Source organism: Halorubrum sp. Ea1, from assembly GCF_002252965.1.
Taxonomy (GTDB): Archaea; Halobacteriota; Halobacteria; order Halobacteriales; family Haloferacaceae; genus Halorubrum.
Genome location: NZ_NHPG01000010.1, coordinates 1 through 57,671 on the forward strand (window position 1 = coordinate 1; position 57,671 = coordinate 57,671).

The following is a 57,671-nucleotide window of genomic DNA, read 5'->3' on the forward strand; positions in this document are numbered from 1 at the left end:
GCGCGGGGAGGATGTCAATGTGCTTCGTGATCAGTCCTTTCTCTCCCGGTACGCGGCTGCATAGAGCCCAAGCGCGGAGAGAATCGTCACCATCGCTGCGACGAACATCACACCTGAAAACAGCCCTTCGGTCGTTCCTGCAGCAGCAAACATAATTGCAGCACTGCCTGCGACAACACCACCCTGCTGTGTCCTGTTCGAATTCTCTGTCTGGAGGGCCATACTCTCCATTATCTGAGGCTGCATAATAAATTTAGTAACCGTGTTCCACTGCTGGCAAATAGATCCCCGGAAGACGCAAATGAAAGAGAGAGTACAGGCCGGTTTTCAGTTATCCGCACGCTTTACACGGCCGAACTCTTGCTGGTACATATGGAGTTACTTCCACAGATGGTGTTCCGTGAGCCAGATGGACGAAGGAAGGGGCTCATCATGCTGTTCTTATCGTTCATCAGCCTCCTTATTTGGGTATACATTGGTGTCGTGCTCAACGCTTCTGACTTTTTCATCTTTTTTGCTATCGGGCTTGGATTCTCCGGAGTCGCCGAGTCGCTGCCACCGGACCGACGACGTTCAGCAGGAACACTTCGAATGCTAGCCGTCGGTACCTTCGTTGTCTTCCTCGGTGTCCTTGCATCGGTCCCTGGATTACTATTAGCGTAAGGGATGGCACTCGGTACTGATATATCTCTGATATTTCTCGGTGGCAATCCGGAACGGTCGGTCGGTAACTACGCAAGCGTGTTCTATCGGCTGATTCAGGATTCAGATAAAAAAGTAACTTACCCCCGTGCTGACTTGAGCCTCTGTATCGGTCATCCGCCATCTAACGTAATATTGATATATCGATTCAGAGATGCAAGATAGAGAGCGCGAACCGGGCACAAACAGGGGTCAGTTTGTAAAGAAAGAGTGATCGGTCAGTACAGGGTACACATATACCGCGACGAATAAAGATCTATCTTATATCCATTAGAAATCTGGTGAAATATGTGGGTTACAATCAGCACAAATAATTGAACATCGGCAGCGTCCCGATAAGATATCCCAGCCACCGTTTCACTCTCAACCGTGTTCTCGCATGAACCAACACTTATTCAATTTGACGCAGATTGTCTCTGATGATAACTACGCCGCCACAGAGTTCTCTTCACCGCGTACGCTGTTGGCTCACAGCAACAATTTATGAACTTCTCATAGCCGGCACCCGCAAATTAACCTCCGTCCCGTCGGTTGTCGCTACGGACACATCACCGCCGGCTTGCGTGACGATCATTCGAACCATCCACAGACCGAGCCCTCCGCCGTGATTGAGCGGCGTCTCTTCTCCCGTTTCGAGGATATCCGCCTCCATTTCCGGCATGCCGGGGCCGTCATCTCGCACGTGGACCTCAATCCACTCGTTTTCCAACTCGACGAGTTCGATCTCGACTGTAGCGTTATCGTTCAGCTTCACGGCATTTTCTACCAACTCACGGATAGCCTCTCCGAGCGTCGTCTGTAGCTGCACCGACCCATCGCCAGATATCTCAGTCAGGATCGTTGCGTCCTCGTGTTCCTCTCGGATTTCATTAACGACCTCTCCGATCAGTGGGCCAGCCTCTGTCGTGGCTGCCCCACCACCTTCCGGATTGAGGACTTGTTTTATTTGTTTCATTTTCTCTATCATCTCCCCCCACTTGTCAAGAATCGGTTTGACGGTCTCGAACTGTTCCGCCCGTTTTTCTGCGTCCGTCTCTCTGCTCATCAGCTCTGTCCAGCCTCGGACTTTTGTCAAATCGTTCCGCATGTTGTGTCGCATCACGCGCTGCATGACGTTCAAGTGGCGACCATACCGCTGCTGGGCTGTGATATCGCGCCCCTCAGCAACGAGTAGGGTAATCTCGTCGTCTTCATCTGTCACGGGTTTTATCGAGAAGTCGATTGTTGCGAAGCCGTTAGCGCCCCGCACTTCCGTTTCGTAGCGGACGAAATCCCCGCCTGAGGCTCGCTCAATTGCGTCCTGAACCCGATCGTAGACTGTCTCGGAGTGTGTCCACCACTGGGCTTCATAAAAGGGGTTCCCGACGACGTCGCTGCGCTCGAACCCGCCGAACTCGAGGGCGGCGTCGTTGACCTCGATGACCGTCCCGTCGGTGTCCAACAAGCCCGTGAACTGGAACGTCTGGTTGAAAATGCTCTCGAACCGCCGAGCACGGTCTTTGGCTTCGGTCACATCCCTGAGGTAGACGATCACCCCGTCGATGGCGTCGTCGTCAAGCATGTTCCGGTATCGACTTTCGATGTTGAACCACCCGCCATCCGGAGATCTGAGTCGACACTCTGTTGTGACGCTTTCGGTTTCCTCAACCGAACTAAAGAACGCCTCCATCGCGTGCTCGCGTCCATCAGGGTGGAGGTAATCAAAGAGATTCTCACCGACGAGGGCGTCGGGGTCGTAGCCGAACACCCGCGTCACCGACCCGCTGGTGTAGGTGATTGTCCCGTCGGGATCGAGGACTGTAACGACGTCCTCGGACTCTTCGACGAATCGCTCGGTTCGGCGCCGTTGGCGACGGCGTTCGGTCATGTCGCGGACGATCACCGCATACCCGCGAAACACCCCATCGTCGGATTCGAGCGGCGCGTACCGGACGTCGGCGTAGAACTCCGACCCGTCGGCGCGAACTCGCCAGCCCTCGTCGGCGCTCTCGCCGGCGAGACGCGCCTGTTGTATCAACCGCTCTGGGAGGCCGGACTCGCGGTCGGACTCAGGATGGAGTTCAGCCATCGACATTCCGACCGCCGCGTCACCGTCGTACCCAAAGAGGTCCTCGGCACCGGTGTTCCACGTTTGAACGATTCCGTCCTCGTCGACGATGAGAAAGGCGTACTCGTCGACGCTCTCGGTTAGCAGGCGGAACTGTTCGCGTTCCTCATACAACCGCTGTTTGCGGCGCACTTCATCGGTTACGTCTTGCTGGACACCGATGTGGTTGACCAATTCGCCGTCATCGTACACCGGCGTCACCGACAACCGATTCCAGAACTGCTCGCCGTTTTTGCGGTAGTTCCGCAGGTCGACAGTCACCGGTTCCTCGGCGGCAATCGCCTCACGGAGTTCGTCAAGCGCCTCCTGATCTCTATCGTCTTCTTGGAGAAATCGACAGTTCCGTCCGAGTGTTTCCTCTCTGGTGTAGCCGGTCTGTTCGACAAACCCGTCGTTAGCGTATATCAGCGGATTGTCCTCGCGGTCGGGATCGCTGACCGTGATCCCGACGATAGCCTCGTCCATCGCTCGCTCTTTCAGTTCGAGCTCTCTCTTCCGCTCCTCGAGTTCGCGCTTTCGCGCTCGCCGCTCGGTAATGTCCCGAACGGTTGCGACCGTCCCGACAAGTTCAGCTCCGGTAGCCATCCGGTTCGTTATTACCTCGAAGTATCGGGTGGAGCCATCAACTTCCACAGGGACAGGATCCGTATCCTCAAGCTCGGTATTCGGACTGAACGACCGCTCGAACGCCTCAATAGTCGTAAGGTCTTTATCGGTCGCTGAGTGTAACTCCTGTCCCTGCGTGTTCGTTTCGACGAGTTCACCGTCAGTATCGTACACGAACGTCGCGTCGTCGGCTTCCTCGAAGAATCGTGAGCGGGCAGACTGCTCGATCTGTCGGAAGGGTTTCCCAACGAACACTAACACTCCCGCGAGAAACGCGGTCACACCGACCGGTTCGAAGCTCAATCCCAGCATAATAGGCGGTAGTAGCTCGGTCGGTAGCGTGCTGACAGCCAACCGCGGTATGATCGGTGACAGCGCGAGGACTCCGAGCGCCCCGAGACTCCCAGTTGGAAACGCCGATTCACGCAGCGTCGTGAGCAACCAATAGAAACTGAGTGCCACGAGTGCGTACGTGAGCGAGAACGAGACCCAGTAGAACAACTGCGGTTCAACCACGAGGTGTAGATACGGGCTTTGCTGTAGTTCCGTCGAGACGTACAGTCCGTACAGCGGGTTCGTGAGCTTAACGATGAGGAGCCCGAGATAGGTGCCGACAGCGAGTCCACGGTAACGTCGGTCGCGATGGTATGACCGACCGGTGTACGCGGAGATAAAATACATCCATGCACCCACGCCCGTGAGCCCCCAGATGAGTCCCCCAATGTAGAGCGCGTTGCTAAGCGACTCGCTGGTGGTAACCAGCCCAAGCGCTTGGAACCCCAGCCACAATCCGTTGGTAAGGAGGACCGCTCTGAGCCCGAACTGCGTATCTCGTCGCCGTAGCCGTGAGCCGTACGCAGCACCCACGAAGCAACTGACCGCAATCCCGGTGAAAATGAGAAAAAGCCCCCAGCGAACCGTACTTGGGTCCCCTGAGATGGTTAAGGGTGTGTAAAAAGTTAGCATACTATTTAAAATAGATGAGTTGTTTTATCAATTGCGGAATGCGAGACCGTGAGCGCAAGATTCGCAAGCGCATTCTATCAGGTGGTTCAGGATTCAGATGGAGAAATAAGCAGTTCCATTGCTGACTACATCCTCTGTATCGGTCACGCCGACCGTGTCAGTTTCAATATACAACGGTGCTAGTGACCTCTGTGGTGCTTATAACTATCGCGCAAACCGACGGACAGCACAGGGATTAAACGGATTCTTTGAAGCAGCGTAACGGATTCCCGGCGAGTCCACTTCTACCTTATCCGCCATTTTCAGTCGATTCGACCCCTCTACTGTCTTCTGAGTATGTGGTTGCTGAACTCGGCGAGAATTCGTTACGAGTCCTGTCGGAATCCGTCTTGACCTCGTTTGGTGCTCCGGGGCTCGAAGACACGAGAGATAATCGATCGGTCGATGACGCTGTGACGGTGTGTTTGGTTCTTCCCGAAGGCAGTGACATAGTGGTGTGTATGAAATTTCGTAGGTAGAGTAGCGCAAGACTCAGAGCGTGTAGTCAGCACAGCGCCTTCATTTGCTCCAGATACCTCGATCTGAACCAACTGCTCACTGTGGATGCGGACGTATCGATACTCTGTGGGGCACAACAGTTTTATCTATCAGTATAGTAGTGGGTATTAGGTAAAGAAAAATGGGAAAGACGTCGATCGATGGAAACCACGAGGAAGAGCTGACACTCACCGTAGACGATAGGGGTCGAGTCACTCTCCCGAAAGAAGTCAGAGATCGGTTGGGAATCGAATCGAACGACGAGCTCCCGGCGACACTCGTCGGCTCCGTGCTTGAACTCAACCCGAAGCCGAGTTCGAAGCTTGAGCTAGCAACAGCCGGGCGGGATGACTGGGATGAGACGACACCAACCGATGCGGGAGACGCACTCTTTGGGCCGATGGATCAGTGATCGGAGAACCGATGACTGATTCACTCCCGACCGAGGTAACCGTCCTCACTGATGTGAATATTCTTGCCATCGGTCTGACTGACGATCATCCGGCGCATGACGATGTGTATCCGTGGATCCAGAACGCTCTTGATGGGCCAAATGTCTTGCTCGTCTTCGACTACTATCCGCTCCGGACACAGTATCTCATGACGAATAATTTCGGAGTTGACGAAGTTGCTGCTCGAAACGCAATCCAATCGCTCGTTCGGAGTCCGGCACGAATCGTTGGTGCGACCGCGACCACGCTTCTGGAGGCATACGAGATCAGCGCCGAGAAAAATCACGATGTCTACGATTCGTTCATCCTGGCGCTCGCACGGGCATATGATGCTGACTACCTGATTACGACTGACGATGATTTCGAGGAACTGTGCGATGGTGAGGACGTTACATACACCAATCCCATTCCGCCCGACAAGCGCAGCAAATTAACATTCATCTAGGGTTAGCGGTCCGTGGACGCTCTTTCCTGACGATTCTGCTGATTTGCCCTGATCACAGGGCATGCGAGATATGCGCTGTATGTCTTATACGGTAACCAGTGAAAATATCATTACATCGATAGCTATTCCACAAAGAGGCTTTTGAGAATCGTTCACACGCGGTGGTGAAACGCACGAATACACCAGAATCGCCGATCCGACCATTCGACGGACAGCGCCGGGACTAAACGGATTCTTTGAAGCAGTGCAACGAAACCCCCGCGAGTCTACTTCTATCTCAACTGCCGTTTTTAGACGTTTCAGTGGCTCTATTGTCCGCTAACAGAAGCAATACTGGATTCGGGCAGAATTCGTTACGAGTCGTGCAGACATCCACACGGCGACGATACAACTTAGTATATACGGACGCAAAGCATCTGTATATGTCTGATGCGGATACCGCAAATGGTGACGATGGGCCCGAGATGGTCCAGATCAATCTCCGACTCAGCAAAGCGTTCCTCGAAGACATCGATACGACGTGGCAGGAACAGGGGTTCAACTCCCGGAGCGAGTTCCTCCGTTACGCTGCCCGAGACGCGGTGAAACATCCAGAATTTTCCCGCGAGGGGTGGAAACAGATCGCGGCGAGCGAGCACGATCTCCGTTCGGGCGACGCCGAGCTGGTCTCTCGTGAGGAAGTCGTCGAGATGATGGATCGAGACGAAAATGACGAGTGAGGACGACTGGACCTGGAAATTCACGCCGCGAGCTGCGGATCAGTTCGACTCACTCGACCCACACGTGCAGGACCGCATCGTCTCGAAACTCGACGAGGTGGTCGAGTCGGAGTGGCGCGACCCCGACGAGTACCTCGAACCGCTGACCGGCGGTCCGTTCGCGAAACTCCGCGTCGGTCAGTATCGGCTCGCCTGCATTCTCGACCGGGGTGAGTCGGTGCTGGAGGTCCATCGGATCGAACACCGAAGCGGTGCCTACACCGCTGACGACGACTGACGGAATCCGATCTGCAACCGAACGACAGCATGGGGATTAAACGGATTCTTTGAAGCAGTGTAACGAAACCCCCGCGAGTCCACTTCTGCTTCATCTGGCATTTTCGGATGTTTCAGACCCTCTGCCGTCCACTGAGTATGATATTGTTGAATTCGGGTAGAATTCGTTACGAGTCGTAACGGTGGTCATGGCTGGTTTGGATTCGCGTTCCCTAACTCGGAGACGGGCGAGATAATCGATCAGTCATTGCTCCCGATTGCACTCGTCTTGTGACGCCGCCTATACCAGAAGTAATGTAGCCCCGGTGAAATGAGTAGGACTGATAGATTTTCCAGATGCTGTTGCATACAGGCGCGAGTCTTGCAAGAAGTTTTCGACAAATCGGATCGGTCGTTACAGACAAATGATATACCGGTGCGGCTTTCTATCTCTGTGAATTATTATTAGAACCACATACAAGACGTAGAGGCGGTCTATTTATCAGAATCGCATTCTAGTACAGAATTTGGTCCGAACCAGTCTGTTCAAGATGGCCAGAAAACGCTCTCCCATAATTTTGGCACAGTGGGTGTTATTGCCTTCTGTGTTAAACATTCACACGCAAGTGAGCGCCGATGACATCGAATCCCCACGGGTCCGAGACCGACGACGAAGACCACTTTGAGGTGTGTCCGATGACACAAGCATTCGAGGAGATTGGATCGAAATGGCGACTCGTCGTCTTGCACTACCTCGTGATGAACGGTGAACAGCGGTTCAACAACATAAAAGAAGAGACACCTGCCGATTCCTCAACTCTCTCACGAGTTCTCAAGGAACTAGAGGAGCGAAACCTCATTCGCCGACGCTTAGAAGATCGCCCGATTGCCACTTATTACGATCTGACCGAGAAGGGCGAATCGCTCGCCATCATGTTCGATGATATCGAAGAGTGGGCTGATGATTGGACCGCAGCGGACAGCGAAAGCGAGTCATTACCCCAACCGGAATAGTTGACGGTTCGGACTTACTTCTAGTTACTAAGCAATACTGCTATCACTAACTTCTATTAGTATCACAAAAGTTATAATTTCGTCCGGTGCGAATTCCACTTCGTGGTCAGGCTGACCACGGAGGCGAATACACATGCCAAAAGACGGGCCAACGCCCGGTCACCTCATGGAACTCGGGTTCGGTTTCCAAGCATCGAAGACACTCCTGGCGGCGGTCGAACTCGGGGTGTTCGACGCGCTGGCTGCTGGTCCCAAGACGCGTGCAGACATTGAAGAGGAACTCGGCCTCCACCCACGGGGAGCGGAGGATTTCCTTGATGCACTCGTCGCATTAGATGTCCTCGACCGTGAGAATGGCCAGTACCGGAACACGCCCGCGACCGATGCTTTCCTCGTCTCGGGAAAGCCATCGTACATCGGCGGGTTGCTGGAGATGGCCAACGACCGCCTCTACGGCTTTTGGGGTGACCTCGAAGAGGCGCTCCGGACAGGACGACCCACCAACGAACTTGAAGATGATCAGACCCACCCCTTCGAGGAAGCCATCTACCAGAACGATGAGAATCTCGAACAGTTCGTCGGCGCGATGACGGGACTGAGTATGGGCGTCGCGAACACTCTCGCACACGAGTTCCCGTGGCAGGAATACGATACGATGGTCGATTTAGGCACCAGTGAGGGAGTAGTTCCAAAGCGGGTCGCCGAAGAAAACGACCACATCACTGCCATCGGCTTGGACCTGCCACGGGTCGAACCCCACTTCCGTGAATTCACGAGTGACAGCCCCGCAACCGACCGTATCGAGTTCCGGACGGGCGATTTCTTTGGGACCGACCCGCTCCCGGCAGCAGATGTCTACATCCTCGGGCACATCCTGCACGACTGGAGTCTCGATCGGAAACAGGAGGTTCTCAGGAAAGTGTCCGAAGCAGTGAACCCCGGCGGTACTGTCATCATATACGGGACAATGATCGACGAGGAGCGTCGTGAGGCCGAAATGCCACTGCTGATGAACTTGAACATGTTGGTCGAAACGCCGAACGGATTCGACTACACACCGAGTCAGTGTATCCAGTGGCTGCACGAAAGCGGGTTCGAAGGCGGGGAAGCCAGGGAGTTACCAGGTCCCGAAACGATGGTTCTGGCGCGGAAATAAATCTGTCGTGTGGTACATATTCACCCTTTCTCTTGCACGGGAAGTGCAGGTCCACGTATCGGTTGTAATAAAGTACGGTTTTGAGACGGCCGAATTAGATTGCCTCTTGTCCGGAGAAATGATTGTTTAACAGTCGAACCGGAGAATTCAATGCTTGTGCGCGATGCCCATGCTCGCTGGCCCGTTCAAATGTTGAATCTGGACGTCCTCGAAGCCCGCCTCCTCCGCCCATGTCATGAACTGCTCGCCAGTATAGTCGAAGGCATCACCGTAATATACGAGCATGTTCAGCGACATCATCAGACCCATGGTATTCGCCTGGCGGTCGTCGTCGATGATATGGTCGATAGCGACGAAGGTTCCGCCCGGGTTGACGGCATCGTAGAACTTCTGCATGAGCGTCTTCTTCGTCTCCAGATTTTCCTGATGGAGGACCAGACTCGCTGTCACGAGGTCCGCGTCGGGAATGGGTTCCTCGTTGTAATCGCTACTGACGGCGTCGATCCGATCCTCAAGGCCGTCTGCCTGGATACGCTCACGGGCCAGTTCAGTCACCTCCGGCAGGTCCGTTGTCGTGATCGAAAGGTGGGGTTCGCGTCGGGCCACGATCCGAGACAGATCGCCGAGGGCACCCCCAACGTCCGTCATCGAGTCGTAGTCCGAGAAATCGAACTGCTCAGCGAACGCGACGAAGTTCCCCTTCGACAGCCCGGCCATCCCCTCGACGAACGCCTCTAGTTCCATGGGGTCATCGTACATCTCCTCCCAAAACGGCTCGCCCGTCTCGTCGATGACCCCCTGTGGCTCGCCTGTCTGCAGACTCTCTTCGAGCCCTCCCCACACGTCGTATACCTGCTGGTTGAAGATGTCGATCGCGCCACCGATGTACCGTGGATCGTTCTTGTTCAAGAATGCCGCAGTCTCCGGCGTGTTCCGATACCGGGGATCGTTCCCATCGTCGTCACGTTCAAGGAATCCGAGCGACGCGAGCGTGTCGAGGAAATCTCTGGTCGCCCGGGGGTGCAAACCGAGCTCCCGTTCGATCTCGGAGGCTCGAAGCCCTCCGTCTGAGAGGACGGTGAACAGTTCGAGATCGACGGCTGCACCCAACACTTTGGTCCCCCAAAACCCCGTCGCCACCTGCATGATGTGTTCCGGGTCCGGTTCGCTTTCTTCGGGCGTGTGTTCTCTTTCGTCTGATGTTGTTTCTGCCATGTGTACTCACCGTGTAATCGGTTGTTGTCGGTTCTGCTTCACATCCTACGTAATCCTCTGTGCCAGTGGTCGTCCACGGGGTCGTTTAGCGGGCATTGGCGGCCGACATCGTTCCCTCACGACTCACCTACTGATACTGTTGGGCGGGCTAAAAGTGTAATCTGTATTGGATTTCAGTTAGCACACTGTCTGTCTGATTCACTCTGTACCCCGTGTCTTGGCGACACAGGCGCGTTGCTGGTCACGGCGCGATTCTGATGACACAGGGAATGGAGTTCGAAGACTCTACGAAGTCATATGTAGAAACCAGGACTCAGACGAGATCAGAATAAGGCATCGTATCATACTTCTGTCTCGTCGGGTGAACTCGGCTTGCCGTCCGAGAGAACTGACCGCGGATCTGGCTTCGTCTGTGACCGAGTGATAGAACAGGTATAGGGTGATTTCAGTGCCCCGGAGCACTTGCGGGCATCCGGTCACGTCCGTTGTTTATCGAAGGCTGATCGTCAGGCCAAGTTCGACCGCTTTACGGCTGCCAGGACAGTCGATTCGGAACTCGCTGTACTGCTGTCCCGGACCTCGTGAGCGAATTCCAGGACGGCTTTGTAGGAACGATCGAGCTGTTGCGAAATTTCTGTCATCTCTGCTGTGTCCATCTCTCGGGCGATATGGATCATTTCTGGAATGGAAAGCTGATGGTCGGCGAAGAGCGTCCCCGTAAGGTCGTTGAATTTGCGATCGCAGGCGTGGCACTTGTACCGTTGTGCGCCCTTGCTCGTCGTTCCTTTCTTGATCGTATCCATACTGTCGCAGTTCGGGCAATGAGGTCCATCCGGCCACCGAGAGCGTCGGAGTGCCTGTAGGCAGTCATCGGTGTCTGGAAGACTGACCGGATCGTCGCTCTCCTGTCTTCCCGAGGGTGGGATGTCAGGAGAAGAATCACTCGTCCCCCGTTTACTTGCATCCATCGCCGAGTCTCGATCAGTCCCGAGGTCGTCGAGGCCGACATCTACAACAGTGAGACTCCCATCGAGGGTCAGGTAGAGCTCCGCTCCATCACATGTGGCGGTCACGCGAATCCGAACGGGATCTCTGGACACGACCGTCTGGTCTTTTTTGAGGCGTTCGAACAACCGGCCACAGACCTCGGGGTCGTCCAGATCGTAGGTCATGTCGAATCCGTGTTCGTGGTAAAACGTGACAACGGCGGGGTGATCGAAGACAGCCACCCACGCCGGATAGGACGCGCTGTGCTTGCAGACCGAGCACACGTACCTGACCCGAGCTTCGTTCCAGCCGCCACGCACCGACGTGCCACAGTTGGGGCAGAGTTCCCCCGCCGGAGCGTCGTGAGAGTCACAGATGTGGAGTGATTCCTCGATCGGCCCTGAACACTCCGGACACACACCCCTGATGAGCAACTTGACGCCCTGCAGGTACTCGATCGTTCCCGCCACGAAGACCTCCTCAGGCGTCCGGTGAGCCAAGCCGGCGGGATTGAAATCGTCGTACACAATGAGCGTCCCCTCTGGCGTCCGTTCGGCTGACTCGGGGCCGATGTTCCCCTCGCACTCCGAACAGATCTGGTAGAGTCGCTCGTCTTCGTAACTGAGTTCCACTGGAGCACCACAGTGGTAGCAGGATCGAGGGATCTCGGTTGGTGGGAGACGGCGCGTTTCCAGACCCGAGCCCGCGATAACTGCCCGGACGATTTTGAGTCCGGAGTTCCGAAGTCGGTAGCCGTCGTCCGTTTTTTCGACGTAGTGACCGACCAGCTTGTCGAGATGGTAGCTGAAATTCCCGCTGTCGTGAATGCCGATGCGGTCGAACAACTGCGAAAACGAGACAGCGTTGTTCTCGGCCTGAGGATCGTACACCTCCCACAGCGACAGCAGGATCGCAAGCCGGATCTCATCGCTCAACAGTTTGAACGCCTCAGTTACATGGGGTTCAGCGGCCCCGGCCGCTGACTCAAGCGGCGACTCGGATACGGTCGAATCGGTCATGTGGGTAGTTACCACGTAGCGAGTCAAAAGAGATGGGGCGAGTGTAGGAGCTCGCCTTGTGTACAGGACGTATCCGATAGTGTATCCTGATTTCAGAAGATCGTCTGGTATTCAAACGGTGGTCGAACCGGAGCCTACAGTGTACAAATTTAGGATCGCATGATCGACCGACAGCACCGGGATTAAACGGATTCTTTGAAACAGCGTACCGGAATCCCGGTGAGTCCACTTCCAGCTTATCCATCATTTTCGAGTGTTCCAGACCCTCTAACGCCTGCCGAGTATGCGATTACTGAAACCGGGGAGAATTTGTTACGAGTCGTGTTGGGATCCATTGTTGGTTTGGATTCGCGTTCCACGACTCGGTGGCGGATGAGATAATCAATCGGTCATTGATATCAATACGAACCCTCTCACGGCATCCTACACATTACCAGTACACTGTTCATCCATACGGACTGGACAGTTATCGAGATTCTAATAAATGCATACGGATATCTTGTAATTGGTTCAGCCTGCGGAACCCTCCTGGAGGTACGTTTATTCGTTCTGCCACGCGATTAGTTACCATGGATCAAACTCGGTTCACTCCGGATCTGGACTTGGATGGACTCTCGCCAAATGAGGCCTTTGCCATTCTAGGAAATGAAATCCGGTTAGAGATTATCCGGGTCCTCTGGCGTGCAGACGCTGCTCACGAATACGATGACGGCTCTGATACTGCTACTACGATGTCGTATTCAGGGTTGCAAGATGAGGTCGATATTGATGATAATGGGAAGTTCAACTATCATCTCTCACAACTCGCGCCTCATTTCATCCGTCGTACTGACGATGGATACCGCCTGAGCGGTGCGGGCAAACAAATTGCCAGAACGGTAATAGCTGTTTCCGGAACGGACCGACTCGACTTCTCTACGGAGATCGAAGACGATTGTCCGTTATGTGGAGCAGACTTAGAGGCCACTTATGAGGACCAGTGGCTTCGGATCAGGTGTACTGAGTGCGACGGACTGTTCGGGGACCAGGCACCGACGGGGACCCTCTTCCTCACGAGTTATCCGGCCGCTGGAATGATGACCCGCAACCCTGACCAAGCACTCGCAACCGGCCTCTACCGGTGTGCGCTGGATATCACCTATCTGATGTACGGTATCTGTCGGGAGTGTGCGGGCCACATCTCCTCGTCCGTGACGGTCTGTGATGCTCACGAAAGTCAGGGGGGCCAGCCCTGCGTCACCTGTGGGACGCCGTTCCCGGTGTGGGCAGACATGCGGTGTGATACCTGCGGGTTCGCCAAGCGGTTGCCGGTCGAAATGTTTGCCACCGGTCTGGCCATGGCAACCGGGTTGATAGACAGTCAAGAACTGGATATCCACTCCCCCTCCTTCGAGGAGGCCGTCAGCTTGCTTCAAAGCAGCGTCGAGACCGCTGTTTCGAAGGGTCCGCTTCGTGTCTCGATCACCATCGAGGGCGTGACGAGTACGTTCACTATCACGCTGGACGACGACATGAACGTCCTCGATCTCGACCGAAGGCCTCGATCTGAAACCGCTACCTCGTAACCCGGATTTGCCTCGGTTCGATAAGAGAAATATTATTCTCCTAACATATAAGTCCACTCTCGCATCTAGTATCGTCTGCCAGTAGCAGACCAAGACCCGAGCGACTTGGCGTCCGTCCCGTGGAAGGACCGAAAAGAAATATCGAGACCTCGGCTGGATGCCACAGGAGGCAGCCAATGACACCACCAAACAACACGAACCCACACATCGACCGTCTCTGGTTGGGGGCGACAGCATGACGGCCACAGAGCAAAGCAGGCAGAATCGTATTCTCGATTGGGGAGATTTCCCTGGACGGTGGGAAATCACGAGATCGACTGAGGAGACGGACGGCGAACTGTTGGAAATGCGATTTGAGATCGAATCCGTCCCCGAGGACGGCCCGTTTGTCCACACTCACCCAAACGCCGAGGAGAGCTACGAAGTGCTCTCGGGTGTTCTGGAAGTGTACGAGGACGGAGAGTGGATGGACGTGCCCGCAGGCGAGAAACACACCGTCCCTCCAGGGAACCCGCATACGTTCAGGAACAAGACGCCCGTCGAGCTCATCAATATCCATGAGCCTGCGCTACAGCACGAGGAGTTCTTTCGGAGGTTTCATCAGCTCGTAGCGGAGCGAGGAGTGTCATTACCGCCAGGGGGTTTCAGTGATATCGTGTTGATAGCGATGCTGACGACAGAACATGAAGAGGATGTCCGCGCAGTAAACCCACCGCAATGGGTTTTTAGAATCTTGGCTGGCATCGGCCGCGTGCTAAGATACGACATACCAGACTAATCGGCGACGTTGAGTTACGGGAAGCGAATCTCTTCGCAACTCCGAATATCACCTGTGCTCTCCGTCTAACATGCAAACAGTGTCAGTCTTTGAGAGTTCAAAAGTGCCAGCGGCGTCTGTGACATCATTCTGACCGACTACTCACGAACCCCCGGACGAGGCGGGAATTAAACGATTTCTTTGAAGCGGTGTAATGGATTCCCCGCGAGTCCACTTCCACCCCACCCGCTATTATCGAGTGTTTCATGGCCTCTACCGCCCGCTGAGAACAGCATTGCTGAATTCGCGTAGAATCCGTTACGGGTCGTGTCGGGGTTCGTCTTTGGCCCGGATTCGCGTTATACGACTCGGGGATGGATGAGATAGTAAATCGATTGTCGTCCCCGATTGGAAGTGTTGTGTGACTTCGCCCCGCGTATCTCAGGCCTCGGGCAATACCTCTGGATCGAGTGGCTCAGCCTCGGCCCGATATTCCTCGTAGAGCGACTCGGCCCACTCACGGACGACCGGGTTTTCGGTTTCTAGCAGCCCCGGACCTATCCATTGATTATCCTCAATGTAGCCCAACCACAACACCACTGTTTCATCTATGATGTGCATGCTGAACGTGATGGGACCATCGTACAGCCACACCTGATCGGCGATCGAATGCCACGGAGTCGCCCGTTCCGGGTCGTCAGTGAGATACTCAATAAATTCGGCTTCGATAATTGCCTCAAACTCCAGTCGCCCTTGGTCAACCAAGTCAGCGAGCGTCCGGACGAATATATCCGGAGCGTTCTGTGTAAGTCCTTGATATGTGTCGCCGGTCCGGTACAGCTCCAGTGCCCGATTGAGGTGAGCCTCCGGCCAGTCTTCTGTTGGAACCGTGATATTGGCATCGCGGAAATGGCGGATATCGAGTTCTTGAGCCGGTTCCGGGAGGTAATTGACCGCTTCCCCGAGTTGCTGGACCCCCTGAACCGTCTGCCGATAAGCGCGAAACTTTTCGGTCATAATTTCTCCCATGTACGTGAGTTCATACTGACTTCCCTCGGATTCGACCCACCCCCGCGATTCCCCCTTATCAAGGATCCGGGCAACCGTTGACCGCGATGCACACGTGCGCTCGGCGAGGGCACTGCTCGTCGTCACCCCGTCGGCGAGTGCCTCGAACACCCGGACGCTGTTGGCCGAATTCGCAAAGAACTGGATGGCCTCCAGCGCAGAATCCATGTCATACGTTGCCATATACAGAGCATACGGTCACGTTCTATCTAATAGTTGGTCTGGGAGAAGCGCGGGACAGTATAGAGAGGGGGGTGTCCGACAGCCTTTGCACAGGGCGCAAACGTTCGCAGGGGTTGGGAACGCATTCATCGGGTAATAATATCCGCTCGTGTCACCGACTCTGAATCGGGTGGATCAACCCATGTCGGAAGCCAGCACCACCGAGCACGAACAGACCCTGAATACCTATCAGGACTACGAGGACCTGTGGAACGGGGACCTCTCGAAGCTAGATGTGGTTGCCGAGTCGATCGCGCTCTCCGATCCGGCTCTCCCCGAAGGTGAGCTCCATGGACGCGAGGCATTCGAAGCGTACCTCCGAGAGGTTCGGTCGGCGTTTCCCGACTGGCACGTCGTCGCCGAGGACTTGCTCGTGGATGACGGGATCGTTATGAAAGAATGGACAATAACGGGAACACACAAAGGGGAGTATAAGAGTGTGCCACCGACCGGGCGTGAGATCGAGATCAACGGCATGGCGAAGGATATAATCGCGGACGGCAGGGTGCAGGAAGCTCGGCTCTACTACGACCCGCAGGAGGTACCTGAGCAACTCGGCCTCACGGAAGACTGAGGACGAACGTTCGGTCACTGTGACTTCCGTGTTCAGCACGCTGATTGTGCCATATTTTGACAAACTAACAATTTCAGTGTGTCTATGACATCATCGTCCTGTTCTCTCACACAAACCGCTAGACAGCACGATGATTAAACGGATTCTTTGAAATAGCTTGCTGGAATCCCCGCGTTTTCATTTCGGTGGAAAAATCGACTCGCGTCACAGCTTCGATCTCCGCCAGGTCGGGCTTTAGATACGGCTGACCGACCGACGAAAGGACCAGTTCGTCTGCAATAAGCGCGTACTCATCGAGGCTATGTGGACTCAAACAACCACTGTTGAGGTCGGAACTGCGGAAGCGCCGGGCAGTTAGAGGGCGCGGCGGCGGGCACAATACATGTCCGGGCAAAAATACAATCCTCTAAACAGATTCTTTGTGGTTGATGTCTACACCCCATCGACGGGCGGACATGGGAACTTCCTCGAGACGTTTGTCTCTGTCCACTGTGGGCATCTTATCGAAACGAGTTGGCATATATTTATCATATTTGAATACAGAGCCCCGGAAATCAGCAGGACGGCCCTGATCAGTACGGATTTCATTACCCACAGTGGAACAGCTTTCGAGTTCTGAACCTCCAGTGCGTACAAATTAGTGAGAGATTTAATATATCTCTCAGCTGGCGGTCATGTTGCGAAATGAGAGTGAACTGTTATTTTCGTGAAAGTCCTCGTTTGACTGCTGAGCGAATTATCCGGTATCACGTGAAGATACTGTGGTGACCGTACCCGCACAGGGATATATTGCGTACCGAGGGTTTCAGCAGGGGTGAGCGAACCGACTAGAGTTCAGGTACCTGTGACGCGTCGATGGGCTCTGTTGTCGACCGGTTGGAAACGTCTCGGTCGTCACGCAGTTGGAGGTACGCCGACGCGATGATCGCATAGTACGGCAGGAAAAATACTGTCGTGAGAACGACCGTTACGACATCAGCGGCGACCGGCACACCAGCGAGATCCAACAGCGGTGCGACACCACCGATAACCCCGCCGAACAGGGCGGACACAACGACAAGGACGCCGAGTTTAAGCCGGGAACCGCGAGCCAGCCCCCAACTCCGTTTGAGACTACTGATGATGCCGCGATCTTCGACGGCAACGGCGAAGATGAAAAACAGGAACGAGGCCGCAAAGAACAGCCCCGGGATGAACAGGAGGAAGAAGCCAATCATCACCGTGATGCTCACGATCAGTCCACCGACCAGCGCGATTGCCGTGGCTCGCCCGAGTCGCTGCGTCGCCGGCGCGGGAAACGTCGACATCTCGCTCAGTGGTTGAGCAAACGTTCGAGAGAGAATCACAAAGTACACCGAGCTCAGAATGATGAGCACACCAAACAAGGCAAGTCCGACATTTCCAGACATCGGAAGCGCGAGCCCAGCGTTGCGGCTAAACTGCGCCGCGGCTTGGGGCGGGAGATACCCGAGAACAGTACTGTTGACAGCTGTTTGAATCCCGAACTGAATCACGAGGAACCCAACGAAGAGGATTCCACCAGTTCGGGTGAGTGTACGCCGAATACCGTCGCTAACCGCATGGCTGAGTTGGAGGGCCATTCGAGTAGTATCTCTTAGTCCCCTCCAATAAAATGCCCGAAATAAGAGCGATATTCTCACTCTGAGGGGGTATCGGTACGGAATCGTCCCTGTTTCGCTGTCTCAAGAGCGCAGTGTACACACTCTCTTCTCTAATTCGGTGCTGTCGCGTCAGAAACTTTGCCATCGGTGATGTACGAACCATCTTATATATTCAAGAGTCGACTCAATCGGTCAATACCCGTACCGAAGTATGCACGCATCGCCCTCCACCTCGCCACTCCGCTCGCTCGAAAGCCTCGTCCTCATCGGTGCAAATCTCGTGCCGCTTATCGGGGTTATTGTTTTGGGATGAAACCCCTGGGCACTCCTCGTTATATATTGGATTGAAGCGTTCAGCACGGTACTGTTGGGAGTCAGAAAAATACTCTTTGATGAGCGTGACTCCCCCGACGTTGTCGGTCAGATCGAACCGTTACACGAACTCCGCGAGAAACGAGGCGGGTGGTGTCCTCGACCCGGATGGCCGCCGATCTATCCGCGAAACGTCCCGTTTGGACTCTCAATGCTTGGCACATGGGCGCTCTCAGTCGTCCCACCAAGCGCGTTGTACTGGCTGTCAGTTGATCGCTCAATAGTGCTGTCTATCAACCTTCTACTCGGAATTGGCGCGTTGGTGTTCGCACACGGTGCCGAGTTCATGATCGGGTATCTCGGACGGCGAGAGTACACCAACGTCTCTGCGCGAGAACTACTCCGAACGCCCGCTCAGTTGACGCTCATTGTCATTATCGGTCTCTGAAATCTACCGTGTAGCCGTTGTTGCGGAGTGCTTCAACAAGCTCGCCTCTAGGCACAATTTTGAATTCGTGGAACGAGTTGATGTGGCATTCTGCCGAATACAGCTCTGAGTCGATATTGTCTGGTATCTCGTTCTGATGGGTACCTCCTGAACAACAACCGGTTGACTGGCAACGTGGTTGGAACTGCTATCTCCTGTCATTCGAACATCTCTCATTACAACTATTCAGCTCTGGTGAGCTATTATCCTCCAGATACAATGCTGCATAAAAATGCTATTCGTTGAACTATCTGTACTGAGCGATCAGTCTCACACGCAAATAGCGAAGCTGGCGGTCAGCGATGGCATAACGGGAGCAGCCGATGCTTGAAGACTACAATAACGATTTGTATTATCGGCCGTTTTTATGTGCGGTGTCGGTATCTCTGCGTATGGTACGACCCTCCCGTCGGGGCTTCCTCGGAGGAAGCGCCCTGACGCTCGCAGCGCTGACAGGTGTTCTCACCTCTGAAACCGACGTGAACGTTTCTGGCCGACCGGCCGGGACACCGACCGCCCTTGACATCGATATTTCGGCACCATTCGCCGACGCCTTCCTCCCTGTTCCGGCGGGCGACGCGCTGTCGACGACGTACGCGATAGTCATTGCGGAGCGCATCGACGCCGACGCGGCAGAGGAACTGAGCCACCGCGCCCGTTCCGCGACTGAGCGGCTCGACATTGACGCCGACGAGTTGTCTGCGACGGTCGCGGTCACTTCGGCCGAACGTGGGTTCCAGCTGGTGACGGCAGCTGGCGGCTTCGACCGACTCGACCGCGGTGAGACGATTGCGGTCGGCGAGGGAGGCGGTGATACCGGCGGTGAGTCGGACGACGAGGTCCCCGCGGAGGCCGAGACGACGGACGAACTCCCTGCCGACTGGCGACTCGCCGATGACGGTGAGACCGCGTTCCTCACCGGTGACGGCGTGGCGGCCACTGCGACCGGCAGTGGGGATTCGCCAAGTCCTCGCAGTCGTTCGGACTCGGCGGAAGACGACAGGAGCGATCGGCGGATCGAAGTCGCTCGCGCCGCCGGCCGTGCGGCCGCCGACGATGTCGATCGCCTTGCGGAATCGCCGCTGGGCGCGGCCGCCCTCCCTCGACTTGGTGGATTCGAGACGGTGCTTTTGATTCCGGACGCTGCCGATGGTCCGTTTCCGCCCGCGGTCCCCGAGGACGTAGACGCGTTCGCCGCCGGCTTCGAGACCGATCCTGACGACCTCAGAGACCTCGACGGAACGGCGGAGAACGCGTATGTGATCCGCCCGGCTGATGACGCCGACGGGCTCGACGACGAGACCATCGAGCGACTCGTGCGTACCGTCGACCCCGCCGTCCCGGTCGAGATGGACATCACCCGAACCGACGGACTCGTACTCGTCGACACCGTCGTCGAGGCCCCGCCGGAATTTGACCGTGAGGCGTCACCGGATGCCCACATCCGGTCGCAATACGACCGCGCTGCCGGCACCGTGACGTTCGAGCATGTTGAAGGCGAGGCGGTGCCGGCCGACGAGCTGGAAGTGTGGCACGACGGCGATGAGGTGAGCGACACGGTCTTCGACGGCGAGGAATTCACGGCCGGCGATGAGATCGCTGTCGAGACTGGACTGATCGCAACCGTGATGCTGCGGTGGTTCGACCCGGACGCGAATGTCTACGACACGTACGCTCGCGAACAGGTCGACCGCGAGGCGTTCGACGTCGAGTACGAGATGAATGCCGAAACGTTGAAACTCAGCTACGAGGCCGAGCGCCCCGCCGACGCAAGTAGCCTTCAGCTGGTCCACCGCGGCGAGGGAGGCGTCCAAACAGTCGGCGAGGAATTCACCGACGGAACCCTCGAACCTGGCGATACAGTCACCGTCACGGACGTGTCGATTGGCGACAGTGTACAGCTAGAGTTCGACGTTGAGAAACCGATGGGTGGCAGGTCGCTCATCCATTACCGTGCCCGCCCCCCGCGTGTTTGGATCCACTCACATGCCGAGGACGGGACCACAGTCAGGTACGACGGAGAGGAGTCTCGCCCTGCTGACGCGTTCGTGACGCTGGTCGACGGAGAGACAGCTGACACGCAGTTTGCTGACGAACACGATACACTCTCGGGCGACGAGGAGATGGTTCTCGGCGAACTTCCCCTGAGAAGTACAGTCGCAGTCGAGTGGCAGGAGCCAGACGAACCGGTTGTCATTGCCGAACATGAGGTCGTTCCGAACACGCGCGCATCGATCGAATACGACCCGGACGCCGGCGAGATTACGGTCCAACACCGAGGCGGTCGGGCGCTTCCAGCGTCAGAGTTAGCGCTCCAGGTCGGTCGCACCCCGGCCGATGTCCAGCCCGCGGACAAACTCGACGAGTTTGGTCCGGATGACTCATTCACTGCTCCAGTACCCCCACTCCTGCGGGTCCGACTCGTGTGGACCGGCGGCGACCGCGAACACCATATTGGCGGCACAACCACGGCACGCGACGCACTCGCGGCGACCTACGATATTGACTCCGAGGCGATGACGATCGAGTACGTCGGCGAACAGCCTGCCGACCCCGAACGACTGCGCGTGTCGGTGAACAGTGCTGGTGACTTCCAGGGACGAGAAGACGATCAGAAGTCGGCGTTTGCGTCCGAGCACGACAAACTAACGACGGGAGACACGATCACGGTCGACGACGTCGGGCTCGACGACACCGTTGTCGTCAGCGTCCACACCGAGTTTGAGAACGGGTCGGCGACCAGCTCCGTCGCTCACTTCTCGGCGGCACCCCGCCGCGGATTCGTCGTTGACGAAGGAGACGGGGGCGACAACGAAGCGTCGGGGACGACGCTCCGCTACGTCGGCGAGGTTCGTCGCAACGCCGATGTCTTCCAGGTTCTGATCGATGGTGAGCCCACAACAGACCAGCCCGCCGATGAGACGGACCGACTGACCGGTGGGGAGACGCTGTCGCTTGGTGATCTGTCCGCCGGCACAACGATCACTGTCGAGTGGACTGCTGGCGAGGAGACCCGAACCGTAACCGAGCACGTGATCTCCCCGCAGGCGACGTTCGAGGTCGTGTATGAACCGGCTGAGGATGGCGACGGGGGCGTCGTGACGTTCACGCACGCCGGCGGTGACGCGCTAGACGCTGACCAGGTTGACGTGGTCGTGGAACCCGCGACCGACGGATTGCGCTCTTGGGATTCCGACGCCGACGAGGTGACCGCCGGCGACGAGACTAGCGTTACGATCGACTCGGAGCCTGAGATGGCCATTGTCGTCTTCAATGAGAGCGAGGTACTCCACCGCGAACCGCTTAACCAAGACAGGTAGAGGACTGTAACTCTCTATTCGAACACAACTCCAATACACTACAGATGCAGAAACAGAACGCATCTGTGTAAGTAACTAAAGTATCCGTATTTTCTAAACATCTATTTTATGCTCTCCCGTTCAAACCGCATACATGGACGGGAGAGCATATCTGTCTGCAACAAGCGTGACTGTAGCATCTGCCCCCGGGGAGTTGTTCGGCATTGAAAAGAGGCTCTGATGATGTCCGTGTCGATGACACGACACAACGAGATCAGACGTATGAATTAGACCTACATAAGGGTGATACGGTGAAAATTATCGCCGGAATACAGAATGGGTCCGGTGGAGAAGTTGCTCTCTCATGGACCCCAAGATGTTCTCTCAAAAGAGCTCGAAATTGAGCGTACAATCAGAGGTGACAGTGTTCACGAACTCTTAGTGAGTTCGTCATCGGTCTCGAACCACGTTGTTTCGATGTCGAAGGCGGTCGTCATCAACTTAGTCATTTTCACCTCCAGCGTCACGTTCGACCTCCTCACAACGCGGCGGACCCTCAGCGGCTGTGCGACGCCGTCCGAAGATGAGGTCCTCCCGTGGAACCGCCTGCTGTCCCGGGTGATCGACGACACGGGGTATCTGGCGAGTGTGAGTGCTGACGAACGCGGCAATCGCGATACCGCTCCTGATCGGGAACGAGTTTACCAGCACGTTCAATCGTGCGATAACCCTGATGGTCGCCGCGTCGCCGTGTGCCGTCATCATCTCTACGCCGGCGGCGGTGTTATCAGCAATCGCCTCCGGTGGCCGGCAGGGCGTTCTATTCAAAGGTGGCGAACACGTCGAGACGGCCGCGAACATCGACGCGGTCGCATTCGACAAGACGGGCACGCTCACGCGGGGCGAAACACAGCTGACGGACGTGTTCGTGCGGGACGGCCCCGCGGACGAGTCGCTGACTGCCGACGAGTTGCTCTCGCTCGCGGCCGCCGTCTGGCAGGATGTACTCGATTTCGATACACCCGTCAACAGTTGCCAGCGAGACGTACTCGTCGTGGAAGGTCGCGCATCGCTTGTCGTAAACGATAGTCGGGGTCGAGAAGTGCGGTTTCCCCGCATACTCGCCTTGCTTCCAACGGGCGACGACGCTCTGTATGGCGTCGGCGGCCTTGTTGCGAGCGTTCTGGACGAGATTGGCGTGTAATCGCGTCTGGTCACGCACGTCGCCGTAGGTTTCCTCCTGTAACTGGGCCTTGCTCGTTGTTTTGTATTCGCCCTGCCAAGCGTGATCAACGACGTAGTTGGCGGCCCATTGAAATTCATCGACGGTTTCACGGAGAAGTGCGGCGTCATCACTATGTACGTTGAGTTTGATCGGGACGGTCCGCCGCACCTCCATATGTCAGATGTGTGTCTGATAGTTTATAAATACTGGGAGAGAGAACGGCAACAGTCCGTCAAATGTGGTGGAGTTGTCGACTTGCTCTCTGGCCTACTCGTTCGTTTCGCCCACTCCTCAAGGCTGGAGGTTCCGCCCCGGATACGCTGACCAAGGTACGAAGTCGACGTCCCGTCTCTGCAGCGTCGAGAACCGTGCTGTTCGACAACGAACTACGAGTTTGTGCCACCATCGACTGTGTCGAGAACGGGCTCGTCGAACTCGAGGGCTGCCGCGACAGCATCCGGAAGCTCCGGACGTGGGGCCGATTCGTGGCGCTCGATTTTCTCGGTCTTACGCGTGTTCTCGTAGAGGGCACGTGCGACCGGAAGGCCACGGAGATACTTGTAGTCGTGGAGGACCTCGACCCCCCGCTCTGTGAACCCGTAGAACTGAGAGGGGAGATCACGCTTTCCCTCGCTTGGATCGTACGTGTAGCGTGCGAGGAGCCCGGCGTCGATCAACGTCTCCAACTGGTCTTTGATGGCCGCCTGGCTCTTCCCGGTCATATACTCGAGTTCGGCGAGCGACATCAGATGGGCGGGATGGCCCAGCAGCTCCTGGATGATAAGGTGGCGCGTATCTTGGGACAGCAGCTTGAATAGCCGCTGCTGTTCCGCGAACGGCCCTCCATCGGCCGGGCCAGCGTCGGTTTCGCTCATACGTGGCAGTACGGTGTAGGACGCTATAACAGTTAGGGTCGTCCAAGTTAGTTAAATCAGAAAAAATCAAAGTGGTTCAGAAAGGATAAGGTGATGTGGTTTGAATCAACAGCTAATGACCGACCCAAGCCCGCCGCCGGACGCTGGGGATATTATGACCGTTGTTCACGAGGCCGTCGGGGGCATCGAACTTGAGCCTGCAGAGAAACGGGAAATCTGGCGGTTCACCCAGCGTGAATTGCCGTATCTCTGGAGTCAGCGGACATCGTATTTTATTTTGGGGAGCTATCGCGACCCCTATATCCGCCGGCTTCGCGCCGTCCAGAACGAACTCACGAAGCAGCTCGGTGCCTATCCGTTCATCATGGGTGATCTCCTCGAACTTTCGACTGACCGCCTCAATACGTTCGATATCATGTTTTCGTTGCTCGCGACGTACAGCGACTACATCGTTGGGGTCTTCGAGAAGGAGAGTGGTGGGGAGGCGCCTGAATTGGGCGAGATCGATGACCCGCCGTATTTCGACAAGTCGTACGTGTTCCCACGTGATTACGCGTGGGTGACTGACGAGAACCTTGACTCGCCACAGCACGTCATTCAGGCCGCCCTTGAGATAGCGTTCACAGAGGATTTGTCGACGGATGAAGTCAAAGCAAACGTCGAGTCGCTCGTCGATCGCGCCCAAGAGAGCGGTCTCGACATCGACGAACAGGAGGTGTGGGATGTGATCGACGAGCGGGCAGATGAGGACGAAGAGCCGACAACGTACAGTTGGGTCCATCTCAACAAATTCCGTAAATTCGAACTCCACGAACGATGCTTCCCGTGGACGACAGAGGACGAACTTCGAACTGAGGTTGACGAACTCCCGTCCCCGACACCACGTCCGGAGTGGGAAGAGCGTGAGGACCAGTGAATTATACGCTGAATTGGCGCAATACCACGGCCTTCAGGCCGTGGATACGCGCCGTCACTCCGTGACACGTTCTACTGACTTCGACAGGACTGGATATTCCACCGTTCTCAATCCCATTCTTTAGAAGAGAAGCGATTATAAGCAATTATACAGGCGTTCAGAATGCTGGAAGTCCACCGAACCCATCGAGCGAAAATCCTCAATTACAGTCAGGTAGAGGGCTCGCTTGACCGACACGGGTGGAGTGCCAGCAAACTCTGGAACGTCGCCAACTACCACTCCCGCCAAGTCTGGGAGGAGACCGGGGAGATTCCCGACCACGAGGAGTTGAAAAACGAGTTGAAAGGTCACGACAAGTACAAGTGACTGCACAGTCAGTCCAGTCAGCGGGTTCTGGAGGAACTCGCTGAAGCCTTCAACTCGTGGTACTCCAGTGATGACGAACGAGACAATCCGCCCGGCTACCGCAAACAAAACTACTACGACCAACAGGGTCGTCGCGTCCACAAAGAACACCCACGCAGTACGGTGACGTGGAAACAGAACGGCATCCGACACGACACTAAGAACAACCGTGTCCGCCTCTCCAAGGGAGCGAGCCACAAAGAACATCCGAAAGCGTGGGAGTACATCCTTGTCGAATACGAGACACGCCCCGGCGTCGAGGTTGAGAACCTGCAACAGGTTCGTGCTGTCTACGACCAAACAAAGGAGCGATGGGAGTTACACCTCGTCTGCAAGGACGAAATCGAGACGCCCGACGCTCCCGGAACCGAGACTGCGGGCATTGATCTCGGTATCAGCAACTTCGCCGCTGTCGCCTACAGCACCGAAGACGCCGACCTCTATCCCGGCAACCGCCTGAAACAGGACGGGTACTACTTCCCGAAAGAAATCGCCAACTGTGACGACAGCAGTGGCGACAGGGCCACGCGACTTCATCACAAATGGTCGGAACGCCGCACCCACTTCTTCCACAGTCTCGCCAAACACATCGTGGAGAAATGTATCGAGCGTAGTGTGGGTCGCATCAATGTCGGGGACTTGGAAGGCGTCCGCGAGGACGAGAACGGCAAGTCGAAGAACTGGGGTCGGCACGGAAACCTCGACCTACACGGGTGGGCGTTCGACCGCTTCACGTCGATCCTCGAGTACAAAGCGAAAGTTGAGGGCATCGAGGTCATGGAAGTGTCCGAACGTGACACGAGTAAAACGTGTTGCGTTTGTGGAAGAGAAGACGACAGCCAGCGTGTCGAACGCGGGTTGTACGTCTGCGAGTCGTGTGATGCGGCGTTCAACGCGGACGTGAACGGGGCGGAAAACATCCGTCTGGACATCAACGAGGAAAGTAACTCCGAGTCTACCGGGCAGTTGTCCGGGGATAGGAGTACCGGCTGGTTGGCACAGCCCGGAGTCTACCTGTACGACCTCTCCTGTGGATTCCAACCGCAACGAGAGGTGGGAGACTCCAAACCCTAATATCCCAACCTCGGGATTCCTCCGCGTTCACGCGGAGGAGGATGTCAACAGCGATATTCTTGCTCACCCCCAACAGCTCCCATCGATGTACGAACTCGAGGAGCTCAATCCCAGTGTGAGCGATGCGACCGTCGACAAGCACATCCAGAAGCTGATCGATGAGGGCATCGTGAAGGAGGTCGCCCTGGACGACGACCAGCGCCGACAGGGCTACCCCTGGAAGTTCTACGGTCTCACCGAAGAGGGTCAGGAGTTCCTGGAGGAGCACAACCTGCTCGCCGCTGAAGAGACACTCCAACAGATCTACGACACCATCAGCGATAAATCCGAGAAGATGGTCAAGTACGAGAACGCGCCCCGTCCCGACGACATCTAATGGGGCGTTCTATTCCCGAATAGTTTGCTATTCATACTCTTCAACCCGTGAAGAGACGATATCTGATTAACCAACAAATCTATGCCGATACCCGCTCTGTTGGTTAACACGGGGCGACCGCTGATGTCCTACGAGTCACCGACCCCGCCGACAGACCTCTCGGCAGAGATGGTCGACACCCTCAATGGGTACTCGCCTGAGCAGCTCCGCTACATCGCACGCTACGCTGAAGCATTATAGTAAATACTAGAAGTAATTACTCACAGCATTCCTCGACCGGGTTCAACTCCGACGAGTACGAGGGGAGCGTCACAAACGCGAGGTCGTCACGGGCCGCGAGGTCCGTGACGGCCGACGCCTGAAAGTATGGTGCTCCATCGAGAACGATGATTAGATCATCTTCAAATTCTTCACATAGTGTCAAAATGAAATGTTTCGCGTGATCGGCGGTGATGTACTCTGTGAATCGAGAGAAGAAGCGATCACCGTCCTCGGTGATCGCGCCCAGCAGACACGTCCAGTCTCATTGGCCTGAAAGTTCAACAGAAAGCCGCGTGCCCCGCGGAAACCACGCGGCACGCGGCTCAGCTTGGACAGATTTCTTGGTTTGATCGATACACACTACTGCGGCGTCCATTTCCCGCCGCTTTTTTTAATCTCGTCGTAGAACTCATCTTGCTCGTCATCGTCGGATTCAGCGGCTGAACGACGTGGTTTTTGATAACTCAATCCAACCTCTTTCAATAACCGCCGACAGCTCGGGACTGAGTACTCAACGCCGTACGTTTCTTGAAGATATTCTTGTACGAGCGCCGGCGTCCACGCCGGCGCGTCAAAGCCGATCTCTTGGGGTGATTCGTGGACCGTTTGCTCAAACTCTTGTTGCTGTTTTTCTGAAAGTTTTCGCTTTCGTCCAGATCGGTGAGCATCTGAAACAGCCTGTTCAAGTGGGTCGTCCGTATCGAGCCGCTTGAGCCAGTTATAGATCGTTTTTCGTTCTGTATCGTACCACTCGGCAAGTTCGGTTTGCGCGACATCATTTTTGTACGCGATCGCGGCTAACAACCGCTGTGTGGGTTTGTTTCCGTCAACTTTGTCAAGCGCCTCTTGGAGTTCTTCGACAGAGATCTCATTGAGGTGTTCCATTATAGACAACGTCACTTTCTGAGTAAAAAGTTCTACCGGCTACTATAGTGCGAACTCTCCTCATCCCGAGCGCTTAACGAAAGTAAGGCGGTCCATCCTGTACCGGTTCAAGGAGCAAGTAAATAAACAAGCACACGAATATGCGACTATGAGTAATCCCAGCGACCCAGATCCATGGAGCATCTCAGAACCGGAACTCTTCCGAGAGCTACGACGTAGCTTGAGAAACGACAAACCCGCAGTACTTGTGACCATTACCGATGTCGAGGGGTCTGCCTATCGCCGCCCGGGCGCAAAAATGCTCGTCCCTGCCGACGAGGAAAGCCTCGGCGCGGTGACGGCTGGCTGTCTTGAGGGGCCGGTCGTCGATTTGGCGGTGTCAATCAGAGATACTGGTCGTCCCCAGATCGAGACGTTCGATCTGATGGACGACGATGAGTGGGGGCTCGGGTTGGGGTGTAACGGGGTCATCGACCTCCTGTTGGAACCCGTAGACAACTCGGTGGAGCCCATGCTTTCGGTGCTGGAAAATAGGGAACCGATGACAGTCCTGACCTCCGTCGAATCCACCGACCCAGCGGTCTCGATAGGAGATCGCACGGTCGTCGACGCGAACGGTAACCCCACACCTTCCAGTGAACGTGAATCGCTTCCAGAGGTGGTCGTTGACGAAATCGTGTCTGTCACCAAGAAATTCCGTACTGAGGGGAAGTCCGCAACGGTCGAGGTCTCATCAAGGAATGGCGAGGTTAGGGTCTTCGTTGATAGCATCAAACCGGCGCCTCAACTGCTCCTGTTTGGAAACCAGAACGACGTTCAACCGGTCTCTCGCCTCGGTCGCACGGTTGGATTCGAAGTTGTGGTCGCATCTGCCCGCGGCGCTATGGCGGCTGACGAAGACTTTCCCCACGCCCATGAGGTTGTGGCGACGCGTCCCACCGATCTCGCAAAACTGGCCGACGAGATGACCTACGCAGTCCTGATGTCGCATAACTTTCTCGACGACCGCCTTGCCCTTGAGGCGCTTCTGGAGTCATCCGAAATCCCTTATATTGGACTTATGGGGCCGCGAAAGCGTTTTGAACAGATTCAAGACGAACTCGCCAAGGATGGGGCGACGTTCACAGAGGACCAGCTCGAACGGGTATCGACACCGGTTGGACTTGACCTTGGGGGCGGTGAACCAGTCCAAATTGCCCTCAGCATCGTGAGCGAGACACTCGCGATTCACAATGGCCGGTCGGGCGGTCGTTTGCGAGACGAGGAGGGACCAATCCACGATCGTGTCTCTGTTACCATCCAGAATTCCTAATCATACCCACGAGAGTGTCAAGGTTAGATGATGACATTGTGGAGAGCTGCGAAGGCTTTGACCCAGCGATCTACTGATCTCCAGGAGCTATGATGGGGGAATCGGCTATAGAAGAGTCTGCTTTATTGAATCCGATGACGGCGTGGGGATCACTGTTTGAGAGCCTGTTCGAGGTTGTAGACTGTGGCGGTCAACACGAACTCGCGGTACCACGCGCGAGGGTGGACAGCGGTGCCGAACCGACGTTTGATGGCCGAAAAGGCGGTCTCGGCCATCAAGCGTTGGCCGTATAATTCGCTGTCCAACCGTGCGTTGTGGGCGTGATCGTACGCAGCGAACAATCGGTGACGCAGCAACGGCCGGACGCCCGCTGAACGGAGGGCGTCCCGGAGAGATTGGTCGTCATAGCCTTTGTCGCCGGCGAGACTCTCGATTTTCTCGGTGTTACGCAGGGCGACTCGACGGCCAGTTTGCGTATCGTGAGGCCAGTGTGCCGAGCAGTGAAGATCGAGGATGGCACACGAATCTGTATCGACTATGGCCGTCGTTTTCAGCGTGCGTATGTGGCGATCCGAGCGGTGTTGGTAGTGTCTCGATGCCGTTTCTCGATCGAAATAGGTGGCATCGATGGCTCCGTGCGAGCCCGGATCGCAGATGGTCGCGGACTCACGAAGGAAGCCGCGCCACACGGACATGGGCACCCTCTCAAACGACCGGTACATCGTTGAGGGTACGGGAAATGCCGTTCGAGCGAGCTGTAACAGCCCACGAACCCGATCCATTTCACTCGCCCAATCCACGATTTCGCGGTACGTCGCATCCATGTGAACCCGCAAAAAGTGGAGCGTGACATGCTTCCACCCGGGAAATCCGTTGCCAGTCGGATCACTCACCGCCGTTGGACTGGCGGCACAGCGCTTTTGAGCCAGCGACGCGGCTTGCTTAACGAAGCGGAAGAGTAGTTTAGCCACATTCGGCTCTTCCGCTTCGCTTCCACCTTCAGAGCGACGCTATCTCTCCGTCTTCTGTGGATTCAACAGAGCACTCTAAACATAATTCGCCTGTTCTCGGCGACGGTCGACTTTACCTCACCAAGCCTGCCGAATGCGATATCGAAGCTAGAGTTCCTCACGAACTCACGTACAACCGCGGGTCAATCTCCACTCCGGGGGCTATCGGTCGAAGTCGTTCATTCGATGTTAGCCCGTCGAACGATGTCGGCGGCCGTACGTTCGGCCGTTGAAAGAAGTTCGGAGAGAGGTTCTTTCAGCGTGAGCAGCTCTCGATTATCCATTACAACCTCGCCGGCACAGAGGACCGTCTCGACCTCTCCCCCTTGGAGGCCGTAGACGAGGGTGTGTATTGGATCCGGAGTTGGAGTGAGATGCGGTCGATCGAGGTCGATCACCACAAGGTCGGCCTGCGTGCCGGGTTCGAGTGATCCGAGTTCATCACCGCGTCCAATGGCCTGAGCAGCGTCCCGCGTCACCATATCAAACGCTGTCCCTGCGGGGACGACTCCGGAATCGCGATGGTACCCCTTGTGTGCAGTCGCAACGGCTCGAGCGTCGGAAAGGGGATTAACCGTGTCGTTCAGAATCGTGTTGTCGGTCCCGAGGCAGACGGTGACGCCGCGGCCGAGCATATCGACAATGGGCGCGAAACCGGTCGCAAGCTGCATGTTCGCCCGATAATTGTGTACGACCGGCGTATTCGACTTCGCGAGCAGGCGGACGTCTCGATCGTTCGTCTGGACACAGTGGCCGAGCAGTGCGCGCTCGCCTAAATAGCCGACATTGCGAAGATATTCGATACTCGATATCGCCCCTCGCTCTCTCACCTCCGCTTCTGCCTCCGCGACGTGGGCTGTCGTCATCACATCGTATTCTTCGGCGAGCCGGTACGCTCCCCGGAGCATATCTGACGTTGTAGTCGCGAGCGTCGCTGGGGCCGGCCAGACCGACTGTCGCTCCTCAGGCTCGTGATACGCCTCAATGAGTGATTCGACATCCGCCAACCCATCCTCGGTTTCGACAATGAGTGCGTCGGGTCCCGGATGAACGGATCCACCCCCGGAGCCTGTAATCTCCTCGAACAGACGTCTGAAATCCTCGTCCGGGGAGCGGTCCCTGAGTCCAGCGCCGTAGACGTTTCGAATTCCGAGCTGGTCGTAGACGTCGAGTTTCCGTCGTGTCGGCTTGAGATCGGTCCAGTCGAGGGCCGTTGCGTTCTCGACGAACGTGGTCGTTCCCGACTGGATGGCTTCGACGCAATACAGTCGCGCCGCGAGAGCGTGCTCATCGGCGTCCATCACTGCGAGGGCAGGCTGTTTCACGTTGAACAGCCAATCGTACAACCCTCGATCGCCTTCGAATGCTCCGCGGAGGAAGATATCGGAGACGTGGGTATGTGCGTTTACCAATCCGGGAATTACCGCCCCGCCCTCGGCGTCGATGATCCGGTCCGGACTCGTCTCGTCTTCGAGACGCTCGGCAGGACCGACCGCTGATATCTTGTCATCCTCAACGGCGACGGCACCGTTGTCGATGATTTCACGGCTCCCGTTCTGCGTGACGACCGTTCCGTTGGTAACCAGTACGTCTGTCATTCTCCTCGCCTACCCTTACTCGCCCAGCAGTCAGCAGGGTCACTGTTACACGTCGGCATTCCGTCACTTCGTCGGCGTGGTTGTACGAGTCCCATGAGTAGCGGATTGAATCCGTCGTGTAATAAATGTCCACGACCCCCAAGCGTCTAACGCCGCACCTGCAGTACCGACCCTCGTGCAGTTCGAATCGGAGCCACCGGAGTGATGACGGTCGGTGCGAAGAGACCGCAGAGCCCTGGCGAATTCGAATCGAGTCGGCTACGGCCTGTCGAGAAAAGTACTCGTCGTAGGGGGATAGGTCACGTCTACCCGAAATCGAGGTACCCGATGAAAAATTTTAAGTATTATTCTCTGTGACAAGTTAGCATCCCGGGCATTGGGAATCAATACTCGACCCGTCGCCCGGACACCCCATCACGGGCGTTTGTAGCCCGGCATCTCGCCCGAGGATGTTTACTGCTCTCGGGATAACGATCAACAGTGATCCATATGGAAATAGATATTACACTGAACGGCGACGACGTAACGTTTGAGATCGCACGCTCTGACACACTGCTCGATGTCCTTCGAGACAACGGATATACGGGTGCGAAACGGGGCTGTGACACCGGGAACTGCGGGTTCTGTACGGTGATCGTCGACGGCGATCCAGTCAAGTCCTGTATCCGACCGGTGAGCCAACTCGCCGGCACAGAGGTCGAGACTATCGAGAACCTGGGAACGCAAGACGATCTGGGACCGGTACAGTCGGCGTTCGTCGATAACTCCGCACTCCAGTGTGGGTTCTGTATTCCGGGCATGATCATGCGTTCGAAGGCGTTACTGGAAGAGAACCCAGATCCCGACGAGGCTGACATCCGTGACGCCCTCTCGGAGAACCTCTGTCGGTGTACGGGCTACGAAAAGATCATCGATGCGGTCCAAGACGCGTCGACCCGGATGTCCGGCGAAGCAGACGTAGCGGCCGACGGCGGCCGTGTTTCCACCGACGCCACATGTCACGGTTGTGATTGTCTCGAAGGAGGGAGCGACAAATGAGCAGAACTGACGATCCAGATTCGGAAGACAAGACAACCGACACTGAAAAAATAGCGGAATCCAACCCGATCCACTGGGACGAGGCGCCGAATAACCGGAAGGCACCGAATGAGCGCCGAACGGTTTCACACAGTGAGGAGAAGGACGACGCAAAAAAGATCGTGACCGGTGAGGCGAAGTACACTGCCGACTACGCCCGGGAGTTCCCGGACCTGGCTGAGGCCGAGGTCGTTCGATCGGACATCGCACACGGCGTCGTGACGGACATCGACACGAGTGCAGCGGAGGCGATGGACGACGTCTACGCCGTCGTCACGCCTGACTCCCCCGAAGTTCCTGAGAAACCCTACACCTCTGCCGGGCAGTCCTATCCCGAGCCGTCCCCGTGGGACCTCCGGGTACTCCGGCGGACGGTCCGCTTCGTCGGTGACCCCATCGCCGCCGTCGTCGCCGAAGACAAGGACACCGCAAGCAAGGCCGCACGGAAACTCGACGTCACGTACGACGAGTACGACGCGGTCTTTGATACCGCCGAAGCGATGGAGCCTGACGCGCCCCAACTCCACAGCGCCGACGACGTGGAGAACCTCCAGCCGGGCGCGGATTACGAGCGGAACATCGAGGCGCAGATGTCGGGCGAAATCGGTGACGTGGACGCCGCCTTCTCAAAGGCAGAGGAGAGCGAGGATTTGACGGTGATCGAGACTGAGTGGGAGACACCGTACCAGTCCCACTGCGTGCCCGAACCCCACACCACGATTGCCCACCGTGACGAAGACAACCGGTATCACTTAATCTCCAGCACGCAGGTGCCGTACCATACGCGCCGACAGCTCTCCCACCTCTTCGACGTGCCGATTCGAGATATTCAGGTGTCGAAGCCGCGTATCGGGGCCGGATTTGGCTCGAAACAAGGAATGATTACCGAGCCGCTAACGATGGCGCTCACGGATGCCGCTGACCGGCCGGTAAAAGTCGAGACGACGCGGCGTGAACAGTTCCATGCACTCCGCAACCGCCGCCCTGCCCGCGTCGAACTACGGAGCGTCGTGGCCGATGACGGCGAACTCGAAGCCATAGATATGGAAGCCGTCACGAACTCTGGCGCGTACGGTCCCCACGGAATGACCGTTGCCAGCGCCGTCGGCAAAAAGCCGTTACCCCTGTACACGCACACACCGAACATCCGCTACGAGATGACCGCCGTCCACACGAATCTGCCTATCGCAGGTGCTTTCCGTGGCTACGGTGCCCCGCAAGGTCACCTCGCCGTCGAGGGTCACATGGACGAGATCGCCCGCGAACTCGATATCGACCCAATCGATCTCCGTTCGCGGAACGTGATCTCGGAGGGCGACCTAGAGGTGGCCTCCGGCATCCTCAAAGACAAGGAGTACGGCCGACGCATCCGCTCGTGTGGGCTGGACGAGTGTATCGCTGAGGGGCGCGCGGCGATCGGCTGGGACGATGTCGACCAACCCGAACCGGACCATCTCCACCGGGCCTGCGGCATGGCGTTGACAATCCAAGGCAGCGGCGTCCCCGGCGAGGAACTAGGCGCAGCGCATATCAAAATGAACGAGGACGCCTCGTTCATCCTCCAGACCGGTGCCGTCGACATCGGACCGGGAGCCGATACCGTGATGGCGCAAATCGCGGCGGAGGTGCTGAGCGTACCCCCGGAAGACGTGCTCGTACAGCCGTCGGACACGGATATCTCTCCATTCGACCACGGGGCTTACGCCTCGTCGACGACGTACATCACCGGGCAGGCGGTCAAGAAAGCCGCCGAGGAGGCTCGCGGAATGCTGTTTGAGTTCGCCTCGCGGATGCTTGGCGAACCCGAGTCGGCGTTCACCGTCGACGACGGCGCTGTCATCTCGGAGATCACCGGCGAGTCGGTCTCGCTCGAAGAGATCGGGTACGAGTCGATGTACGGTGACGAGGTGCGCGCCCAAGTTATGGGTGACGCGAGCCACTGCACCGAAGAATCGCCGCCACCGTTCGGCGCGCAGTTCGTCGACGTGACGGTAAACGAGGAGACCGGGGAGTTCGAGATCCACGATATGGTGTACGCCGTCGACTGCGGCGTGGCGCTCAACCCTGCCCTCGTCGAAGGGCAGATCGAGGGCGCGATGCACATGAGCTATGAGCTGGCGACCGGAGACGGTATCACATTCGACGAGGACGGCCAGCCGCAGACGCTTGGGTTCCGCGACTACGACATGCCAACCACGGCCGATCAGCCTCCGCTGACCTCCCTCATCGTCGAAACCCACGAGCCGACTGGCCCCTTCGGCGCGAAGTCGGTCGCCGAGATTCCGGTCAACGGGGTCCCGCCGGCGCTAAGCAACGCCGTCCGTCGCGCCGTTGGAGTCAGGATCGGCGACATGCCGATCACCCCGGAGAAGATCGCGGCCGCACTGGACGACGACTGAGGCGGTTCGCCGCTCTCGGAGCTCTGTATACATCGTCGACGCCGAGGGCGCTGCCGGTACACGCACGGCCTCGTCGGAGAGCGGACACGGCGGCAGTGACACGAAAGCACCGACGGCCCCAAACGGATCGCCATCGAGATCTTAATCAGGACCGGAGCACGTCGACGTATTCGCCCGACGGTACGTCGACCAACCCGTTGTTCGTCAGGCGGTAGGTCGGAATGACCTCCAGCGCGAGGAAGGACAGCTCCATGAGACCGCTGTCGACGAGGCCGAGGTCGGTCGCGAACGCCTCGACCCGCTCGTACTCCTCGTACACCGTTTCGATCGGGGCGTCGGACATAAGCCCCGCGACCGGTAGCGCGAGCGAGACAGTCTGGTCAGTAGCCGGGTCGAAAGCAGCGATACCGCCGTCAATATCACGGAGGTGGTTTGCCACAATGGCCATCGCGTCGGGGTCCGCGCCGGCGACCACGCAGTTGTGGGCGTCGTGGGCGACGGTGGAGCCGATAGCGCCGCGGTGCAGGCCGAGACCGTGGACGAATCCCCGTCCGATACCGCCGCCGCGACCGTGACGCTCGATGACGGCCAGCGAAGCGATGCCCTCGTCCTCGGGGGGGACCAGCACGCCCGAGTCGATTGGAACGGTGGCGTCCATGGGTTCGGTCTGTAGCCCGCCGACAGCGTCGATAACGCGGACGGAGGCCGTCTCCGCGGCGTCGGCGGGGGCCTCGATTACGAGGTCCGTCCCCGCGACAGGGTCGAACTGGACGGTGTCCGTCGCCAGATTCGTGACCCCGGTCCGCTCCGACGCTGCGGGGTCCAGTTCGCCGTCGACCATCACGTGGGAAACGTCCCACGACTCCAGATCGTCGAGCAACACGAGGTCGGCGGGCGCTCCGGGCGCGATCCGTCCGAAGGGCAGGTCGTAGCTCTCGGCGGTGTTGAGCGTCGCCATCTGGACGACCTCGACGGGGTCTGCACCCTTGTCAATCGCCTTTCGGACCGCGAAGTCGACGCCACCGTGGTCGACGATGTCGACGACTTCCCTGTCGTCGGTACAGAGCGAGAGCCGCCGAGCGTCGACCGCGTCAGTCAGCGGGAGGAGATCGGCGAGGTTTTTGCTCGAAGAGCCCTCGCGCAGATAGACCCGGATCCCGAGGTCCGCTCGCGTTCGCGCTTCGCTGAGCGTGATGCTCTCGTGGTCTGTGTCGAGATACCGGGCGGCTTCGTGGAGAGCCGCGCCGTCGACGCCGGGCATGTGACCGTCGACCGTGAGGCCGCGCTCCCGTGCCGACGCTATTTTCGCGTGTACCTCCTCGTCGCCCGCGAGCAGTCCCGGGATATCCATCACCTCGCCCAGGGCGACGACGGGATTGAGGTCGAGCAGCGAGTCCACGGCCGCCGCGGAGAGCGTCGCACCGGCGTCTTGCAGCGAAGAGGCCGGAACGCTCGAAGGGACGGTAAACCGGGCCTTCAGCGGCGTGTACGCCGCGTCCTCGACGACAGCGCGAACGCCGGGCTCTCCCAGCACGTTCGCTATCTCGTGCGGATCGTGAATGACGGTTGTCACGCCCCGGGGCAGGACCGCGTTGCCGTACTCCGGCAGCGTCACCATGCTCGACTCGACGTGCATGTGGGCGTCGATGAGTCCGGGGGCGACGTAGCCGGCGTCGAGAGTGCGCTCGGCCGGACGCTCCGCGAGCGCGACGATTTCACCGTCGTCGATGGCGACGGCACCGTCTTCAAGCGATCCTGTGTTGACATTTACCACTGTGCCGCGGACGAGGGTGTCGACCGCGTCAGTCATCGGCCCCACGACTCGGACACCGTTCAGCACACGTGACAGCGCTCCGTTCGAATACCGTGCTAACGTAACGCATACTGAGTGACTGTCACCACGGACAAAAAGTGGTTCGGCTTAGCCGAGACGGACCGGAACACGAACACCCACACGCGACTCGCTGGCCGCGGGTGCCCCCTCACGACGTCTCGGCGTGGTGAGTCGCCGCTCTAGCCGTGAGCGTCAAGTAGGCGAACACGCTCAAACCGCCGACGACCGCGCTTGCTCCCCAGAATACCAACAGGAATCGGTAGCCTGCGACGGCATCACCAAACGCGTTCTGGGCGACACTGGTGAACACGATGGGACCCACGGTCTGTCCCAGCCAGAGCATGCTCGTCAACACGCCAAGCATGCTCGCCCGAAGCTGGCCCGAGACGAGTCCGGCGGTCGTGGTGTCGAGCGACGGCATCACGACCCCGAATCCGAGACCGAAACAGACGAGCATCGCGCCGATTGCGATCGGTGTCCCGGCGGCCCAGACGCCGAGCAGGCTGACCCCGAAGCCGACGAATCCGAGTGCAACCAGTTGTTTTGCCGGGAGGAGCTGTGACACCCGTCCGTACTGTGATGCCATCGTGGCGTTGGCTATCGAGACCATACTGAACAGTACCCCGATCTCCCCGGCAGCGAGGCCATACACGTCGCTAAACAGCAAGGAGACGGTCGTGAGAACGCCTCCGTAGAAGAGAAAAAATGTGAAAAAGGCGGCGACCCAGAGCCCGAGGGCCTGTGGCATGAGTGCTGCAGCGGTGAGCCGATCGGCGTACGTGCGAAACGACGGCGGCGAATCGATCGACGGCTCCGTCAGCGAAAACAGCGCGACGACGCCAACGACGAGGCTGACGCCGAAGAACGCGAACGGGACGTTCCATCCGATCGACGCGAGTGCACCACCGATCAGCGGATACGTCGCTGCGCCGATGCCGATCGCGCTGCCGTTGACGCCGATGACCGCGTGACGCTGTTCGTCGTCGTAGAAATCACCGATAAGGGTGATCGCGAGAACCATCAGCCCACTCGCGCCGACTCCCTGTAGAAGTCGGAGGAGTAACACGATCTCGAAAGGCGGAGCGAAGCCGATGGCTGCGCCGGTCAGGCCGAAAAGGAACAGGAGCGGTAAGACGACGGGTCGCCGGCCGAAGTGATCCGAGAGAAATCCGATAAACGGCGTGAGAAGTACGCCCGGGAGGGTGTAAGCCGTAATAATGAGCCCGGCCTGCGTGTCGGAGATGCCGAACACCCCACGGAGTTCGGGCAGGATGGGACTGATGAGCGGGACTCCCATGACGCCGATGAGCGAACAGGCGATCACCGTCTGGAAGGCGGCAGACGACCAAGGGATTTCGATACGCTCCTCTGAAGACATTCGAACTCGTATCGGAGATGCAGCGCCGTGACCAAAAAATCCCCTCATCAGAGATGGGAGACATCCGACGGAGTTTCCCAGTACAGCGCATCGAGAGCCAAAGATGTGTACTCAACCGGAAAAAGCGGTCTGTAATTCCGAGATGTCGACGATCAAACGCTGGGCGGAGGCCGCGTGTCAGCTCATTACACCGCCGGTGGTGACGTAGAAGTAGAGGACAAACGCCGCCGCCAGTATCCATTGCCCCACGTGGATAGAACGGTAGTCGCCCCGTGCAGTCTTGACGATGGGATAGCTGATGATCCCCGCGGCGATCCCGTTCGCGATCGAGGCCGTCAACGGCATCATGATGATGGTTAGACCGGCCGGGATGAGCCAATCAACCGTGTCCCACTGGATGTCGGTGACCCCCTGAAGCATGATGAGGCCGACGAGGATGAGCCCGATATATGACGCGTACGTTGGGATCGCGGCGACCACCGGGACGGCGACGAGTGACACGACGAACAACAGCGCGACCACGAGGGCAGTGAGCCCGGTCCGACCGCCCTCTTCGACGCCGGTAGAGCTCTCGACGTAGGTTGTCACCGTTGTCGTACCGATGATCGCACCGAAGGTGGTTGCGATGGCATCAGCCATCAACGGCCGTTCCATGTTGGGGAGATTCCCGTCCTCGTCGAGAAAGTCGCCGAACTGCGAGACCCCGATCAGCGTGCCGGCGGTGTCGAAGAAATCGACGAAAAAGAACGTGAACACGACTATGACGAAGGAAATCGGCTCGATGTTCTGGAAGCCGTCGAGGAACGCCCCGACCAGCGGTGTGATGTCGTACTGGATCGGAGGAACGCTCTCTGGCGTGAGGATACCACCGTCGACAACACCGGCGAAGGTCAGTCCCCATCCGGCGGCCGCCGTCGTCAGGATGCCGAGGATTATCGAGCCGGTGACCCCCTTGGCGTAGAAGAAAACTGTGAACCCGATCCCGGCGAGTGCGAGTAGGGCGACCGGGTCGGACGCGACGTTGCCGAGCGAAACGAGCGTTGCGTCGTCCGCAACGGCGATGTTGGTCTCGATAAGGCCCAGCAATAGCAGGAACAGGCCGATACCGGCACCGATAGCGAACTTCACTGGTTCGGGGAAGAATTCAATGATGTATCGTCTCGCACCGACCGACGACATCGCGATGAAGATGAGACCCTCGACGAACACCGCGGCCAGTGCGGTCTGCCACGGAATCCCGAGCGCGATTACGACGGTGAATGCGAAGTACGCGTTCAACCCCATCCCGGGTGCGAGCCCGAACGGCAGGTTCGCGTACAGCGCCATTACGGTGGTACCGACGGCGGCGGCCAGAATCGTCGTGATAGCGAGCATCTGGAACACTTGGCCGTCGGAATACCCCTCGATGGAGATCGCCGCAGACAGGATGGCGGGGTTCACGACGATGATGTACGACATCGTCAGGAACGTCGTGAGCCCGGCGACGAGTTCCGTTTTCACATCGGTGTCATGTTTTTCGAACTCGAAGAACGACGCTAGGCGTGACCGGTTCTTGCTAGTGTCTGTCATCCATGAACCCGTTATCTACCAGACTTAAATAAATGTGGGGCCACATGATTACTGCCAGCGGCCCAGATCACTCTGAAACAGGGCTGTAGGGACATATGAACTGCGTGTTCGTCCCTGAGGTGATGGAGGGCGCGCGCCATGCGCGCTGACTCAGGGTTTCTGTTTCCGAGCGGACTCACGCGCCTCCTCTAGGTCCATATCGAGGCCTATCTCCGATGCTTCCCGACGGACTGACTCGGCGTCGATGGCGGTCACTACTCCGTCATCCTGCAGGACAGTACCGTCTACCATCGTGAACTGAACGTCGTCGCCGTGAGCGGCGAACACCAGATGCGAGAGCACATCGTGCAGTGGCGTCGCCCGCGTGAGATCCGTACTGAGACCAATGATATCAGCTCGCCATCCCTCCCGAATCGCGCCAAGTTCATCGAACCCGGCGGCTTTCGCACCGTTGATCGTCGCCATCTCGAATATCTCGCTCGCCGGGGTCGAGGTCGGATCCAGCCGATCAACCTTCTGGAGGAGGCTGGCCTGACGCATCTCCGTGAACGCGTCGAGCGTGTTGTTACACGGAGGACCGTCGTTGCCGAGGGCGACGTTGATGCCGCGGTCGAGATAGTCCCATATCGGAGCGATGCCGCTGGCGAGTTTCATATTCGAAGACGGACAGTGCGTGACGTGCGTCCCCGTTTCGGCGAGTACCTCGCGCTCGCTTTCGTCAGTCCACACACAGTGGGCCAACACGACATCCTCGCCGGTGAGCCCGACCTCGTCGAGCCAGTGGATGTTTCGCATCCCGGTATCATTTTTCACGGTCTCGATTTCGTTTCGGTTCTCACTGGCGTGGGTGTGGATACGGACCCCGTCGTACGCGTCGGCCAGTTCGCGAGCGCCGCGGAGGCACTCTTCGGTACAGGAAACCGCGAATCGAGGTGTCACGGCGTACCGAATGCGGTCATCGAACGAGCCGTGGTACTCCTGAATGAGCCGCTCGGATTCGTCAAGGGCCTCCTGTGTATCCTCAAGGAGATCGTCGGGCGAGCGCTGATCCATCATCACCTTGCCGAGGACGCCACGGATACCGATCTCACCTGCAGCATCGAAAGCCTCCTCCGCGTGGGCGACCGAGAGGTGATCCACACAGGTTGTCGTCCCGCTTTCGATCATCTCTAGATATCCCAGTTTTGCCGCGATCTCCATCTCTCTGGCCGAAAGTGTGGCCTCCATAGGGAGGATGTAGTCGAACAGCCAGTCCAGTAGTTCGGTATCGTCGGCAATTCCCCGCCCAAGGCTCTGAACGGAGTGGATGTGTCCGCCGACGAGTCCCGGTAGCAGGACGTCGTAGGATTGGTGTTCGTGGTCGGCATATTGTGGCACGATCTCGGATCGTTCGCCCACCGCCTCGATCCGTGACCCCGAGACGACAACCGCTCCGTCTTGGAGTACCGTGTTCGTGTCTGCGACCACTGTTCCGGTCAATAACATAGATATACCGTAATCAGTCGCAGGACAAAAAATTTCCCCTGCGGGCGGTGCGGGCGGAGTGGTACCCCGGGTGACCTGCCACGGACCGGCGCGGTTCACTCGTGTCGGTGCTCACGGATCACTCGACGGGGCCTTCCAGCGCGGTGGAGACGAGCGGAACTCGGCACAGGGAAACATACTTGCTCGACCTCCGTCGGACCTCAATCGTCGTCGACTGGTTCGGAGATCGGCGGGACCGTGTCGGCCCGATCGAACAGCGGACTGGATTCGCCGGGGACGAACGTGTTCAGCGCGAGCGCCACCAGGCCGGTGACGATGACCGGTTCGCCGAAGAACGTTTGTGTACCCGATGGCAGTCCCGAGAGCGCATTCGGCACCGTCGCGACGCCGAGCCCGAGTCCGAGCGCCGTAGCGATGATGACCATGTTTCGACGATTCATCTCGATGTTCAGGAACAACAGCCGCATGCCGCTGGCGGCCACCATGCCGACCATAATGAGCACGGCACCGCCGAAGACGGCGGAGGGGATGGTCGTCACGATGGCTCCGATCTTCGGGACGAGTCCGAGCACGATCAGAATCCCACCGCCGATCCCGACGATGTGACGGCTCATCACGCCGGTGAAGTTGATGATGCCGACGTTCTGGGAGAACGATGTCTGCGGGAAGGACCCGAAGACCGCTCCGAGGGCACTGATGAACCCGTCGGCGAAGATTCCGCCTCGGAATTCCTCTGTGGTGGGGTTGCGTCCCTCGGCGGCGGTGATCCCGGACATGTCGCCGATTGTTTCCATACCCGAGACGAGAAACAGGAACGCGAAGGTCAAAAGCGGGACCAACTCGAAACTGAATCCGAACCGGCCGGGAGTGGGGACCGCGATCCACGCCGCTTCGTAGAAGGGCGTGAAGTCCACGACGCCGAACATGATCGCGACGACGTAGCCGGCGCTGATTCCGATGATGACACTCAGCATTCGCCAGACTCCCTTCAAGAGCAGATTGAAGAGAACCGAGATCGTCAAGACCAGTCCTGCAAGCCCGAGGTTCTGCATCGAGCCGAAGTCTTCGGCACCGACCCCGCCAGCGGCGTACTGGATACCGACCGGAACGAGGTACAGACCGATGATGATGACGATGAGTCCCGTGACAAGCGGCGGGAAGAACGACTGGAGTCGTTTGAACTGCCAGCCCAACAGGAACGGAACGACGACTGCCGCGGCCACGATCGAGCCGAACACGACGTCGAGGCCCGAACTCGCGCCGATCGATGACATCGCACCGACGAAGGCGAAACTTGTTCCCATCACGATCGGAAGTTTCGCGCCGACTGGACCCACGGCGTATGCTTGGACGACGGTCGCCACTCCCGCAAAGAGGATCACCATCTGAACCAAAAACGTCGTGTCTGCGGAGCTCAATCCCGCGGCTCCCGCGACGATGAACGCGACTGCAGTCGACGGGACAATCATGACCGATACGTGTTGTAGCGCGAGCAGGAACGATTTCGACAACGGTGGCTTCTCTTCCAGACCGTATGCGAGATCGATTCCTTCGTCTGTGTTTCCAGGCATGTTCCGACATACCAATGAGACTTCTAATAATTAAAATCTTCTATTGATCTACTATATTTCATCCAAGATATCACGGAATATGCTGGTTCGCACATCTATCGGGCGGATAGCGTTCGCTGTATGAGGTTCCGACGAAGCGCCGTTCGAGAACGGGTCGGGAACAGTCACCTCCGAACGGACACGGTCAGCCATCGAATCGCTCCGCGGGGGATGTCGTGTCAACGGGACCGGCGTCTGGACGGCGACGGTTGTACTCGTAGCTCAGCTCCCACGGTACGTCGTGTAACTCCCAGGAGATAGGAGCAATGGCACGTGGTAGTGCTCGCTCGGATCGTCGATCAGGAACCGCACCGGAACCTCGTCGAGAAACGTAGATTCCGTTGGACCCTCGCGGTAATACGTCCCCACGTCGAAGACGAGCTCGAACGTTCCGGCCTCGATCTCCTCGGCGTCGAGTAACGGCTCGTCGACTCGGCCATCGTGGTTCGTCACCGCTGACACGATCTGCTCGCGGTCTCCCTCTTCGAGTCGATACAGCGTCACTTCCACGCCCTCCGCCGGTCCTTCGCGATTTGTATCGAGTACGTGCGTGGTCAGTCCTGCGCTCATACGTTGCCCCCTTCGTCGAGGTCGCTGTGATCCATCGAGAACCGCTGGAATCCGGTCGGCCGAGGCGGTTCTCGAAGCACTTTCGCGTCACCCTCTAGGTCGTCATTCCGCACGCCTAGCCACGTCTGATTCCTGGATTCGAAATTCACTTCGGCCAGCTGCGGGAACCGTTCGAGGATTCGGAGTCCGATCTGATAGACGAGGTCTTGGATCGAGTTGACGTCTTTCTCATCGAAGACCACCTGTGCGATATCTCGCACCTGCTCGGCAGGCACGTACTCTTTTGGATCGTCACCTAGCGCCGCCTTGGGGTCGTCGTACGTCCAGAAGATGTCGAGTCCGATATACAGCGTCCGATTCTCTCGTTCCGGAAGTGTGGTGTACTCGTCCTGAACGTAGCCGACGAAAGAGTTGTCTTTCACCTTCACGAGTTCGATATCGGTGACACCGCTTCGCTGATTCTCGATGACGATGTCGCCGTCCTCCCGCTTGAGGTAGTACTCGCCGTACGCCGACTCGTTGTCGGAAACGCGGAAGACCAGTTCGCTCGGTTCGAAGCCGCCCTCGCCGTCTGGAACGGGTCGTTGGTCGAACTGGAGTTCATCGGCAGACATGCGGACTCCCTCCATCTGATCGTAGGTGTTGAGGAACTCCGAGCCGACGTAATGGAGAAAGCCCTCGACGGTCGCACCGTCGTACTCGCCAGCGTGGTGCAAGATGAAGTTCTTCATCGTGTCCGTTGCCACCACCTTCGTGTTGTCGCCGTCTCGGAACGAGGGGAGGAACTCCTCGCCCTCGACCTGCGCACGCACCTCCATCCCGAGGAGCGTGTTCGGCTTGCCAGTGAATGTCGACTCGGGAATCTCGCGGAGCCCCGTCAGTGGGGTTGCGTACGTCCGGTAGACGTTAACATGTTTTTTCCCGTAGTTCATCGTTCGGTCGTCGGTGTCTTGTGGTGTGTTTATCATGGGCCGTCAGTGGTATCGTCGTCGGTCATCCCTGCTGCGTGCAGCGATCGCTGTGCTCCGGGCTACAAAATCTGGCTTTACGTAGTGCGCTTGTCACCGTCTACCAACGAAGTTCATACGCATAGGTAAACCATTTTTGGTCGCTCGTTGTCATTTTCACCAGGAGGGCACCCGCCGCTACGGTTCCAGTATTTCGTCGAGTCGCAGGCGCGCAATGGTGTGTACCTCATCGATGGCGGTCCGGAACTCCTCGGGTCGTGCGTGTTCGACCCGCTCTTCCATCGCGGCCCTGATCGCGTCGGGCGATTCGTCTCGTACGGCCATGATGAACGGGAAGCCGAAGCTGTCCTGATACCGGTCGTTCAGTCGCTGGAAGGCCTCATACTGCTCCGGAGTCAACTGATCGAGTCCGGCGGAGGCCTGCTCTTCGACGGAGGCGTCTGTCATCTCGGTCTGCTCGCCGAGGTCCGGATGTGCCCGCAGGAGTTCGAGCTGCCGATCGCGATCGGCAGCCTCGACGACGCGCTTCATCGTCTCGTGAAGGTCGTCGACCGACTCGAAGGGTCGGTCGGACCAAGCCCGTTCGGCCACCCAGGGGGAATGTTCGTACACGCCGCCCAAGAGGTCGACAAACCTCTCTCTATCCGATCGGTTCACGTCCGTGATCGTTCGTTTGCTCATCGTCCTCGCTGGTCAGACCGCCCGTCACTTAAATTCTCGTTCGCACTCACAGTCGGCCCGGAGCTGAGGCGGCGACAACGGAACAACCCTTAAGAACAGGTATCGAGTATTCCAGGGTATGGTTAGCACGGTGAACGGAGCGAGACGATACAACTTCGCGGTGACTCTCGAATGTTGTGGATGGAACGCGGTCGATGTCCAAAGTCAGGGTGGACACCGGTGGTGAGTATTGACACCGTCGTCACCGGCGGGACCGTCGTTACCGCCGAGGCGATGTTCGAGGGGGCGGTCGCCATCGACGACGGTACGATCGTAGGCGTAGGCAACGAAGATGCGTTTCCGGACGCGGAAGACCGGATCGACGCGGACGGGAACCTCGTCCTTCCAGGCGTGGTCGACCCACATACCCATCTCGCAGGCTACAACTCAATCGACTCCTACGAGACCGGAACGGCGGCCGCTGCAGTCGGCGGCGTCACCAGTCTTCTGACCTTCGCCTGGCAGGGATGGGACGACGGAGAATGGGACGACCGGGGGACGCTGACCGGAGCCGTCGAACGGCATCGCGATGGCGCGGCACCACTCATCGACTGTGGGGTCCATCCGGTCATCACACAAGAATCTCCCGCGGTGTTCGAGGAACTGGCGACGCTCGTCGACGACGGCATCACGTCGTTCAAACTCTTCACCACAGACGACATCCGACTGTCGAACGGATTCATCGGAGAGGTGTTCCGGCGGCTCGCCGACATCGGTGCCGTCGGGATGGTTCACACCGAAGAGTACTCCGTCTGCGAGCATCGGACGGACGCGGTGAAAAGCGAACCCGGCGGTGAATCACCATCGGCGTATCCGCGGTCCCGCCCGGACTACGCGGAAGCGATGTCGGCCGGCTCCGTCGCCCGACTCGCCGTCGCGGCCGACGCAAAGTATTACGGCGTCCACACCACGTCGGCGGCGGCGGCGGACGCGATCGCGGAGGTGCAGACTGACGGTTCGAACGTCAGGGCGGAGACGTGTACGCACTATACCACGCTCACGGAGGAAACGTACGAACGACTCGGGAACCGGGCGATCATGTCTCCTCCCCTCCGGTCGTCTCAGGATATGGATACCATTTTCGACCGACTCGGCGACGGGACACTTTCGGTCGTCTCGACCGACCACGTTCCGCTGCCTCGCGAACGGAAAGAGGGCGGGCCGTGGTGGGAAAGCGCCTTCGGGATCAACAGTCTCCAGACGAGCCTCCCCGTGTTCCACGACGTGGCCGTCAACGAACGTGGCCTCTCGTATCCGAATCTTGTCCGACTCATGTGCCGCAATCCGGCACAGACGTTCGGCTTACCGCGGAAGGGGCGGATCGAACCCGGTGCCGACGCCGATATCGTCATCTTCGATCCGGATGAGACGTACACCATCACGGCGGAGCGGAACCACTCGAATGCGGACTACTCTGTGTACGAAGGCCGGACGGTGACAGGTCGAGTGAAACAGAGCTTCGTGCGAGGGACGCTCGTCGCCGACGACGGCGATATCGTCGCGAACCCCGGCCACGGGACCTTCTTGCGGCGTGAGGTGCCGGACTGGGGGTAAGTGGCGACGGAACTTTTATTTCGCGTACTGTCGTTGAAGTCGACGTGACACAACTAGAATTCGATGTCGATGGCCGTGTGTTCACAGCCGACTTGCTCGAGGATGAGGCACCTCGATCGGTCGAAGCACTCCGGGAATTCCTCCCGCTCGAATCGGAACTGATGCACGTCCGCTGGAGCGGACACGCGACGTGGATCAATATCGACGAAATCGAACTCCCGGAGATTCCACGCGAGAACCACACAGTCTACCCGTCTCGGGGCGATATCCTGCTTTATCCAGGGTACCGGAACGAACAGGAAATTCTCATTCCCTGTGGCCCGACGTGTTTCAAGAGCCCCGCAGGAGAGCTCGCCGGCAACCACATCGCATGCCTTGACGCATCCCGAGAGGAACTCCGTGAGATCGAAGAAGAGACGCTACAGACCGGCGCGAAGGACATCGTCGTCAGAGAGCGATAGGCCGATGGCCGCTCAGATTCGCTATGGTCCAGACGCCGAGAGCGGCGCGTATCGGCCTGCAGGAGCACTGATATACTGGTATATTAAGCTTAGAGCATTCTTAAGAGGTGATAGAGCATGGGCAGCATGAAATCGGAACAACACTGTGTAAGCGAGGAGCGTCTCCGCGAGGATATCACAGCCAACGCGGAGTTTGGTGCCATTCAGACAGAGTTGGGGCAGGGACGAACCGTCCTAACCGGCACGGACGCGAACCGGCAGGCACGGGAGTATCTGGTCGATCGATTCGACGACGCCGGTCTCGACGTTCGTGTCGACGCCGTCGGTAATATCACCGGTCGGTGGGTACCCGAAGAGGCCGATCCGGCGGCTCGGTCGGTGGCGTGTGGGAGTCACCTCGATTCCGTGCCCGAAGGGGGCATCTTCGATGGAGTTCTCGGCGTCTACAGCGGATTGGAGGCCGTGCGAGCACTGCAGGCAGCCGACGTTGAGATCAACCGACCGATCGAAATCGTCTGTTTCACCGAGGAAGAGGGTGCGCGGTTCTCCAACGGCGTCCTCGGCTCGTCGGTCGCGAGCGGGAAGCGGAGCGTCGAAGAGGCCCTTGCACTCGAAGACGACGCAGGCGTGAGTCTCGAAGCGGCGCTTTCCGACATCGGCTTCCGAGGCACCGGCCGCATTGACGCGAGCACGTGGGATTCGTGGCTCGAACTCCACGTTGAACAGGGGGAGCGTCTTCAAGAGGCGGACGCGGCCGTCGGCATCGTCTCGGTGATAACGGGCACCATCCGATGTGAAGTCGAAATCGAAGGTGAGGCGAACCACTCCGGATCGACGGCGATGGCCGAACGGACGGACGCGCTGACCGCCGCGAGCGAACTCGTCCTTGAGGTGGAACATGTGACGAACGACGTCGCCGCCGAGGAGGGTGACACCGTCGTCGGGACGGTCGGGAGTCTCGACGTCTGGCCCAACGCCATCAACGTCGTCCCGGGGCGCGCGGAACTGGGAATCGATGTCCGCGACGTCGAGTACGAGAATATGGAACGAATCATCAAACGCGTCCAAAACCATCTCTCGACGCTCGAAAGCGACCGCAGCGTCGAGACGATGCTCGAACGACCATACGACATCGCGCCGAGCACGATGAGCGAGCGGTGTACGTCCGCGCTTCGAGACGCGGCGGCTGTAGCTGATGCGGATTCCCTGTGCATGCACTCCGGTGCAGGCCACGACACGATGCACATCGCGAGTGTCACGGACACGGGACTGCTGTTCGCACCGTCCCGCGGCGGGTTCTCGCATAGCCCCCGCGAATGGACGGACTGGAGCAGTTGTGCGACGGCTACGAGGGTGTTGACGGCCGGATTGGGGGAGCTGGCGCGCTAATGAGATTCGATAGTGAGCGACGACGGTGTTTGACCTATGAAAACGAACGTAGCCGGTGAATATTCAGGCAGTTAGGCTTTCGAACCGGTGCCGTGGGTCGCCATATTGATGTTCACCTCAATGACGTTGGCCGCGCGTTGGACCTGCTCGGGTAGGTCCCCGTTGAACGGCGTTCCTTTCAGTCGACTGGTCGGGCCAGCGATGCTCGACGAGCCAAGGACGGTTTCCTCGTGGTCAATAACCGGCGCTCCGACAGCACGAAGACCCTCCACCTCCTCTTCATCGTTGTACGCGTGGCCCCGTTCGCGGATCGTCGCCAGTTCGTCGTGTAGTGTCTCCAGGTCGGTGATGGTGTTTGCCGTCCGTTCCTGGAGCCCGTGCTGTTCGAGGATCTCGTCACGGGGTCTTCGGGAAGAAAGGCTAGAATTGCCTCTCCCGTCGCCATACAGTGGAGTTGGTCTGGTTGGTGGAGTTTGTCCGTCTGGTAGCCGCTCCCGACGGCGTCGCTCCCGCAGACCTTGTACAAGTTGATCCCTTTGCCGTGCTGTTCGGTGAAGAGGTTCGCATACTCGCCGGTCATCTCTGCGAGCTCATCAACTTCCTCCTTGCCGTAGCGGTACAAGATGTTGCGGTTTCGGACGTACTCGCCGGACAGAAGGAATTGCAGACCGATTTCGTACTGATCGTCGTTCTTGACGATACACTCCTTCTCCCGAAGCGTCGCCAAGTAGTGGTATGTCGAACTCTTCGACATCCCGACCTGAGCAGCCAGTTCGGTGACACCCGCACCGTCGAGTGTTTCGAGTGCTTTGATTATTTGAGCGGTTCGCTCAACCGTTTTCAACGTACGCGGTGATTCTTTTTTTTGTTCAATTCTATCGTCATGTTCTGACACAGTACATTCTACCACTTAATCGTTCACATACTCCAAACGTAGACTGTAGTAGATTCTGTGTATCAGCGGGTTATTGGAAGAAAGATCACTCGAAAACTCAAGTTTTGGTGGGAGAATGTTTGCTTGTTTAATTATTATCTCTACCGCCTGAGATCGATACGTCGGGGCGTTTTTGATATGGAAACAAATGAAACCCATACGCGAAGAAAAATAACAGAGATAACATGCAGTTCGAGCCAGGAGTCCAACTTACTCGCATCCAGTCACTCACTGCCTCGAAATCCAATGTCCTCGAGCGGGGATTCGAGCGTGACTCCTTCGACGTCTTCGAGTGTGAGTGCCGCTTCAACAGTCCAATGTTGCTTACGACGGAGGATCCGAGCACGCCGTTCGAGAATCTCGCTCCCTCTTCTGCGGTGAAACAGACAACCTAGATCGGCCGGTCAAATTCGATGCCGGACTCCTGAAGCGCCCGTACGGCTTCGAGCCCGCTGTAGACGCCGAGCACCCCATCGGAGATACCCCCTTCGGGAACGGAGTCGATATGGCTCTCACAGGCGACTGCTGGTGCTGTCGGATCGGCGCTCTCGGGCACCCAGCGGCCGACGATATTGCCCACTTGCGTCAACGCGGACGTCAAGCCCTGCCGCCTCCAGGCGGTCGATGAAATACTCCCGCGCTTGTCTGTTTGCTTCCGTTCCCGTGAGTACAGTTCGACCGTGTCCTTGGTCAGTTACAACCTCTCCGAATTTCCCGGTTTCCGTGATATCGTCTCGGAGTCGGTCTTCGCTGACGCGCTGATGCGCTCCTTTCGCTTTACTCATAACCCATCCCCCTATTAAACGGGCTTTAGTTTGAATATATCGGAGACGATGACCCGGACGATGCGCAAATAACAGCAATCTCGCTCAACAGCATCAGATCGTACTGATTCGATGAGAAGACGTTATGCTGATCCCCTCCCTGCTCAGGATTTTCATATGGTGGGCTTTCGGCAGAACGGGATATAGGTATAATTCAGAAAGTTCACCAGCTCGTACCTAAATTTCTGTTCGTATTTATCGAATATTCGTGCTGTTTCTCGCTATACCCCTTGATTGGCCCAGGGTACTGGATTATCTCTGCGTTCAACAGGTGCTTGATCGGTTGTTGAACATAGAACACATGTGTATATAACAAGACTAGGTTTGTTATCTAGTAACGTCTTCTATATTTGATCCCGTTCTCTATTTTCGCATATTACGAACGAGCAGAGTTTTTGAAAGGGTGACGGTGAGACAGTAGCTGCCGAAGCAGACCGCGAGGAGGTACAAGTACAAATTACAGATGAAACTTCTCATAATACATCAGATGGGGGCAGAGAATTATCAAGAATACATTAGTTCGAATCCGTTACCTGAACGACGAACCCGTCGTGACTACGTTCGTTCTCCAGCGTAAACGGCCGGTGATAGTCGGGCTCGTACCACTCGTTTATTGCTTGGTGAATTTTCGATCGCCGCCACGAACACATCCATAGGAATGTTTACATGCGTCTATTTGTCACCGTCAAGTTACCATCACTTCCAGCCAGTCTACACCGAGGGATAGTATTTTACAGACACACAAGGGACTCCGAATGTGATCCAGAACAGAAAACAACTCGCAGTAACGCCTGCTCACAAGGTAGTCCTAGACTGTCTTGCAGCCGGGATCGAAGCAAGCCAACCGAAGAACGCCGTCGCAAACACGGTCTCCAAGGAAGACTCTAATCTTATCGTCGGCGACACCACAGTTGATCTCACTCAGTTCGAGGAAGTTGTCGTCCTCGGCGGCGGCAAAGCGGCCGCACAGTCGGCAAAGGCATTAGAAACAATCCTCGAAAACACGATATCGGGAGGCGTAGTCGTCACAAACGACCCACGAGAAACCAAACAAGTCGATGTGATTGAGGGATCTCATCCGGTTCCCAACGAAAGTGGCAAGGCGGGTGCAAAGGCGATATTATCGAGAGCGCAAAAGGCCGATGAAGGCACGCTCATTTTATTCCCACTCTCGGGTGGCGGTAGCTCTCTGCTTCCGCTCCCGGTTTCGGATGTGATGCTAACTGACCTGCAGCAGGTGACTAAGAAACTTTTGACCAGCGGTGCGACTATCACCGAGATAAATACGGTTAGAAAACATATATCCCAGATCAAAGGGGGACAATTCGCCATGGCGGCGGCTCCGGCAACAGTGATCGGGCTCGTTCTCAGTGACGTAGCTGGGAACAATTTAGGTACGATTGCAAGCGGCCCAATCGTGGGAGATAACACTACATACCAAGATGCAATATCGGTGTTGGAGTCATACGATATCGAACCACCGAATACAATTAAGACCCATCTCAGGCATGGTGCCGATAGAAAATTCGAAGAGACACCACAGTCAAATCATCACTGCTTCGATAGTGTGTCGACACACATTCTCGCAGACGCGTCGACTGCAATCGACGCTGCAATCGATGAAATCACACATACACCGTTCACACCGTTCGTGCTCTCTACAAGCATCGAAGGCGAAGCCTGTGAGATCGGGAGGGTTCACAGTGCAATCGGAAACGAGATAATTCGGTCCGGTCGACCGATCGAGCCGCCCGCTGTCTTAATATCCGGTGGTGAAGCAACAGTGACGGTCCGAGGCGGTGGACTCGGCGGGCCAAATCAAGAGTTTGTTCTTGAGAGTCTACTTCAAGCAAGTTCAGAAGAGATGGTCGTTGCCAGCGTGGATACAGACGGAGAAGACGGTGCGACAGATGCGGCAGGTGCGCTTGGCACCTCGACGATTGTATCCAATAAGGATATCGCGAGGCAGTCCCTAGACCAGAACGACACGTATCCGTATTTCTCGAGACGAGATGCGCTAGTTTACACCGGACAAACAGGAACTAACGTCAACGACTTGCGAATCATTGCAATACCCGATCCAAAATAAGCATACCCACGTTAACCCATGTGAGGAGACCTATAATGCAGGGAATTATCCAGATAACGAGCCCCACTGTCCATTTATCCTCAAATACTCTAGAAATTGAGGCAGTTAATCCCGCCGCAAGGACTGCACCGCTAATTGCTGATTCACACTCTTTCATCTACCCCCATCGCTTGGGTATCTACTAGCTGAGGAGCAACAGAAGATAGATCTATTATCCATCGAATTCAGAGACGGACATCTACAACTGACTCATAATCAACACCAAGAAATATTGAGTAAGTGGACTAAATGTCGAACACGTCGAGACCAGTCTTGGGGTCGTTGGCTACTGAGTAGTCCACTAATCAATAAACATTTATATAATATTTCTTATCAAAGGAAATATTTAAACAGCCCTGTTGAAATGTTATTTTATGGGCACGTACGATATTGCAGTGATCCCAGGGGATGGTATCGGTCCTGCAGTGACTGATGCAGCGTTAGATGTTCTCAACGCAACGGCCGAAAAGTACGGATTCGAACTCAATCAAACAGAGTACGATTGGAGCACTGAACGGTACCTCGAGACGGGTTCGATGATGCCAAACGACGGGCTCGATCAAATAGAGTCTGCAGACTCTATTTTTCTCGGAGCTGTGGGTCATCCAGATGTTCCCGATCATATCACGTTGAACGGTCTTTTACTGCCGATCCGGAAAGGGTTTGACCAGTACATCTGTAAACGGCCAAACACGCTTTTCGAGGGGATCGATAGTCCTCTAAAAGGATACGAAGCAGGTGAGATTGACCTCGTCGTGTATCGTGAAAATACAGAAGGGGAGTACGCGGACGTCGGTGGACGGGAACATCAAGGCTTCAGTAACGAAATTGCTGTTCAATCGGGTGTATTCACGCGCAAGGGAACCGAACGGATCGTCCGAAGTGCGTTTGAGGCGGCGACCGAGCGGAACGGACACCTAACGAGCATCACAAAGTCCAACGCACAGGCGTACTCAATGGTGTTCTGGGATGATATTGTCGATGAAGTGAGTACAGAGTATCCCGAAGTTGACGTGGAGAGTATCCTCGTGGATCGAGCGTCGATGGATCTTGTTCGCCGACCTGAAGAGTTCGATGTTGTCGTCGCGTCGAATCTCTTCGGAGATATTTCGACAGACATCGCGGCGATCACGACTGGAAGCCTTGGACTTGCCCCGTCTGGCAACATCAATCCGAACAACGAGTATCCAGATATGTTCGAGCCTGTCCACGGAAGCGCACCAGATATCGTAGGGCAAGGCATCGCAAACCCACTTGCAGCTATACTCACGGGCGCGATGATGTTCGAATACTTGGGTGACGGTGAGATAGCGGCTGCCGAAACATTACGCAAGGAGGTACAAGCACAAATCGCCGACGAAACTGCCCCACATACACCGGATCTGGGCGGAGAATCGTCAACAGTTGACGTCACTGAAGATTTGCTCTCTCGTGTCTTGTAATTTACTTGAGTGTTTTAGAGGGTGCTACATAGATAACCATGAACAATTGTTCCACCAGGGGTGTCAACCTTAGCGTACAGTAATTTGACGGTAATATGAGTTTGACGGGTACTGTCTAGTTGAAGTGGTTTCAGAAGTGAGCAGATCGTAGTGAGTGGTGCTCATGACACTCGCAGACCTGCTCAAACAGACGGTAGACGTGGATTGTGAAGACGTTTGGGAGAACGAGCGCACTCCGACACCGGTCAGGATGTTCGGGGTGCGGATGAACCAGAAACAATCAGTCAGGGGATAACAAACGACGATGGTCGACTGGATGAGCCTCTCCTGACCGACGAAGAAATGGAAGAAGGGACCTATCAGCTGCTGTTCGATGTCAGTAGCTACTACGAGAGAGCAGAGTCCACCGACACAAGCTTTCTTGATACGGTTCCTGTGCGGTTCAAGACCTCTGATCCCGAGGAGCACCACCACGTTCCGCTCCTCTGCTCTCCCGGCGGGTACACGACCTAACGTTGGAGCTAGCGATGAGTATTTTTTGGACTTCCGTCGTCGTTTCCTGTTAACAGATTGTTTCTTCTACTAGTGCCGACTACCTGATATTGGACCGGCAATATCGACAAAACCCGTCGCCGACAAAGACGATAGTTCGTATCCGTTGCCTGAGCAACGACCCCGTCGTGACTACGCTACCCGATTCCGCAGGTCTTCGTCCGCCAGGTAGTAATCGATATTTTCTTTCACCAGATTCGCAATATCGACGTGATACCGGTTCGTCGCCGACCCCTTGTGCGGTGAGATCATCACCTCGTCGAAGTCCCACAGAGGGGATTCTTCTGGAAGCGGTTCAGTTTCAAAAACATCCAGTCCGGCTCCCGAGATCTCGCCACGTTCGAGTGCGTCGACGAGTGCGGCCTCATCCACAAGGGGACCGCGAGCGACGTTAATCAAGTACGCGTCATCTCGCATCTGCGCGAGTGCCGACTCGTCAATCATGTGCTCAGTAGACGGCGTGTGTGGCACCGTAAGCGCGACGAACCGTGCGTCCGCTATCGCATCATTCAAGTCATCGGGCTGGAATACCTTCGAGACCCCCGGAACGGGATCGGTCGAGCGACGTATTCCGATCACATCCATCCCCAGCGCGTCGGCACGCTTCGCGATACCCCTCCCAATCGTTCCCAGTCCGACGACGCAGATCCGTTCGTTCTCCAGCGTAAACGGCCGGTGATAGTCGGGCTCGTACCACTCGTTTGCCGCTTGATGATCGCGGTACACGTGAAGGTTTCTAGCCAACGACAGCATGAATCCCAAGGCGACTTCGCTCACGGTTGTCTCGTGGATCCCAGTACTATTCGTGAGCGGTACGCCAGTAGACCGATATCGCTCTGTATCGAATTCGTCGTATCCGGCGCGGATACAGTGAACCCACCCAGCATCCAGAAACTCATCGTGTGGAACGTAGGTCGCGACCGCATCCATTTCTGTGATAGGTTCCTGATCTCCTATAAGCTCGACGTCGAGTGGTCCATCTTCGAGCGCCGCCACGAACGCTTCCTTGGGAATCACGTTTTCGACCGATTCGTGTACACACAGCCGATCCAAGTCTGTAGACTCCGGCATACTAAGTTATCGAACGATGCCGATAATAAACCTTGGTGTCATGAGAAATATTTGACCTCCAGAGGAGCGGCGAATCCGCCTCAATCAGAATATACGATCATTATGATTATTTTTAAATGATTCCGTACTTTTATGACACATGAGAATCGTTGAGTAATAGATGGTATGAATGTAACAGAGGCAATAGCCGATATATTAGCCCAAGAGGAGGTCAAGCACCTGATCGGATTCCCTAGTAATCCACTGTTTGACGATAACGCTGCGGAGGAAGCCGGAATTCGTCCGATTGTGGTCCGTCAAGAGCGCACAGGCGCGCACATGCTGGATGGTATCGCCCGCATCACATCCGGCAATCAGGTGGGAGCGTTCGCTTGCCAGCACGGTCCTGGGACCGAGAACTCGGTCGGTGGCATCGCACAGGCGTACGCGGAGTCAGCTCCGATCGTCGCGATCCCCGCGGGGTACTCGCGGGCCAAGACGAATACCGATCCCAAGTTCAGCTCGCTCATAAACTACCAGCACGTTACCAAAACCGCCGAGCAGTTGACCGATCCGGACTCCGTCAGTGAGATGTTCCGTCGCGCGTTCCAATCGGCGCGGAACGGCCGTCAACGACCGGCACTCGTCGAGGTCCCCAAAGACGTATTCAGTGAAGAGATCGGCGACGTCGAGTATGCATCAACCTCGTCAACTCGATCTGCTCCTGATCCGGAGGCAATCCCGGAGATCGTCGACGTACTCCTAGAGGCCGATAATCCCGTCATCAACGCCGGCCAGGGTGTCCACTATGCGGAGGCGTGGGACCCGCTGCAGGAACTCGCTGAGCTGCTCGAAGCGCCCGTTGCGACCACGTTGAACGGGAAAAGCGCCTTCCCTGAAGATCACCCGCTTTCCCTCGGTGCCGGGAGTAAAAGTGAACCACGGGCACTGAATCACTTCCTCGAGAAGTCGGACGTCATCTTCGGAATTGGCTGCAGCTTCACGAAGACAGCGTACGGAATTACCGTGCCCGATGGCAAGACGCTGATCCACTCAACCCTTGATGCGGGTGACATCGACAAAGATGTCGAATCTGACTACGGTCTTGTCGGTGACGCTAAGCTGACGCTCGAAGCTCTTGTTGACGAGGTTCAAGACCGGCTCAACGGCGACTCGCGTGGCCGATTCGATACCGTTGCCAACGAGATCGCCGAGGTCGAAGCAGAATGGCGTGAGGATTGGGAAGCCACGTTGACCTCAGACGAAGTGCCGATCAATCCCTACCGGGTCGTGTACGAGCTCGATCGGGTCCTCGATAAAGACGAAATCATCGCCACAGCCGACGCCGGGAATGCTCGCGACTTTATGGCGCCCTTCTTTGAGGTGACCGAACCACTATCGTACGTCGGATGGGGTAAGACGACTCAGTTAGGGTACGGTCTCGGGCTGATGATGGGTGCGAAGCTCGCACGGCCAGACAAGACATGCGTTCACGTGATGGGCGACGGTGCCATCGGTATGACCGGAATGGACTTTGAGACGGCCGTTCGAGAGGACATTCCGGTTCTCGAGATCGTCTTAAACAACTTTGAGATGGCGAGCTACGATACGCCTTTCTCGGGCCATTATGCTGACTTTGCGGAATCGATGGGCGGGTACGGTGAACGGATCGAAGACCCCGACAATATTGCAGACGCGATTCGA

General features: G+C 57.1%; 39 protein-coding genes and 12 pseudogenes (1 of these 51 running past the window's edge). 27 read left to right on the forward strand and 24 right to left on the reverse strand.

Translation table 11 applies throughout. The annotated features are described in order from the left end of the window. Positions 1–30 precede the first annotated feature (30 nt). Complete coding sequence (locus DJ73_RS01250; protein WP_141212012.1) at positions 31–222, reverse strand: hypothetical protein; 192 nt, start codon at positions 220–222, stop codon at positions 31–33. Positions 223–372: 150 nt separating this feature from the next. On the opposite strand from DJ73_RS01250, the gene DJ73_RS01255 reads away from it, so the two are divergent. Further along, positions 373–663, forward strand: a complete 291-nt coding sequence (locus DJ73_RS01255) for a hypothetical protein (protein ID WP_094524424.1) — start codon at positions 373–375, stop codon at positions 661–663. A 520-nt stretch (positions 664–1,183) separates the two neighbouring features. On the opposite strand, the gene DJ73_RS01260 is transcribed toward DJ73_RS01255, so the two are convergent. After that, the gene (locus DJ73_RS01260) at positions 1,184–4,381 is read right to left on the reverse strand and encodes a PAS domain S-box protein (RefSeq protein ID WP_094557098.1); all 3,198 of its coding nucleotides are present in this window, start codon (positions 4,379–4,381) and stop codon (positions 1,184–1,186) included. A gap of 679 nt (positions 4,382–5,060) precedes the next feature. Between DJ73_RS01260 and DJ73_RS01265 the strand changes: the two genes are divergently transcribed. The 6 genes from DJ73_RS01265 (at position 5,061) to DJ73_RS01290 (ending at position 8,959) form a co-directional block, all read left to right on the forward strand. Next, the gene (locus tag DJ73_RS01265) at positions 5,061–5,330 is read left to right on the forward strand and encodes an AbrB/MazE/SpoVT family DNA-binding domain-containing protein (protein WP_094524422.1); all 270 of its coding nucleotides are present in this window, start codon (positions 5,061–5,063) and stop codon (positions 5,328–5,330) included. Between the two features lie 11 nt (positions 5,331–5,341). Then, entirely contained in the window at positions 5,342–5,815 is a 474-nt protein-coding gene (locus DJ73_RS01270) for a PIN domain-containing protein (protein ID WP_094524421.1), read from the forward strand. Between the two features lie 422 nt (positions 5,816–6,237). Continuing rightward, entirely contained in the window at positions 6,238–6,534 is a 297-nt protein-coding gene (locus tag DJ73_RS01275; protein WP_094524420.1) for a ribbon-helix-helix domain-containing protein, read from the forward strand. After that, positions 6,524–6,811, forward strand: a complete 288-nt coding sequence (locus DJ73_RS01280) for a type II toxin-antitoxin system RelE/ParE family toxin (protein ID WP_094524419.1) — start codon at positions 6,524–6,526, stop codon at positions 6,809–6,811. Before DJ73_RS01275 ends, DJ73_RS01280 begins: the two co-directional genes overlap by 11 nt. 674 nt (positions 6,812–7,485) lie before the next feature. Further along, positions 7,486–7,803 (forward strand): helix-turn-helix domain-containing protein, encoded by a 318-nt coding sequence (locus DJ73_RS01285; protein ID WP_254921557.1) that lies wholly within the window; start codon positions 7,486–7,488, stop codon positions 7,801–7,803. Positions 7,804–7,936: 133 nt separating this feature from the next. After that, entirely contained in the window at positions 7,937–8,959 is a 1,023-nt protein-coding gene (locus DJ73_RS01290) for a class I SAM-dependent methyltransferase (RefSeq protein WP_094557099.1), read from the forward strand. Between the two features lie 147 nt (positions 8,960–9,106). Here DJ73_RS01290 and DJ73_RS01295 read toward each other — a convergent pair whose 3' ends face one another. After that, on the reverse strand, positions 9,107–10,174 hold the full coding sequence (locus DJ73_RS01295; RefSeq protein ID WP_094524416.1) for a methyltransferase: 1,068 nt from the start codon (positions 10,172–10,174) through the stop codon (positions 9,107–9,109). A 566-nt stretch (positions 10,175–10,740) separates the two neighbouring features. Beyond that, positions 10,741–11,142: pseudogene (locus DJ73_RS20730) on the reverse strand (transposase); the annotation flags it as partial. A 1,607-nt stretch (positions 11,143–12,749) separates the two neighbouring features. On the opposite strand from DJ73_RS20730, the gene DJ73_RS01305 reads away from it, so the two are divergent. Both DJ73_RS01305 and DJ73_RS01310 read left to right on the forward strand, forming a co-directional pair. After that, positions 12,750–13,745: a helix-turn-helix transcriptional regulator gene (locus DJ73_RS01305; RefSeq protein ID WP_094524414.1), complete on the forward strand. Its 996-nt coding sequence runs from the start codon at positions 12,750–12,752 to the stop codon at positions 13,743–13,745. 235 nt (positions 13,746–13,980) lie between these two features. Then, complete coding sequence (locus tag DJ73_RS01310) at positions 13,981–14,523, forward strand: cupin domain-containing protein (protein WP_198948034.1); 543 nt, start codon at positions 13,981–13,983, stop codon at positions 14,521–14,523. A 420-nt stretch (positions 14,524–14,943) separates the two neighbouring features. On the opposite strand, the gene DJ73_RS01315 is transcribed toward DJ73_RS01310, so the two are convergent. After that, positions 14,944–15,753, reverse strand: coding sequence for a winged helix-turn-helix domain-containing protein (locus tag DJ73_RS01315; protein WP_094524413.1), 810 nt, complete (start codon positions 15,751–15,753; stop codon positions 14,944–14,946). A 181-nt stretch (positions 15,754–15,934) separates the two neighbouring features. Between DJ73_RS01315 and DJ73_RS01320 the strand changes: the two genes are divergently transcribed. Further along, a complete protein-coding gene (locus DJ73_RS01320; protein ID WP_094557101.1) occupies positions 15,935–16,366 on the forward strand; it encodes an ester cyclase in 432 nt (143 codons plus the stop codon). 827 nt (positions 16,367–17,193) lie between these two features. Here DJ73_RS01320 and DJ73_RS01325 read toward each other — a convergent pair. Next, a complete protein-coding gene (locus tag DJ73_RS01325) occupies positions 17,194–17,967 on the reverse strand; it encodes a hypothetical protein (protein WP_094524411.1) in 774 nt (257 codons plus the stop codon). A gap of 349 nt (positions 17,968–18,316) precedes the next feature. Here DJ73_RS01325 and DJ73_RS21290 point away from each other — a divergent pair. Next, positions 18,317–18,748, forward strand: a pseudogene (locus tag DJ73_RS21290) (hypothetical protein); the annotation flags it as partial. Here DJ73_RS21290 and DJ73_RS20735 read toward each other — a convergent pair. Next, a pseudogene (locus DJ73_RS20735) lies at positions 18,735–18,949 on the reverse strand (hypothetical protein). The pseudogenes DJ73_RS21290 and DJ73_RS20735 overlap by 14 nt on opposite strands. 437 nt (positions 18,950–19,386) lie before the next feature. Here DJ73_RS20735 and DJ73_RS01335 point away from each other — a divergent pair. Further along, positions 19,387–22,107, forward strand: a complete 2,721-nt coding sequence (locus tag DJ73_RS01335; RefSeq protein ID WP_094557106.1) for a type IV pilin N-terminal domain-containing protein — start codon at positions 19,387–19,389, stop codon at positions 22,105–22,107. Positions 22,108–22,514: 407 nt separating this feature from the next. Here the strand turns inward: DJ73_RS01335 and DJ73_RS19545 are convergent, their stop codons facing one another. Continuing rightward, positions 22,515–22,718 carry a hypothetical protein gene (locus DJ73_RS19545; protein WP_094524410.1) on the reverse strand — a complete coding sequence of 68 codons (204 nt, stop codon included), beginning with the start codon at positions 22,716–22,718 and terminating at the stop codon, positions 22,515–22,517. A 23-nt stretch (positions 22,719–22,741) separates the two neighbouring features. On the opposite strand from DJ73_RS19545, the pseudogene DJ73_RS21295 reads away from it, so the two are divergent. Beyond that, a pseudogene (locus DJ73_RS21295) lies at positions 22,742–23,080 on the forward strand (heavy metal translocating P-type ATPase); the annotation flags it as partial. Here DJ73_RS21295 and DJ73_RS01345 read toward each other — a convergent pair. Further along, positions 23,066–23,485, reverse strand: a pseudogene (locus DJ73_RS01345) (RNA-guided endonuclease TnpB family protein); the annotation flags it as partial. The pseudogenes DJ73_RS21295 and DJ73_RS01345 overlap by 15 nt on opposite strands. Before the next feature lie 212 nt (positions 23,486–23,697). Then, positions 23,698–24,186, reverse strand: a complete 489-nt coding sequence (locus DJ73_RS01350) for a winged helix-turn-helix domain-containing protein (RefSeq protein ID WP_094524409.1) — start codon at positions 24,184–24,186, stop codon at positions 23,698–23,700. 115 nt (positions 24,187–24,301) lie between these two features. Between DJ73_RS01350 and DJ73_RS01355 the strand changes: the two genes are divergently transcribed. From DJ73_RS01355 to DJ73_RS01365, 3 genes and pseudogenes are all read left to right on the forward strand, one after another. Further along, a complete protein-coding gene (locus DJ73_RS01355; protein ID WP_094524408.1) occupies positions 24,302–25,102 on the forward strand; it encodes a hypothetical protein in 801 nt (266 codons plus the stop codon). 162 nt (positions 25,103–25,264) lie between these two features. Next, positions 25,265–26,581 (forward strand): annotated as a pseudogene (locus DJ73_RS01360) (RNA-guided endonuclease InsQ/TnpB family protein). A gap of 49 nt (positions 26,582–26,630) precedes the next feature. Beyond that, positions 26,631–26,957 (forward strand): annotated as a pseudogene (locus DJ73_RS01365) (PadR family transcriptional regulator); the annotation flags it as partial. Between the two features lie 256 nt (positions 26,958–27,213). Here DJ73_RS01365 and DJ73_RS01370 read toward each other — a convergent pair. Further along, positions 27,214–28,103: pseudogene (locus DJ73_RS01370) on the reverse strand (IS630 family transposase). Between the two features lie 148 nt (positions 28,104–28,251). Between DJ73_RS01370 and DJ73_RS01375 the strand changes: the two are divergent. Further along, the gene (locus DJ73_RS01375) at positions 28,252–29,415 is read left to right on the forward strand and encodes an XdhC family protein (RefSeq protein ID WP_094557102.1); all 1,164 of its coding nucleotides are present in this window, start codon (positions 28,252–28,254) and stop codon (positions 29,413–29,415) included. Positions 29,416–29,564: 149 nt separating this feature from the next. Here the strand turns inward: DJ73_RS01375 and DJ73_RS01380 are convergent, their stop codons facing one another. Together DJ73_RS01380 and DJ73_RS01385 are read right to left on the reverse strand one after the other, a co-directional pair. Then, positions 29,565–30,386: an IS5 family transposase gene (locus DJ73_RS01380; protein WP_094557103.1), complete on the reverse strand. Its 822-nt coding sequence runs from the start codon at positions 30,384–30,386 to the stop codon at positions 29,565–29,567. Positions 30,387–30,604: 218 nt separating this feature from the next. Beyond that, positions 30,605–32,023, reverse strand: coding sequence for an amidohydrolase family protein (locus tag DJ73_RS01385; RefSeq protein ID WP_094524404.1), 1,419 nt, complete (start codon positions 32,021–32,023; stop codon positions 30,605–30,607). A 489-nt stretch (positions 32,024–32,512) separates the two neighbouring features. Here DJ73_RS01385 and DJ73_RS01390 point away from each other — a divergent pair, with 489 nt between their 5' ends. After that, on the forward strand, positions 32,513–33,061 hold the full coding sequence (locus tag DJ73_RS01390) for a (2Fe-2S)-binding protein (protein WP_170938354.1): 549 nt from the start codon (positions 32,513–32,515) through the stop codon (positions 33,059–33,061). Further along, on the forward strand, positions 33,058–35,499 hold the full coding sequence (locus DJ73_RS01395; protein ID WP_094524403.1) for a xanthine dehydrogenase family protein molybdopterin-binding subunit: 2,442 nt from the start codon (positions 33,058–33,060) through the stop codon (positions 35,497–35,499). The genes DJ73_RS01390 and DJ73_RS01395 overlap by 4 nt, the downstream gene beginning before the upstream one ends. Positions 35,500–35,644: 145 nt before the next feature. On the opposite strand, the gene DJ73_RS01400 is transcribed toward DJ73_RS01395, so the two are convergent. The 8 genes from DJ73_RS01400 to uraD all read right to left on the reverse strand — a co-directional run bounded on the left by DJ73_RS01400 (position 35,645) and on the right by uraD (position 45,594). Next, positions 35,645–37,309 carry an adenine deaminase gene (locus DJ73_RS01400; protein WP_094524517.1) on the reverse strand — a complete coding sequence of 555 codons (1,665 nt, stop codon included), beginning with the start codon at positions 37,307–37,309 and terminating at the stop codon, positions 35,645–35,647. 172 nt (positions 37,310–37,481) lie between these two features. Continuing rightward, positions 37,482–38,711: an MFS transporter gene (locus DJ73_RS01405; protein ID WP_094524402.1), complete on the reverse strand. Its 1,230-nt coding sequence runs from the start codon at positions 38,709–38,711 to the stop codon at positions 37,482–37,484. 177 nt (positions 38,712–38,888) lie between these two features. Further along, positions 38,889–40,280 carry an NCS2 family permease gene (locus DJ73_RS01410; RefSeq protein WP_094524401.1) on the reverse strand — a complete coding sequence of 464 codons (1,392 nt, stop codon included), beginning with the start codon at positions 40,278–40,280 and terminating at the stop codon, positions 38,889–38,891. A gap of 150 nt (positions 40,281–40,430) precedes the next feature. Then, a complete protein-coding gene (locus DJ73_RS01415; protein WP_094524400.1) occupies positions 40,431–41,765 on the reverse strand; it encodes a 5'-deoxyadenosine deaminase in 1,335 nt (444 codons plus the stop codon). 200 nt (positions 41,766–41,965) lie between these two features. Then, the gene (locus DJ73_RS01420; RefSeq protein ID WP_094528052.1) at positions 41,966–43,336 is read right to left on the reverse strand and encodes a uracil-xanthine permease family protein; all 1,371 of its coding nucleotides are present in this window, start codon (positions 43,334–43,336) and stop codon (positions 41,966–41,968) included. Positions 43,337–43,597: 261 nt separating this feature from the next. Next, positions 43,598–43,945, reverse strand: coding sequence for a hydroxyisourate hydrolase (uraH, locus tag DJ73_RS01425; protein WP_094524398.1), 348 nt, complete (start codon positions 43,943–43,945; stop codon positions 43,598–43,600). Further along, positions 43,942–44,877, reverse strand: a complete 936-nt coding sequence (pucL, locus tag DJ73_RS01430) for a factor-independent urate hydroxylase (RefSeq protein WP_094524516.1) — start codon at positions 44,875–44,877, stop codon at positions 43,942–43,944. The genes uraH and pucL overlap by 4 nt, the downstream gene beginning before the upstream one ends. A gap of 213 nt (positions 44,878–45,090) precedes the next feature. Continuing rightward, entirely contained in the window at positions 45,091–45,594 is a 504-nt protein-coding gene (uraD, locus tag DJ73_RS01435; RefSeq protein WP_094524397.1) for a 2-oxo-4-hydroxy-4-carboxy-5-ureidoimidazoline decarboxylase, read from the reverse strand. A 222-nt stretch (positions 45,595–45,816) separates the two neighbouring features. Here uraD and DJ73_RS01440 point away from each other — a divergent pair, with 222 nt between their 5' ends. The 3 genes from DJ73_RS01440 to DJ73_RS01450 all read left to right on the forward strand — a co-directional run bounded on the left by DJ73_RS01440 (position 45,817) and on the right by DJ73_RS01450 (position 49,037). Next, positions 45,817–47,187: a dihydroorotase family protein gene (locus DJ73_RS01440; protein ID WP_094524396.1), complete on the forward strand. Its 1,371-nt coding sequence runs from the start codon at positions 45,817–45,819 to the stop codon at positions 47,185–47,187. 44 nt (positions 47,188–47,231) lie between these two features. After that, positions 47,232–47,648: a DUF3830 family protein gene (locus DJ73_RS01445; protein WP_094524395.1), complete on the forward strand. Its 417-nt coding sequence runs from the start codon at positions 47,232–47,234 to the stop codon at positions 47,646–47,648. 126 nt (positions 47,649–47,774) lie between these two features. After that, positions 47,775–49,037, forward strand: coding sequence for a Zn-dependent hydrolase (locus DJ73_RS01450; RefSeq protein WP_094524515.1), 1,263 nt, complete (start codon positions 47,775–47,777; stop codon positions 49,035–49,037). A gap of 71 nt (positions 49,038–49,108) precedes the next feature. Here the strand turns inward: DJ73_RS01450 and DJ73_RS01455 are convergent. Further along, a pseudogene (locus tag DJ73_RS01455) lies at positions 49,109–49,911 on the reverse strand (IclR family transcriptional regulator). A gap of 287 nt (positions 49,912–50,198) precedes the next feature. After that, positions 50,199–50,756 (reverse strand): annotated as a pseudogene (locus DJ73_RS21300) (M20/M25/M40 family metallo-hydrolase); the annotation flags it as partial. A gap of 796 nt (positions 50,757–51,552) precedes the next feature. Between DJ73_RS21300 and DJ73_RS01470 the strand changes: the two are divergent. The 4 genes and pseudogenes from DJ73_RS01470 to DJ73_RS20745 all read left to right on the forward strand — a co-directional run. Further along, positions 51,553–52,884, forward strand: a complete 1,332-nt coding sequence (locus tag DJ73_RS01470; RefSeq protein ID WP_094524392.1) for a glycerate kinase — start codon at positions 51,553–51,555, stop codon at positions 52,882–52,884. Positions 52,885–53,297: 413 nt separating this feature from the next. Next, positions 53,298–54,365: an isocitrate/isopropylmalate dehydrogenase family protein gene (locus DJ73_RS01475; RefSeq protein ID WP_094524391.1), complete on the forward strand. Its 1,068-nt coding sequence runs from the start codon at positions 53,298–53,300 to the stop codon at positions 54,363–54,365. A 163-nt stretch (positions 54,366–54,528) separates the two neighbouring features. Further along, a pseudogene (locus DJ73_RS20740) lies at positions 54,529–54,636 on the forward strand (IS6 family transposase); the annotation flags it as partial. Continuing rightward, positions 54,633–54,878 (forward strand): annotated as a pseudogene (locus DJ73_RS20745) (hydroxyisourate hydrolase); the annotation flags it as partial. The pseudogenes DJ73_RS20740 and DJ73_RS20745, both read left to right, overlap by 4 nt. A 171-nt stretch (positions 54,879–55,049) precedes the next feature. On the opposite strand, the gene ddh reads toward DJ73_RS20745, so the two are convergent. Beyond that, on the reverse strand, positions 55,050–55,988 hold the full coding sequence (ddh, locus tag DJ73_RS01485; RefSeq protein ID WP_094524389.1) for a D-2-hydroxyacid dehydrogenase: 939 nt from the start codon (positions 55,986–55,988) through the stop codon (positions 55,050–55,052). Between the two features lie 165 nt (positions 55,989–56,153). Between ddh and DJ73_RS01490 the strand changes: the two genes are divergently transcribed. Further along, positions 56,154–57,671: the 5' portion of a thiamine pyrophosphate-requiring protein gene (locus DJ73_RS01490; protein WP_094557105.1), read on the forward strand. The gene runs 93 nt beyond the window's last position; the window shows 1,518 of its 1,611 coding nt (coding positions 1–1,518); the start codon lies at positions 56,154–56,156; its stop codon lies beyond the right edge, outside the window.

What these genes read in the sequence shown, in the direction of transcription:
- DJ73_RS01390 (WP_170938354.1), top strand. Translation starts at nt 32,513, where the DNA reads ATGGAAATAGATATTACACTGAACGGCGACGACGTAACGTTTGAGATC.
- DJ73_RS01290 (WP_094557099.1), top strand. Translation starts at nt 7,937, where the DNA reads ATGCCAAAAGACGGGCCAACGCCCGGTCACCTCATGGAACTCGGGTTC.
- DJ73_RS01285 (WP_254921557.1), top strand. Translation starts at nt 7,486, where the DNA reads ATGACACAAGCATTCGAGGAGATTGGATCGAAATGGCGACTCGTCGTC.
- DJ73_RS01325 (WP_094524411.1), bottom strand. Translation starts at nt 17,967, where the DNA reads ATGGCCCTCCAACTCAGCCATGCGGTTAGCGACGGTATTCGGCGTACA.
- DJ73_RS01250 (WP_141212012.1), bottom strand. Translation starts at nt 222, where the DNA reads ATGGCCCTCCAGACAGAGAATTCGAACAGGACACAGCAGGGTGGTGTT.
- DJ73_RS01315 (WP_094524413.1), bottom strand. Translation starts at nt 15,753, where the DNA reads ATGGCAACGTATGACATGGATTCTGCGCTGGAGGCCATCCAGTTCTTT.
- DJ73_RS01375 (WP_094557102.1), top strand. Translation starts at nt 28,252, where the DNA reads ATGAGTAATCCCAGCGACCCAGATCCATGGAGCATCTCAGAACCGGAA.
- DJ73_RS01420 (WP_094528052.1), bottom strand. Translation starts at nt 43,336, where the DNA reads ATGCCTGGAAACACAGACGAAGGAATCGATCTCGCATACGGTCTGGAA.
- DJ73_RS01350 (WP_094524409.1), bottom strand. Translation starts at nt 24,186, where the DNA reads ATGAGCGAAACCGACGCTGGCCCGGCCGATGGAGGGCCGTTCGCGGAA.
- DJ73_RS01255 (WP_094524424.1), top strand. Translation starts at nt 373, where the DNA reads ATGGAGTTACTTCCACAGATGGTGTTCCGTGAGCCAGATGGACGAAGG.
- DJ73_RS01320 (WP_094557101.1), top strand. Translation starts at nt 15,935, where the DNA reads ATGTCGGAAGCCAGCACCACCGAGCACGAACAGACCCTGAATACCTAT.
- DJ73_RS01305 (WP_094524414.1), top strand. Translation starts at nt 12,750, where the DNA reads ATGGATCAAACTCGGTTCACTCCGGATCTGGACTTGGATGGACTCTCG.
- DJ73_RS01280 (WP_094524419.1), top strand. Translation starts at nt 6,524, where the DNA reads ATGACGAGTGAGGACGACTGGACCTGGAAATTCACGCCGCGAGCTGCG.
- uraD (WP_094524397.1), bottom strand. Translation starts at nt 45,594, where the DNA reads ATGAGCAAACGAACGATCACGGACGTGAACCGATCGGATAGAGAGAGG.
- DJ73_RS01475 (WP_094524391.1), top strand. Translation starts at nt 53,298, where the DNA reads ATGGGCACGTACGATATTGCAGTGATCCCAGGGGATGGTATCGGTCCT.
- DJ73_RS01355 (WP_094524408.1), top strand. Translation starts at nt 24,302, where the DNA reads ATGACCGACCCAAGCCCGCCGCCGGACGCTGGGGATATTATGACCGTT.
- DJ73_RS01270 (WP_094524421.1), top strand. Translation starts at nt 5,342, where the DNA reads ATGACTGATTCACTCCCGACCGAGGTAACCGTCCTCACTGATGTGAAT.
- DJ73_RS01395 (WP_094524403.1), top strand. Translation starts at nt 33,058, where the DNA reads ATGAGCAGAACTGACGATCCAGATTCGGAAGACAAGACAACCGACACT.
- DJ73_RS01265 (WP_094524422.1), top strand. Translation starts at nt 5,061, where the DNA reads ATGGGAAAGACGTCGATCGATGGAAACCACGAGGAAGAGCTGACACTC.
- DJ73_RS01260 (WP_094557098.1), bottom strand. Translation starts at nt 4,381, where the DNA reads ATGCTAACTTTTTACACACCCTTAACCATCTCAGGGGACCCAAGTACG.
- ddh (WP_094524389.1), bottom strand. Translation starts at nt 55,988, where the DNA reads ATGCCGGAGTCTACAGACTTGGATCGGCTGTGTGTACACGAATCGGTC.
- DJ73_RS01415 (WP_094524400.1), bottom strand. Translation starts at nt 41,765, where the DNA reads ATGTTATTGACCGGAACAGTGGTCGCAGACACGAACACGGTACTCCAA.
- DJ73_RS01310 (WP_198948034.1), top strand. Translation starts at nt 13,981, where the DNA reads ATGACGGCCACAGAGCAAAGCAGGCAGAATCGTATTCTCGATTGGGGA.
- DJ73_RS01385 (WP_094524404.1), bottom strand. Translation starts at nt 32,023, where the DNA reads ATGACAGACGTACTGGTTACCAACGGAACGGTCGTCACGCAGAACGGG.
- DJ73_RS01295 (WP_094524416.1), bottom strand. Translation starts at nt 10,174, where the DNA reads ATGGCAGAAACAACATCAGACGAAAGAGAACACACGCCCGAAGAAAGC.
- DJ73_RS01400 (WP_094524517.1), bottom strand. Translation starts at nt 37,309, where the DNA reads ATGACTGACGCGGTCGACACCCTCGTCCGCGGCACAGTGGTAAATGTC.
- uraH (WP_094524398.1), bottom strand. Translation starts at nt 43,945, where the DNA reads ATGAGCGCAGGACTGACCACGCACGTACTCGATACAAATCGCGAAGGA.
- DJ73_RS01450 (WP_094524515.1), top strand. Translation starts at nt 47,775, where the DNA reads ATGAAATCGGAACAACACTGTGTAAGCGAGGAGCGTCTCCGCGAGGAT.
- DJ73_RS01405 (WP_094524402.1), bottom strand. Translation starts at nt 38,711, where the DNA reads ATGTCTTCAGAGGAGCGTATCGAAATCCCTTGGTCGTCTGCCGCCTTC.
- pucL (WP_094524516.1), bottom strand. Translation starts at nt 44,877, where the DNA reads ATGAACTACGGGAAAAAACATGTTAACGTCTACCGGACGTACGCAACC.
- DJ73_RS01275 (WP_094524420.1), top strand. Translation starts at nt 6,238, where the DNA reads ATGTCTGATGCGGATACCGCAAATGGTGACGATGGGCCCGAGATGGTC.
- DJ73_RS01410 (WP_094524401.1), bottom strand. Translation starts at nt 40,280, where the DNA reads ATGACAGACACTAGCAAGAACCGGTCACGCCTAGCGTCGTTCTTCGAG.